Origin of the sequence: Pseudaeromonas sharmana (assembly GCF_042649925.1) — a bacterium.
GTDB classification, from domain to species: Bacteria; Pseudomonadota; Gammaproteobacteria; order Enterobacterales; family Aeromonadaceae; genus Pseudaeromonas; species Pseudaeromonas sharmana.
Map to the genome: position 1 here is coordinate 228,150 of NZ_JBHSAF010000015.1, position 57,671 is coordinate 285,820.

At 57.4% G+C, this 57,671-nt stretch carries 48 protein-coding genes and 6 tRNA genes (2 of these 54 cut by a window edge); 34 read left to right on the forward strand and 20 right to left on the reverse strand.

Going from position 1 to position 57,671, the window contains the following annotated elements:
• From ACFOSS_RS15730 to tilS, 13 genes are all read left to right on the forward strand, one after another.
• Window positions 1-844: the 3' portion of a phosphatidate cytidylyltransferase gene (locus ACFOSS_RS15730; RefSeq protein ID WP_377154378.1), read on the forward strand. The gene continues 5 nt to the left of window position 1, outside the view; only the last 844 of its 849 coding nucleotides appear in the window; the start codon falls outside the window, past its left edge; its stop codon occupies window positions 842-844.
• 10 nt (window positions 845-854) lie between these two features.
• The gene (gene ispC, locus ACFOSS_RS15735; RefSeq protein WP_377154380.1) at window positions 855-2,045 is read left to right on the forward strand and encodes a 1-deoxy-D-xylulose-5-phosphate reductoisomerase; all 1,191 of its coding nucleotides are present in this window, start codon (window positions 855-857) and stop codon (window positions 2,043-2,045) included.
• Window positions 2,045-3,397, forward strand: a complete 1,353-nt coding sequence (gene rseP, locus ACFOSS_RS15740; RefSeq protein WP_377154383.1) for a sigma E protease regulator RseP — start codon at window positions 2,045-2,047, stop codon at window positions 3,395-3,397. The genes ispC and rseP overlap by 1 nt, the downstream gene beginning before the upstream one ends.
• Before the next feature lie 32 nt (window positions 3,398-3,429).
• Window positions 3,430-5,859, forward strand: a complete 2,430-nt coding sequence (bamA, locus tag ACFOSS_RS15745) for an outer membrane protein assembly factor BamA (protein WP_377154386.1) — start codon at window positions 3,430-3,432, stop codon at window positions 5,857-5,859.
• Between the two features lie 32 nt (window positions 5,860-5,891).
• Window positions 5,892-6,407, forward strand: a complete 516-nt coding sequence (locus ACFOSS_RS15750; RefSeq protein WP_377154389.1) for an OmpH family outer membrane protein — start codon at window positions 5,892-5,894, stop codon at window positions 6,405-6,407.
• 3 nt (window positions 6,408-6,410) lie between these two features.
• A complete protein-coding gene (lpxD, locus tag ACFOSS_RS15755) occupies window positions 6,411-7,439 on the forward strand; it encodes a UDP-3-O-(3-hydroxymyristoyl)glucosamine N-acyltransferase (protein WP_377154392.1) in 1,029 nt (342 codons plus the stop codon).
• A gap of 19 nt (window positions 7,440-7,458) precedes the next feature.
• Complete coding sequence (gene fabZ / locus ACFOSS_RS15760; RefSeq protein WP_377154394.1) at window positions 7,459-7,920, forward strand: 3-hydroxyacyl-ACP dehydratase FabZ; 462 nt, start codon at window positions 7,459-7,461, stop codon at window positions 7,918-7,920.
• Window positions 7,921-7,924: 4 nt separating this feature from the next.
• Window positions 7,925-8,713 (forward strand): acyl-ACP--UDP-N-acetylglucosamine O-acyltransferase, encoded by a 789-nt coding sequence (gene lpxA, locus ACFOSS_RS15765; protein ID WP_377154396.1) that lies wholly within the window; start codon window positions 7,925-7,927, stop codon window positions 8,711-8,713.
• On the forward strand, window positions 8,713-9,870 hold the full coding sequence (gene lpxB, locus ACFOSS_RS15770) for a lipid-A-disaccharide synthase (RefSeq protein ID WP_377154399.1): 1,158 nt from the start codon (window positions 8,713-8,715) through the stop codon (window positions 9,868-9,870). Before lpxA ends, lpxB begins: the two co-directional genes overlap by 1 nt.
• The gene (gene rnhB / locus ACFOSS_RS15775) at window positions 9,867-10,478 is read left to right on the forward strand and encodes a ribonuclease HII (RefSeq protein ID WP_377154401.1); all 612 of its coding nucleotides are present in this window, start codon (window positions 9,867-9,869) and stop codon (window positions 10,476-10,478) included. The genes lpxB and rnhB overlap by 4 nt, the downstream gene beginning before the upstream one ends.
• Before the next feature lie 28 nt (window positions 10,479-10,506).
• Window positions 10,507-13,992 (forward strand): DNA polymerase III subunit alpha, encoded by a 3,486-nt coding sequence (gene dnaE, locus ACFOSS_RS15780; RefSeq protein ID WP_377154403.1) that lies wholly within the window; start codon window positions 10,507-10,509, stop codon window positions 13,990-13,992.
• A gap of 17 nt (window positions 13,993-14,009) precedes the next feature.
• Window positions 14,010-14,966 carry an acetyl-CoA carboxylase carboxyl transferase subunit alpha gene (gene accA / locus ACFOSS_RS15785; protein WP_377154406.1) on the forward strand — a complete coding sequence of 319 codons (957 nt, stop codon included), beginning with the start codon at window positions 14,010-14,012 and terminating at the stop codon, window positions 14,964-14,966.
• Between the two features lie 105 nt (window positions 14,967-15,071).
• Window positions 15,072-16,421, forward strand: a complete 1,350-nt coding sequence (gene tilS / locus ACFOSS_RS15790; RefSeq protein WP_377154409.1) for a tRNA lysidine(34) synthetase TilS — start codon at window positions 15,072-15,074, stop codon at window positions 16,419-16,421.
• Here tilS and ACFOSS_RS15795 read toward each other — a convergent pair.
• The gene (locus ACFOSS_RS15795) at window positions 16,402-17,280 is read right to left on the reverse strand and encodes a GGDEF domain-containing protein (protein WP_377154411.1); all 879 of its coding nucleotides are present in this window, start codon (window positions 17,278-17,280) and stop codon (window positions 16,402-16,404) included. The genes tilS and ACFOSS_RS15795 overlap by 20 nt on opposite strands.
• Before the next feature lie 279 nt (window positions 17,281-17,559).
• Here ACFOSS_RS15795 and acuI point away from each other — a divergent pair, with 279 nt between their 5' ends.
• Window positions 17,560-18,540, forward strand: a complete 981-nt coding sequence (acuI, locus tag ACFOSS_RS15800) for an acrylyl-CoA reductase (NADPH) (RefSeq protein WP_377154414.1) — start codon at window positions 17,560-17,562, stop codon at window positions 18,538-18,540.
• A gap of 78 nt (window positions 18,541-18,618) precedes the next feature.
• On the opposite strand, the gene ACFOSS_RS15805 is transcribed toward acuI, so the two are convergent.
• Complete coding sequence (locus ACFOSS_RS15805; RefSeq protein WP_377154780.1) at window positions 18,619-20,343, reverse strand: proline--tRNA ligase; 1,725 nt, start codon at window positions 20,341-20,343, stop codon at window positions 18,619-18,621.
• A 225-nt stretch (window positions 20,344-20,568) separates the two neighbouring features.
• Between ACFOSS_RS15805 and ACFOSS_RS15810 the strand changes: the two genes are divergently transcribed.
• Together ACFOSS_RS15810 and ACFOSS_RS15815 are read left to right on the forward strand one after the other, a co-directional pair.
• A complete protein-coding gene (locus ACFOSS_RS15810; protein WP_377154417.1) occupies window positions 20,569-21,312 on the forward strand; it encodes a phosphatase in 744 nt (247 codons plus the stop codon).
• A 12-nt stretch (window positions 21,313-21,324) separates the two neighbouring features.
• The gene (locus tag ACFOSS_RS15815) at window positions 21,325-21,822 is read left to right on the forward strand and encodes a hypothetical protein (RefSeq protein ID WP_377154420.1); all 498 of its coding nucleotides are present in this window, start codon (window positions 21,325-21,327) and stop codon (window positions 21,820-21,822) included.
• Between the two features lie 15 nt (window positions 21,823-21,837).
• Here the strand turns inward: ACFOSS_RS15815 and ACFOSS_RS15820 are convergent, their stop codons facing one another.
• The 5 genes from ACFOSS_RS15820 to cydD all read right to left on the reverse strand — a co-directional run bounded on the left by ACFOSS_RS15820 (window position 21,838) and on the right by cydD (window position 27,100).
• Window positions 21,838-22,059 (reverse strand): hypothetical protein, encoded by a 222-nt coding sequence (locus ACFOSS_RS15820; protein ID WP_377154423.1) that lies wholly within the window; start codon window positions 22,057-22,059, stop codon window positions 21,838-21,840.
• A 316-nt stretch (window positions 22,060-22,375) separates the two neighbouring features.
• Window positions 22,376-23,089, reverse strand: a complete 714-nt coding sequence (gene tsaA / locus ACFOSS_RS15825; RefSeq protein WP_377154426.1) for a tRNA (N6-threonylcarbamoyladenosine(37)-N6)-methyltransferase TrmO — start codon at window positions 23,087-23,089, stop codon at window positions 22,376-22,378.
• 2 nt (window positions 23,090-23,091) lie between these two features.
• Window positions 23,092-23,472, reverse strand: a complete 381-nt coding sequence (gene rcsF, locus ACFOSS_RS15830; protein WP_377154429.1) for an Rcs stress response system protein RcsF — start codon at window positions 23,470-23,472, stop codon at window positions 23,092-23,094.
• A gap of 104 nt (window positions 23,473-23,576) precedes the next feature.
• Complete coding sequence (cydC, locus tag ACFOSS_RS15835) at window positions 23,577-25,328, reverse strand: heme ABC transporter ATP-binding protein/permease CydC (RefSeq protein WP_377154431.1); 1,752 nt, start codon at window positions 25,326-25,328, stop codon at window positions 23,577-23,579.
• On the reverse strand, window positions 25,328-27,100 hold the full coding sequence (gene cydD / locus ACFOSS_RS15840; protein ID WP_377154433.1) for a heme ABC transporter permease/ATP-binding protein CydD: 1,773 nt from the start codon (window positions 27,098-27,100) through the stop codon (window positions 25,328-25,330). Before cydD ends, cydC begins: the two co-directional genes overlap by 1 nt.
• A 235-nt stretch (window positions 27,101-27,335) precedes the next feature.
• Here cydD and ACFOSS_RS15845 point away from each other — a divergent pair.
• The 7 genes from ACFOSS_RS15845 (at window position 27,336) to ACFOSS_RS15875 (ending at window position 29,670) form a co-directional block, all read left to right on the forward strand.
• Window positions 27,336-27,409: transfer RNA gene (locus ACFOSS_RS15845), tRNA-Gly, on the forward strand.
• Window positions 27,410-27,422: 13 nt separating this feature from the next.
• Window positions 27,423-27,497, forward strand: a tRNA-Gly gene (locus ACFOSS_RS15850).
• 116 nt (window positions 27,498-27,613) lie between these two features.
• Window positions 27,614-29,023 (forward strand): glutamate--tRNA ligase, encoded by a 1,410-nt coding sequence (gltX, locus tag ACFOSS_RS15855; protein WP_377154435.1) that lies wholly within the window; start codon window positions 27,614-27,616, stop codon window positions 29,021-29,023.
• A gap of 212 nt (window positions 29,024-29,235) precedes the next feature.
• A tRNA-Ala gene (locus tag ACFOSS_RS15860) sits at window positions 29,236-29,311 on the forward strand.
• Between the two features lie 44 nt (window positions 29,312-29,355).
• Window positions 29,356-29,431, forward strand: a tRNA-Ala gene (locus tag ACFOSS_RS15865).
• A gap of 44 nt (window positions 29,432-29,475) precedes the next feature.
• A tRNA-Ala gene (locus ACFOSS_RS15870) sits at window positions 29,476-29,551 on the forward strand.
• Between the two features lie 43 nt (window positions 29,552-29,594).
• A tRNA-Ala gene (locus tag ACFOSS_RS15875) sits at window positions 29,595-29,670 on the forward strand.
• Between the two features lie 66 nt (window positions 29,671-29,736).
• Here ACFOSS_RS15875 and ACFOSS_RS15880 read toward each other — a convergent pair.
• From ACFOSS_RS15880 to ACFOSS_RS15890, 3 genes are all read right to left on the reverse strand, one after another.
• Complete coding sequence (locus ACFOSS_RS15880) at window positions 29,737-31,260, reverse strand: ATP-binding protein (RefSeq protein WP_377154437.1); 1,524 nt, start codon at window positions 31,258-31,260, stop codon at window positions 29,737-29,739.
• The gene (locus ACFOSS_RS15885) at window positions 31,257-31,958 is read right to left on the reverse strand and encodes a response regulator (protein WP_377154439.1); all 702 of its coding nucleotides are present in this window, start codon (window positions 31,956-31,958) and stop codon (window positions 31,257-31,259) included. The genes ACFOSS_RS15880 and ACFOSS_RS15885 overlap by 4 nt, the downstream gene beginning before the upstream one ends.
• A gap of 123 nt (window positions 31,959-32,081) precedes the next feature.
• Window positions 32,082-32,696, reverse strand: a complete 615-nt coding sequence (locus tag ACFOSS_RS15890; RefSeq protein ID WP_377154441.1) for an arylesterase — start codon at window positions 32,694-32,696, stop codon at window positions 32,082-32,084.
• Between ACFOSS_RS15890 and ACFOSS_RS15895 the strand changes: the two genes are divergently transcribed.
• Window positions 32,695-33,390 carry an ABC transporter ATP-binding protein gene (locus ACFOSS_RS15895; RefSeq protein WP_377154443.1) on the forward strand — a complete coding sequence of 232 codons (696 nt, stop codon included), beginning with the start codon at window positions 32,695-32,697 and terminating at the stop codon, window positions 33,388-33,390. The genes ACFOSS_RS15890 and ACFOSS_RS15895 overlap by 2 nt on opposite strands.
• A complete protein-coding gene (locus ACFOSS_RS15900; protein WP_377154445.1) occupies window positions 33,390-35,867 on the forward strand; it encodes an ABC transporter permease in 2,478 nt (825 codons plus the stop codon). The genes ACFOSS_RS15895 and ACFOSS_RS15900 overlap by 1 nt, the downstream gene beginning before the upstream one ends.
• On the opposite strand, the gene ACFOSS_RS15905 is transcribed toward ACFOSS_RS15900, so the two are convergent.
• From ACFOSS_RS15905 to ACFOSS_RS15915, 3 genes are all read right to left on the reverse strand, one after another.
• Window positions 35,864-36,814, reverse strand: a complete 951-nt coding sequence (locus ACFOSS_RS15905; RefSeq protein WP_377154447.1) for a TIGR01777 family oxidoreductase — start codon at window positions 36,812-36,814, stop codon at window positions 35,864-35,866. The two genes, ACFOSS_RS15900 and ACFOSS_RS15905, sit on opposite strands and share 4 nt — an antisense overlap.
• A 356-nt stretch (window positions 36,815-37,170) precedes the next feature.
• A complete protein-coding gene (gene pta, locus ACFOSS_RS15910; RefSeq protein WP_377154449.1) occupies window positions 37,171-39,339 on the reverse strand; it encodes a phosphate acetyltransferase in 2,169 nt (722 codons plus the stop codon).
• 82 nt (window positions 39,340-39,421) lie between these two features.
• Complete coding sequence (locus tag ACFOSS_RS15915) at window positions 39,422-40,621, reverse strand: acetate kinase (protein WP_377154451.1); 1,200 nt, start codon at window positions 40,619-40,621, stop codon at window positions 39,422-39,424.
• On the opposite strand from ACFOSS_RS15915, the gene ACFOSS_RS15920 reads away from it, so the two are divergent.
• Together ACFOSS_RS15920 and yfbV are read left to right on the forward strand one after the other, a co-directional pair.
• Window positions 40,611-40,829: a hypothetical protein gene (locus tag ACFOSS_RS15920; protein ID WP_377154453.1), complete on the forward strand. Its 219-nt coding sequence runs from the start codon at window positions 40,611-40,613 to the stop codon at window positions 40,827-40,829. The genes ACFOSS_RS15915 and ACFOSS_RS15920 overlap by 11 nt on opposite strands.
• Before the next feature lie 74 nt (window positions 40,830-40,903).
• Complete coding sequence (yfbV, locus tag ACFOSS_RS15925; protein WP_377154455.1) at window positions 40,904-41,326, forward strand: terminus macrodomain insulation protein YfbV; 423 nt, start codon at window positions 40,904-40,906, stop codon at window positions 41,324-41,326.
• Between the two features lie 63 nt (window positions 41,327-41,389).
• Here yfbV and pflA read toward each other — a convergent pair whose 3' ends face one another.
• The 4 genes from pflA to ycaO all read right to left on the reverse strand — a co-directional run bounded on the left by pflA (window position 41,390) and on the right by ycaO (window position 47,509).
• Entirely contained in the window at window positions 41,390-42,148 is a 759-nt protein-coding gene (pflA, locus tag ACFOSS_RS15930; protein ID WP_377154457.1) for a pyruvate formate lyase 1-activating protein, read from the reverse strand.
• A 153-nt stretch (window positions 42,149-42,301) separates the two neighbouring features.
• Window positions 42,302-44,584 carry a formate C-acetyltransferase gene (gene pflB / locus ACFOSS_RS15935; protein ID WP_377154459.1) on the reverse strand — a complete coding sequence of 761 codons (2,283 nt, stop codon included), beginning with the start codon at window positions 44,582-44,584 and terminating at the stop codon, window positions 42,302-42,304.
• Between the two features lie 44 nt (window positions 44,585-44,628).
• Complete coding sequence (gene focA, locus ACFOSS_RS15940; protein WP_377154461.1) at window positions 44,629-45,459, reverse strand: formate transporter FocA; 831 nt, start codon at window positions 45,457-45,459, stop codon at window positions 44,629-44,631.
• Window positions 45,460-45,754: 295 nt separating this feature from the next.
• Window positions 45,755-47,509 (reverse strand): 30S ribosomal protein S12 methylthiotransferase accessory factor YcaO, encoded by a 1,755-nt coding sequence (gene ycaO, locus ACFOSS_RS15945; protein ID WP_377154782.1) that lies wholly within the window; start codon window positions 47,507-47,509, stop codon window positions 45,755-45,757.
• A 229-nt stretch (window positions 47,510-47,738) separates the two neighbouring features.
• On the opposite strand from ycaO, the gene asd reads away from it, so the two are divergent.
• Window positions 47,739-48,854, forward strand: coding sequence for an aspartate-semialdehyde dehydrogenase (asd, locus tag ACFOSS_RS15950; RefSeq protein WP_377154463.1), 1,116 nt, complete (start codon window positions 47,739-47,741; stop codon window positions 48,852-48,854).
• A gap of 45 nt (window positions 48,855-48,899) precedes the next feature.
• Here asd and ACFOSS_RS15955 read toward each other — a convergent pair whose 3' ends face one another.
• On the reverse strand, window positions 48,900-49,805 hold the full coding sequence (locus ACFOSS_RS15955; protein WP_377154464.1) for a lysine exporter LysO family protein: 906 nt from the start codon (window positions 49,803-49,805) through the stop codon (window positions 48,900-48,902).
• A 225-nt stretch (window positions 49,806-50,030) separates the two neighbouring features.
• On the opposite strand from ACFOSS_RS15955, the gene ACFOSS_RS15960 reads away from it, so the two are divergent.
• The 6 genes from ACFOSS_RS15960 (at window position 50,031) to ACFOSS_RS15985 (ending at window position 56,714) form a co-directional block, all read left to right on the forward strand.
• Window positions 50,031-51,461, forward strand: coding sequence for a M20/M25/M40 family metallo-hydrolase (locus tag ACFOSS_RS15960; protein ID WP_377154466.1), 1,431 nt, complete (start codon window positions 50,031-50,033; stop codon window positions 51,459-51,461).
• A 196-nt stretch (window positions 51,462-51,657) separates the two neighbouring features.
• The gene (locus tag ACFOSS_RS15965; RefSeq protein WP_449301184.1) at window positions 51,658-52,428 is read left to right on the forward strand and encodes an ABC transporter ATP-binding protein; all 771 of its coding nucleotides are present in this window, start codon (window positions 51,658-51,660) and stop codon (window positions 52,426-52,428) included.
• Window positions 52,429-52,452: 24 nt separating this feature from the next.
• Entirely contained in the window at window positions 52,453-53,226 is a 774-nt protein-coding gene (locus ACFOSS_RS15970; protein WP_377154468.1) for an ABC transporter substrate-binding protein, read from the forward strand.
• A 54-nt stretch (window positions 53,227-53,280) separates the two neighbouring features.
• Window positions 53,281-54,021: an ABC transporter permease gene (locus ACFOSS_RS15975; protein ID WP_377154470.1), complete on the forward strand. Its 741-nt coding sequence runs from the start codon at window positions 53,281-53,283 to the stop codon at window positions 54,019-54,021.
• Window positions 54,022-54,029: 8 nt separating this feature from the next.
• A complete protein-coding gene (locus ACFOSS_RS15980; RefSeq protein ID WP_377154472.1) occupies window positions 54,030-54,725 on the forward strand; it encodes an ABC transporter permease in 696 nt (231 codons plus the stop codon).
• A 75-nt stretch (window positions 54,726-54,800) separates the two neighbouring features.
• Window positions 54,801-56,714: a DUF3857 domain-containing transglutaminase family protein gene (locus ACFOSS_RS15985; RefSeq protein WP_377154474.1), complete on the forward strand. Its 1,914-nt coding sequence runs from the start codon at window positions 54,801-54,803 to the stop codon at window positions 56,712-56,714.
• Window positions 56,715-56,772: 58 nt separating this feature from the next.
• On the opposite strand, the gene xthA is transcribed toward ACFOSS_RS15985, so the two are convergent.
• Both xthA and ACFOSS_RS15995 read right to left on the reverse strand, forming a co-directional pair.
• The gene (gene xthA / locus ACFOSS_RS15990) at window positions 56,773-57,582 is read right to left on the reverse strand and encodes an exodeoxyribonuclease III (RefSeq protein WP_377154476.1); all 810 of its coding nucleotides are present in this window, start codon (window positions 57,580-57,582) and stop codon (window positions 56,773-56,775) included.
• Between the two features lie 27 nt (window positions 57,583-57,609).
• A protein-coding gene (locus ACFOSS_RS15995) for a response regulator (protein WP_377154478.1) crosses the window boundary here: on the reverse strand, window positions 57,610-57,671 show its end. Its footprint extends 1,612 nt past the window's final position; only the last 62 of its 1,674 coding nucleotides appear in the window; its start codon lies beyond the right edge, outside the window; it ends in the stop codon at window positions 57,610-57,612.

Here is a 57,671-nt window from a genome sequence, read left to right on the forward strand (position 1 = left end):
CAAACAACGCCTGCTAACTGCCTTGATCCTGATCCCGCTGGCCGTGGGCTGGATGTTTTTTCTGCCGTTTGATTATTTCACTTTGGGTGCGGTTCTGATCTGCCTGTTGGCCAGCCGGGAGTGGGGGCGTTTCGTTTGGCCAGAACAGCCCTCCTGGTTAGCGTTGCCAATGGGTGGCGTTCTGGCGGTGACGCTGTTCCTGGCGCCAACGTCGCATTTACTATCCATGTCCATTCCTGTCTGGGTGGAGGGCATACTGGTAGCCGGTGCCCTCTGGTGGCTGTTTGCTGTGTGGATGGTGGTCCGTTATCCCAGGAGCGCCAGCTGTTGGCGTACGAGCCGCTGGTTGAAAGCTGGATTCGGTTTGCTGACTCTGCTGCCCTTCTTCTGGGCTATGCTGCTGCTTCGAAGTTACCAATATGCGCAAGACACCCAGTATGGCGGTTGGGCGCTGTTTTTCGTGATGTTGTTGGTCTGGTGTGCCGATTCCGGCGCTTATTTCTGCGGGCGGGCATTGGGTCGGCACAAGCTGATGCCTGCCGTGAGCCCGAAGAAGACCATAGAGGGGTTGCTGGGTGGGCTGGTACTCGCCACTGCCGTTGCGGCGATCACCGCATACGGATTCTTGACTGCGGACGAGAATCGTCTGGCTGTTATTGTCAGTGCGGTATTGGCGGTGCTGGCCTCGGTACTTGGGGATCTGGCTGAAAGCCTGTTCAAGCGAGAAGCGGGTCTCAAGGATTCCGGTTCCTTGTTGCCGGGGCATGGCGGCGTACTAGACCGGATCGACAGCCTGACCGCAGCCTTGCCGGTATTTGTTATCAGCTATCTGCTGCTGAGCTAAGGGTCTCATCATGATGCATCTGACTATTCTGGGGGCGACCGGCTCAATTGGTCGCAGCACTCTGGATGTTGTCCGTCGGCACCGGGAGCATATTCAGGTGGTTGCCCTGGCTGCACATTCGGATGCCGAGCGTATGCTGGCAGATTGCCTGGAGTTCCAGCCGCGTTATGCCGTTCTGGTTCAGGAAGAGGCAGCAGTCAGTTTACGCCTGGCATTAGCCGAGCATAACGTCGCGATTGATGTACTCAGTGGCCCGCAAGCCGTGTGCGAAGTGGCTCGTCTGCATGAGGTCGACACCGTGATGGCGGCTATCGTCGGCGCTGCTGGCCTGCTGCCGTCGATGGCCGCGATCAAGGCGGGAAAGCGAGTCTTGCTGGCGAACAAGGAGTCGCTGGTGATGTCGGGGGCGCTGTTCATGCAGGCTGCTCGCGAGCATGGTGCCTGCATTCTACCTGTTGATAGCGAACATAATGCCATTTTTCAGTGTCTTCCTGAGTCCGTACAAGCCGAGTTAGGGCATTGTGATCTGGCTGCGGCCGGGATACACAAGATACTGCTGACCGGTTCGGGGGGCCCTTTCCGCTTCAGCCCGCTCGATATGCTCTCCTCCGTCACACCGGCGCAGGCCATTGCTCATCCAAACTGGAGCATGGGGCGTAAAATATCTGTCGACTCGGCCACCATGATGAACAAAGGGCTGGAATTCATTGAGGCCAAATGGCTGTTCAATGCCGCAGACAGTCAGATACAGGTCATTATTCATCCGCAATCCGTGATTCATTCGATGGTGCAATATCAAGATGGGTCGGTTCTGGCACAAATGGGCCGTCCCGATATGCGCACACCGATTGCACATGCGCTGGCCTATCCACAGCGGATAGCGTCGGGTGTCGAGGCGCTGGATTTCTTCAGCCAGGGCGAACTGACATTCCTGCAGCCCGATTACCAACGATACCCATGCCTGAAGTTGGCCATCGATGCCTGCTGGGCCGGCCAAGCGGCGACGACGGCGCTGAATGCGGCCAATGAGCTGGCGGTAGCGGCCTTCCTCGATGAACGGATAAGATTTACCGACATTCACCAGCTCTGTTATCGGGTTGTTGAGCAATTGTCTTCACGTTCGACACCGGATCTGGATACTATTCTGGAACTCGATAGCGAGGCTCGACGTCTTGCATTGCGATATTTACAGGAGATCTGATGACAGCCATTGTCTGGAACCTGCTGTCCTTTGTGGTGGCGTTGGCGATTCTGATTGCGGTCCATGAGTGGGGCCATTTCTGGGTGGCAAGACGCTGCGGTGTATTCGTACAACGCTTTTCTTTGGGCTTTGGCAAGGTGCTCTTCAGCTGGCGAGATCGCCATGGTACCGACTTTTCGCTGTCGCTGATTCCGCTTGGCGGCTATGTGAAGATGCTGGATGAGCGCGTAGAAAGCGTGCCGGAAGCGCGTCGCCATCAAGCGTTCAATACGCAGTCAGTTTGGCGCCGGTTTGCCATTGTTGCAGCTGGCCCCTGCGCGAACTTCGTGTTTGCTCTTCTGGTGTTCTGGTTGATGTTTCTGCTCGGAGTGCCGAGTGTGAAACCTGTGATTGGCACTGTCCAGCCCGGCAGTTTGGCGGCACAATCGGGCTTGCTTGATGGCATGGAAATTGTCGCTGTGGATGGACAGCAGACGCTGGATTGGGAAGGGGTGACCTACCAACTGGTACGGCAGATTGGCAAGCCTGATGTGACCATTACCGTCCAGGCCGCCGGCGAGCAACCGGAACAGAAGCGATTGCAGTTGCATGGCTGGACCCTGAACGGCAAGGAAGAACAGGCGCCCTTTATCGGGCTGGGCATCGAGCCTGTGATGCCGGAAGTGTTGCTGCAAGTCGGTCAACTGGTACCGAAGGGCAGTGCCGAGCAGGCTGGTTTGATGGTCGATGATGAACTCGTTTCGCTGGATGGCATTGAGCTTAAAACCTGGCAGCAGTTCGTGACGCAGGTGCAGTTATCGCCTGATGTCACTCTGCACTTGGTCTACCGGCGTGCCGGGCAGTTGCAACAGACGGATTTGACCCCGGCCTCGCGGGATGCCGGCGATAAGGTCGTCGGTTACGTCGGGCTGGCGCCTCGCGTCAAGCCGCTGGACGATCGTTATCGCATCGAGTTGCAGTATGGCCCGCTTGAAGCTGTCAGCATGGCGGTCAAGAAAACCGTGGATGTCATGGGGCTAACCTTGGACATGGTTAGCAAGCTGTTCACGGGGGTCGTTTCGCTGGACAATCTGAGCGGTCCGATCTCAATTGCGAAAGGGGCAGGAAGCACAGCCAGTTTTGGTCTGGTATACTTCCTCGGATTTTTAGGGTTGGTCAGTATTAATCTGGGCATTATCAACCTGTTTCCGTTGCCCGTGCTCGATGGCGGCCACCTGATGTTCTTTGTGGCCGAGGCCATCCGAGGTAAGCCGGTACCGGAGCGTTTTCAGGAATATGCATTCAAATTTGGCGCAGCTGTTCTGGTCTGTTTGATGGGAATTGCGCTGTTTAATGACTTTGTGCGCCTCTAAGAGGCATTGCAACTAGGACATACGAGAACAACATGGCAGTAAGAAAAGCGCTTGTCGCCTCATGCCTTCTGAGCGTTAGCCTGGTGGCCAACGGGGCGGAACCCGTCACTGACGGCTTCGTCGTCAAAGATATCCGTGTCGAAGGGCTGCAGCGGGTCACCCTGGGTGCGGCTCTCCTGAATTTGCCTGTTCGCGTCGGAGACACCGTTGACGGCAATGCTGTGGCCAACGCCATCAAGAAGCTCTATTCCTCTGGGAACTTTGAGGATATCCAGTTGACTCGCGACGGCGATGCTCTGGTTGTCACGGTTCGCGAGCGTCCGACGATCAGTAATATCGAATTCGTCGGCAACAAGGATATCAAAGAAGAGCAACTGAAAGAGTCTATTGAGGCTTCCGGTGTCCGTGTCGGCGAGCCGCTGGATCGGACCGTGCTCCGCTCGCTCGAGAAGAATCTTGAAGATTTCTACTATGGCGTCGGCAAGTATTCAGCCAAGGTCCAGGCAATTGTTACGCCGTTGCCGCGTAATCGTGTCGACCTGAAGCTCAATTTCATCGAAGGTGTCTCGGCCAAAATTCAGCAGATCAACATTGTCGGCAACAAGGTATTCAATGAGGAGCGGTTGATCGCCCAGCTCTCGCTGCGTGATGATGTACCGTGGTGGAACGTGGTCGCTGACAAGAAATACCAGAAACAAAAGCTGGCCGGTGACCTCGAAACGCTGCGCTCTTACTACATGAATCGCGGTTATCTGCGTTTTAAGGTCGACTCTACACAGGTTGAAATGACGCCAGATCGTAAGGGCCTCTACATTACGATTAATGTCAGTGAAGGCGAGCAGTACAAGGTCGCAGGCGTCAACCTGAAGGGTGATCTGCTGGGCCGTGATGCGGATATGAAAAAGCTGGTCGCGATTGCCCCGGGCGAGCTCTATTCGGCGGCCAATGTGACGAACGCAGAAGAGAGTATCTCCAAGTATCTGGGTAAATTCGGCTATGCCTATCCGCAGGTCACGACCTACCCGTCGATCGATGATCAGAAAAAAGAGGTGGTGCTGAATATCAATGTGGCTCCCGGCCCACGTATTTATGTTCGCAATATCACGGTGCAAGGCAACCAGCAAACGCGTGACGAGGTGTTGCGTCGTGAAATGCGCCAAATGGAAGGCACCTGGCTGTCGAATGAGCAGGTAGAGAGTTCGAAAACGCGTCTGAACCGGCTAGGCTTCTTCGAAACCGTTGAGATTCAGCCTCGGCGTCTGCCGGGCAGTGAAGATCAGGTCGATCTGGATGTCAAAGTTAAAGAACAGGCCGCGGGCTCTATTACCGGTGGCGTCGGCTATGGAACCTCCTCCGGCGTCAGCTTCCAGTTTGGTCTGTCGCAGGACAACTTCCTCGGCTCCGGCAACAAGGGTGCATTTACGTTCAACATGAACGATTACAGCAAGACCTTTGATGTCAGTTACACCGATCCCTACTTCACGCTGGATGGCGTCAGCTTGGGTGGCCGGGTGTATTACACCCAGTTTGAAGCGGGTAATGCCAACCTCGTCGATTACAACAACGAGACCATTGGTGCCCGAGCCACGTTCGGTTATCCCTTCAATGAGATTAACCGTCTCGAGTTTGGTGTCGGTTACGAAAACAACAAACTCTCGCAGTTGCAGGCCTATGCCCAAATCCGCAAGTTCTGGGAGATCTATGCCGGAAACCGCGATAGTCAAGGGCGGGTGGTATTCAACAAATACGACTTCACTACCAGCTGGATTCGTAATGACCTGAATAAGGGCATGTTCGCCACCGAGGGCAATCGTCAGCAGTTGACCGGCAAGGTTACGGTTCCAGGATCGGATCTGCAGTTCTATAAGGTGAGTTTCGACGATAGCCACTATTATCCGCTGGATAAGGAACATAGCTGGGTCCTCCTCGGTCGAATGAAGCTGGCATATGGTGCTGGCTATGGCGAAGTGGACGGTTACAACCAGGTACTGCCGTTCTTTGAAAACTACTATGCCGGTGGTAGCGAATGGCTGCGTGGCTTCCGTAGTAATACCGTCGGTCCCAAGGCTTTGTATCTGTATAACTACCAGGGTAACGATACGGTCACGGCAACCGATCAATCTGTGGGTGGCAATGCCATGGCGGTGGCCAGCTTCGAATTTATCGTACCGACACCGTTTGCCTCGGAGACTTATCGTAACCAGCTGCGGACATCGATATTCTTCGATATCGGTAATGTCTGGGATACGACATTCAACCCCAGTGATTACGCAAGTTGCAGTTCATCCTGTGACAAATTTTACGATTACTCCGATCCGGCCAAGTACCGGTCATCTGTCGGGGTAGCGTTGCAATGGTTGTCGCCACTCGGCCCTCTGGCAGTTTCGTTTGCCAAACCGATCAAGGAACAACCCGGTGATAAGACCGAAGTGTTCAACTTCAACATCGGTCGTACGTTCTGATAAGTAATGGGTTTTAGGTTAAGGAGTTCAAATTGAATAAGGTTTTTCAAGCTGCCACGCTGGCACTGGGTCTGATGGCAACCGGTTTCTCTGTTTCTGCTGCTGCCGAGACCAAGATCGCTGTGATTAACGTGCCGCGCATCATGCACGAGATCCCGCAAGCCAAGGCGATCGAAGACAAACTCAAGTCTGAGTTTGCGTCACGTATCAGTGAAATGAAGCGTCTGGAGAGCGAAGGTGAAGCCTTGGCCGCCAAGCTAAAGAAGGACGAAGCCTTCATGAGCGCGGACGAGCGGACCAAGATGCAGCGTAAACTGGCCGAGATGCAGGCTGACTTCAATCTGAAGGGGCAGGCGCTGCAAGAGGATCAACGTCGTCGTTATGGCGAAGAGCAGAAGAAGGTGCTGGACAAAATTCAGGATGCCATCGATAGCGTTGCCAAGTCTCAGGGCTACGATCTGGTTATCAATGGTAATGCCGTTGTATTTGGTAGCGACAAGCTGGATATCTCTTCCCAGATCATTCAGCAAGTTAGCAAGAGTAAGTAATCAATGGTGGTGACATTAGGACAACTGGCCGCGCAATTGGGCGCGGAGTTGCATGGCGATGCCAATGTAGAAGTCTCGCGGGTTGCCAATCTGGAAACGGCACAGCCAGGAGAGATCAGTTTCCTGTCTGATAGCAAATACCGGACATTCCTTGAGACGACAGGTGCCAGTGCCGTGCTGGTCAAGGCTGCAGATCTGGCGGCTTGCCGTACCAATGCACTGGTGGTGGCGGATCCCTACGTTGGTTTTGCGCGTACAGCCCAGTTGCTGGATACTACGCCGGCTCCGGCTAGTGCCGGAATTCACCCGTCAGCCGTGGTGGCCGACGATGTCGTACTGGGCCAGAACGTCGCGATCGGCGCCAATAGCGTCATCGAGTCGGGCGTGGTGCTGGGTGACGGTGTCGTGATCGGGGCGGGTTGCTTTGTCGGCAAAGCGAGCCGCATCGGCGATCGCAGTCGGTTATGGGCTAATGTCACCCTATACCATAATGTTCGTATGGGTACTGATTGCCTCGTGCAGTCCGGTGCGGTGATCGGTTCAGATGGCTTTGGTTATGCAAACCAGCGTGGCGAATGGGTTAAAATTCCGCAACTGGGTGGGGTATCGATCGGAAACCGAGTCGAGATCGGTGCCTCGACCACGATTGATCGTGGTGCCATTGATGACACCCTGATTGCCGATAATGTGATTATCGATAATCAGTGCCAGATAGCGCATAACGTCGAAATCGGATACGGCACCGCGATTGCGGGGGCCACAGTGATGGCTGGTAGCACCAAAATCGGCAAATACTGTATCATTGGCGGCGCATCTGTCTTTAATGGGCACATCCAGGTATGTGACCAGGTCACTATCACCGGTATGGCGATGGTGATGCGATCCATTACGGAACCAGGCCTCTACTCCTCTGGCATCCCAGCCCAGAGCAATAAGGAGTGGCGCAAGGTAGCAGCCCGCGTGATGCATATCGACGATATGCACAAACGCCTGGCCAAGCTCGAGCGATTGCTGCAAGAGCGCGAACAATAAGTAATTTAAGGATACAGGTTTGAGCAACGAACTTAACCAACTCGATATCCAGGAGATTCTGGATCTGCTGCCACATCGCTACCCATTTTTGCTGGTAGATCGTGTGGTCAACTATGAAATCAGCGAAGAGCGCAAGGTTCTGCGCGGCATCAAGAACGTCTCTTTCAACGAGCCGTTCTTTCAGGGCCATTTCCCGCAGAAGCCGGTGTTGCCAGGTGTGCTGATTCTCGAAGCAATGGCTCAAGCCACTGGTATTCTGGCGTTCCGGATGGTGGGCAAACCGGGCCCCAATGAATTGTATTATTTTGCGGCCATCGACAATGCTCGCTTCAAACGTCCTGTAGTGCCGGGAGATCAACTGGTGCTGGACGTCGAGTTTCTAAAAGAGCGTCGTGGAATTGCCAAGTTTACCGGCGTTGCTTCTGTCGATGGTGAGGTGGTTTGTACTGCCGAGCTGATGTGTGCCAAACGCGAGAGCTGATATTGTGATTCATCCAAGCGCTGTGATTCATGAAACTGCCATTATCCATGCCGATGCGGTGATCGGTGCCAATGTAGAAATTGGCCCCTGGACGGTGGTTGGAGCCGAAGTGGAGATCGGCGAGGGAACCACGGTGGGTTCCCATGTCGTGATGAAGGGCCCCACCCGCATCGGGCAGGGAAACAAGATTTACTCTTTCTGTTCAATTGGCGAAGACTGCCAGGACAAAAAGTACAAAGGTGAGCGCACGTCCCTCGAAATTGGCGATAACAATGTCATTCGCGAGCACTGCACATTGCACCGTGGTACTGTCCAGGATCAGGCGCTGACCAAGGTCGGCAGCCGTAATCTGCTGATGGTGAATGTGCATGTCGCTCATGACTGCATCATCGGTGATGATTGCATTCTGGCCAACAATGCCACGCTGGCAGGTCATGTTCATATCGGTGACTGGGTCATCTTCGGCGGCTTGTCGGCGATTCACCAGTTCGGTCGTGTCGGTTCCCATGCCTTTGTCGCGGGTATGGCGGCACTGAACAAGGATGTTCCGCCGTATGTGATGGCGGCAGGTCATTATGCCAAGCCATTTGGTGTGAATAGCGAAGGTCTGAAGCGCCGTGGCTTTACGCCAGAAGCCATCTCGGCCGTCAAGAAAGCCTACAAGATCCTCTACCGCCAAAGTCTGACAGTCGAAGAGGCGCTGGTGGAGCTGGAGCAACTGGCTAGTCAGGAAGCGGCAGTAGTGCCTTTTGTGGACTTCCTCAAGCAAAACGAGCGCGGCATAGTTCGTTGATGCACGCTGCGCTGTCACCACGCCCACTGCGCGTTGCCATTGTCGCCGGAGAAGTCTCCGGCGACATTCTTGCTGCCGGTCTGATGCGTGAGCTGAAGGCGTTGCGACCAGACGTGCAGTTCATCGGCATTGCCGGTCCGCAGATGCAAGCCGAAGGGATCACCAGCCTGTTCGAGATGGAAGAGCTGGCGGTGATGGGACTGGTTGAAGTCCTGGGCCGTCTGCCACGCCTGCTGGCGGTACGCCGCCAGTTGATACGTCATTTACGTCAGGATCCACCGGATTTATACATTGGCGTTGATGCACCGGATTTCAACCTGGGTGTCGAGGCGAAGCTTAAGCGTTCCGGTATCCGCACCGTGCATTATGTCAGCCCGTCAGTCTGGGCATGGCGTCAGTCGCGTATTCACAAGATCAAGGCGGCGACCGATCTGGTGCTCGCCTTTCTACCCTTTGAAAAAGCATTCTACGACCAGTATCAGGCGCCTTGTCGCTTTGTGGGCCACACCATGGCTGACGCCATTCCGTTGATCAGCGATCGCCAGGCTGCGTGTCAGCGTTTGGGGCTGGACTCAGCACAGCGCTATCTGGCGGTCTTGCCTGGAAGTCGCCAGGCCGAGATCGAGATGCTGGCTCCGGTGTTTCTTGAGACTTGCCGCCTTCTGCAAGCGACCGACCCGGCCTTACGCTACATAGTTCCGCTGGTCAATGCACGGCGTCGGGCTCAGTTTGAGGCTATATTGGCGACGGTCGCTCCCGACCTGCCAATAACCTTGTTTGATGGTCAGGCTCGAGATGCGATGGCGGCTTCATCAGCCATTTTGCTCGCATCAGGCACTGCTACCTTGGAGGCCATGCTGGTCAAGCGGCCTATGGTCGTCGCCTATCGCGTCAAACCATTTACTTACTGGTTGGCCGAGCGCCTGGTCACTATTCGCACCTTTGCGCTACCCAATCTGCTGGCTGGCCGGCATTTGGTTCCTGAGTTGATTCAGGACGACTGCACGGCAACCCAACTGGCCGACGCGCTGCTGCCGCTGCTTACCGGCGATAACACCGAGCTGCTGGCGGAATTTACGCGCTTGCATCAACTGATCCGCTGTAATGCGGACAAGCAGGCCGCCGAGGCGGTCCTAGAATTGGTGTCTGATCGATGAGTTCGTTTGTCTATCCATGCGATGTCACACGAATCCGCGTAGCCGGTGTGGATGAGGTGGGACGAGGCCCTCTGGTGGGGGATGTCGTTACCGCTGCCGTCATTCTCGACCCGGCCCGGCCCATCGCCGGGCTGGCGGATTCCAAAAAACTCTCGGAAAAGCGTCGTTTGAGTTTGTATGACGAGATTCTCGACAAGGCACTGGCGTATGCGATCGGCCGTTGTTCCCCTGCCGAAATTGATACGCTGAATATCCTGCATGCCACCCTGCTGGCGATGCAGCGCGCCGTGGCCGGGTTAAGCCTTGCTCCCGGCTGGGTACTGGTCGATGGCAACCGCACGCCGGATTTTGGCCTGCCAGCGCTGGCCGTGGTCAAAGGGGATGCGCTGGTGGCAGAGATCAGTGCTGCGTCGATTCTGGCCAAGGTCACCCGCGACCGCGAGATGGCCGAGCTGGATGCCCGCTTCCCCGATTACGGCTTTGCCCGCCATAAGGGCTATCCTACGGCCGAACATTTGGCTCGCCTGCAACAATTTGGCGTGACCGAGTATCATAGACGCAGTTTTCGTCCGGTTCGCGAGGCCCTGGGCCTTGGCGAATCCTCCTGATTTTCACGCCCACTGACTGGAGCCAGACATGGCCGAGCCACGTTTCGTTCACCTGCGAGTGCATTCTGATTTCTCGATGGTTGATGGCCTGCAGAAGGTCAAACCCTTGGTCGGGCGTGCGGCGGAACATGGTATGGCAGCGATGGCGCTGACCGACCAGATGAACCAGTGTGGTCTGGTCCGCTTCTATGGCGATGCCCACGGCAAGGGTATCAAGCCCGTGATCGGCGCCGATCTCTGGGTGTGTAGCGAGGAGCTGGGGGACGAGTTGTTCCGCCTGACGGCGCTGGCGATGGACAATGACGGCCAACAAAACCTGGTGCAGCTCATTTCCCGCGCCTATCTGCGTGGACATGTTCAGGAGCGGCCTGTGGTCGACCGCGACTGGCTGGGCGAGTTGAATGCGGGGCTGATTCTGTTATCCGGTGGGCGGGAAGGGGATGTTGGCCGTTTTCTGCTCAAGGGCAATGAAGCCATGGTCGCGCGCTGTGTGGCGTTCTATCAACAGCATTTCGCCGATCGCTATTACCTGGAGCTGTTGCGCACCGGGCGCCAGGACGAAGAGAGCTATCTGCGTATGGCTGTCAACCTGGCGCAGCAACAGCAGTTGCCCGTGGTGGCCACCAATGAGGTGGTGTTTCTCAATGAGGAAGACTTCGACGCCCACGAGATTCGGGTCGCCATCCACGACGGTTTTACGCTGGATGACACGCGGCGCCCGAAGCGTTACAGCCCGCAGCAATACCTGAAATCACAGGAACAGATGGTGGCGCTGTTTGCCGACCTGCCAGAGGCGATCAGCAATACGGTGGAGATCGCCAAGCGTTGTAATGTCACCGTCCGGCTCGGTGAGTATTTTCTGCCTAAATTCCCGACTGGCGAGATGAGCACCGAGGATTACCTCGTGATGCGTTCGCGCGAAGGTTTGGAAGAGCGGCTGGCATTCCTGTTTCCGGATCCGGCAGTTCGCGCTGAGCGCCGCCCTGAATACGATGAGCGTCTGGATATCGAGCTGAAGGTCATCAATCAGATGGGCTTCCCTGGCTACTTCCTCATCGTGATGGAGTTTATCCAGTGGTCGAAGGACAACAATATTCCGGTCGGACCGGGGCGGGGTTCCGGTGCCGGCTCGCTGGTAGCCTATGCGTTGAAAATTACCGACCTTGACCCTCTTGAATTCGATCTGCTGTTCGAACGTTTCCTCAACCCGGAACGGGTGTCGATGCCGGACTTTGACGTCGACTTCTGCATGGATCGCCGCGATGAGGTGATTGAACACGTCGCCGACATGTACGGCCGTGAGGCGGTTTCGCAGATTATCACCTTCGGTACCATGGCAGCCAAGGCGGCGATCCGAGATGTTGGCCGGGTGCTGGGGCACTCCTACAGCTTCTGTGATCGCATCTCCAAGCTGGTGCCGCCGGATCCGGGCATGACGCTGGCCAAGGCCTTTGAAGCTGAGCCCAAGCTGCCGGAGCTGTACGAGCAGGATGAAGAGGTCAAGGCGCTGATTGACATGGCGCGCAAATTGGAAGGGGTGACCCGCAACGCCGGCAAGCATGCGGGGGGCGTGGTGATCGCGCCCACCAAGATTACCGACTTCGCGCCGCTGTACTGCGACAGTGAAGGGGCCAATCCAGTCACGCAATTTGACAAGAACGATGTCGAGTACGCCGGTCTGGTTAAATTCGACTTCCTGGGACTGCGTACGCTGACCATCATCCAGTGGGCTCTGGAGATGATCAACCCGCGTGTGCAGGCGACAGGCCAGGAGGCGGTGCGTATTGAGGCGATTCCGCTGGATGATACCGCCTCGTTCAAGACCTTGCTGGCCTGCCAAACCACTGCGGTTTTCCAGTTGGAATCCCGAGGCATGAAGGACCTGATCAAGCGTCTGAAGCCCGACTGTTTCGAAGACATGATCGCGCTGGTGGCACTGTTTCGACCGGGGCCGCTGCAGTCCGGGATGGTCGATAACTTCATCGACCGTAAGCATGGCCGTGAGGCGATCTCCTACCCGGATTCCACCTGGCAGCACATCTCGCTGAAGCCGATCCTGGATCCAACCTACGGCATCATCCTGTACCAGGAACAGGTCATGCAGATCGCCCAGACGCTCTCCGGCTACACGCTGGGGGGCGCGGACATGCTGCGCCGGGCCATGGGTAAGAAAAAACCCGAGGAGATGGCCAAACAGCGGGCGACATTCGAGCAGGGCGCCATCAACAACGGCGTGGATGGCGAGCTGGCGATGAAGATTTTCGACCTGGTGGAGAAATTCGCCGGTTATGGCTTCAATAAATCGCACTCGGCGGCCTATGCGCTGGTGTCCTATCAGACGCTATGGTTGAAAACCCACTATCCGGCCGAGTTCATGGCGGCAGTGATGACGGCGGATATGGATAACACCGACAAGATAGTGACGCTGGTCGATGAGTGTCAGAACATGAAGCTGACGATCATCCCGCCGGACGTCAACACCGGGCAATACCGATTTACCGTTAATGAACGCGGTCATATTGTGTATGGCATCGGTGCGGTAAAGGGCGTAGGTGAGGGGCCCATCGAGGCGATCATCGAGGCGCGTAACGCCGGCGGCCCGTTCCGCGATCTGTTTGACTTCTGTAATCGCGTGGACATCAAGCGCTTGAACAAGCGGGTGATGGAAAAGTTGATTCAAGCCGGCGCCCTGGACCGTCTGGGGCCACACCGGGCGGCGTTGGCGGCCAGCCTGGAAGAGGCGATGAAAGCCGCGGAGCAAAAAGCCAAAGACCAGGCGCGGGGACAGGATGACCTGTTCGGCGATCTGTTTGGTGGCGACGATGCCGTGTTGCCGCCGCCGAGCTTTGCCGATGTTCCCGAGTGGCCAGACAAGGTATGGCTGGAGGGGGAACGCGAGACACTCGGACTCTACCTGACCGGGCATCCGATCAACCAGTATCTGGGCGAGTTACGACACTATGTCAGCGGCCGGCTCAGCGAGGTGCATGCCACCGAGCGGGACAAGGTGACGACGGTGGCCGGTCTCGTGATTGCGGCACGCGTGCTCATCACCAAGCGTGGCAACAAGATGGGCATATTGACGCTGGATGACAAGTCCGGCCGCCTGGATGTCACCCTGTTCAGCGAGGCGCTAGAGCGCTATGAAAGCTTGCTGGAAAAGGACCGGATCCTGGTTGTGACCGGACAGGTCAGCTTTGACGACTTCTCCGGTGGGCTTAAAATGTCCGCCCGTGAAGTCATGGAGATTGCCGACGCGCGGGCACGTTATGCGCGTGGTATTAGGTTACAGCTACACCATGAACAGATAGATGGGCGTTTTTTCCAGCGTTTTGCTGAAATTATGCAACCGCATCGTGCCGGTATTTGTCCGGTTCAGGTATGCTACCGCAAAACCGGCGTCCAGGCGTCTTTACAACTGGGTACAGAATGGCGGGTCACGCCCACCGATCAACTACTGGACGAACTCCGCATGCTGTTGGGCAAGCAGAGTGTCGACCTGATTTTTGAGTAGCGATTTCGGATAACACTATGAATCTCAATTTTCTCGAATTTGAACAACCTATTGCCGAACTGCTGGCGCAAATTGATGAGCTAAAGCATGTCAGCAGCAGCGTGGGAAGCAACGTGGATCTCTCCGAAGAGATTTCCCGTCTGGAGAAGAAGAACGAAGAGCTGACTCGTAAACTGTTTTCCGAACTGGGAGCCTGGCAGATCTCACAAGTCGCCCGCCACCCGCTGCGTCCTTATACCAAGGATTACATCAGCCGTCTGTTCACCGAATTTGACGAGCTGGCGGGAGACCGGGCCTTTGCCGACGACAAGGCGATCGTGGGCGGCACAGCGCGATTTGAAGGTGAGCCGGTGATGATCATCGGCCATCAGAAGGGGCGCGACACCCAGGAGAAGATCAAGCGCAATTTTGGCATGCCGCGTCCTGAAGGATATCGCAAGGCGCTGCGTCTGATGGAGATGGCGGAACGTTTCAAGATGCCGATCATCACCTTTATCGACACACCGGGTGCCTATCCGGGGGTTGGAGCGGAAGAGCGCGGCCAGTCCGAGGCGATCGCCCGCAACCTCAAGGTGATGTCCAGCCTGAAGGTGCCGGTAATCTGCACCGTCATTGGTGAAGGCGGCTCGGGTGGCGCCTTGGCCATCGGGGTCGGTGATCGCGTCAACATGCTGCAGTACTCGACCTATTCGGTGATCTCGCCGGAAGGGTGCGCCTCGATTCTGTGGAAGAGTGCAGACAAGGCTGCCATGGCCGCCGAGGCGATGGGGATCACGGCGCAGCGCTTGAAGCAGCTGAAGCTGATCAACAACATCATTCCGGAGCCGCTGGGCGGGGCCCACCGCGATTACGACGAGATGGCGGCCCTGTTGCGCAAGCGTCTGTTGGCCGATCTGGCGGACCTGCGTCGGCTGTCTACGGAACAGCTGCTGGATGAGCGTTATCAGCGTCTGATGTCGTTCGGCTATTGCTGATCTGCCATCTGATGCAAAATAAGGGCACCTGAGGGTGCCTTTATTGTTTGCTGTCCGTGACGAACCGCGGCATCGGGACGGCTTAGAAACAGGATGAGTTGAGAGATGAACCCACTGGAGATCCTTGACGTTCACTGGATATCGCGCCTGCGTCAACTGGGGGTGAACCGGCTGCTGCTAGCCTACAGTGGTGGCCTGGATTCGCTCTGTCTGTTGCACATGGCAGTGGCGTTTGTGGCCCGTCATCCTGAGTTCAGCCTGCAGGCACTGCATGTGCATCATGGTCTCAATCCTGCTGCCGACGACTGGGTGGCGCATTGTCAACGGACCTGCGACCGTTTGGGGGTGCCGCTGCGGGTTGAACGAGTGAGCGTGCATCGGGAGGCGCGGCAAAGCCTGGAGGCGGTGGCGCGCGAGGTGCGCTATCAGGCGCTGGCGGCACAGATGTCGCCGACCACGGCCTTGCTGACGGCTCACCATCAGGATGATCAGCTGGAAACCCTGCTGCTGGCCCTCAAGCGCGGTGCCGGCCCTCGGGGGCTGGGCGGCATGCCACCAGAGCAGACGTTTGGTTCGGGCTGGTTGATCAGGCCGCTGCTGGCCACATCCCGCCCCCAGCTCGTCGCCCTGGCGGAGAGCGCGGGTTGGCAATGGATCGAAGATGACAGCAATCAGGATCAACGCTTCGATCGCAACTTTCTGCGTCACAGCATAGTTCCGGTGCTAAGCCAGCGCTGGCCAGCCATCGCCACCACGGCGGCGCGCAGCGCGACCCTGTGTCGAGAGCAGGAGCAGTTGTTGCTGGAGGTGGCCGAGGCGGATCTGGCGGGCGCCATCACGCCGCAGGGCGGGTTGCTGCTGCGCTGTTTGCATCCGCTCTCGATGCCGCGGCGGCATAACCTGTTGCGGCATTGGCTGCGGAAATGCTGCGGACAGGTGCCGGAAGCGGAGGCGTTGCAGCGCATCTGGTCTGAGGTGGTGTTGGCCAGGGCCGATGCCTCGCCTGCGCTGCAGTGGCATGGCGGGGTGATCCGGCGTTATGCCGACAGCTTGTGGTTGACGCCCAGCCTGGGGCCGATTCCGCCGACATGCTGGATCAGCACATGGCCGGCCCAGTGGCAGGGCGCTGCCGGCCGCTTGAGGTTACTGCCTGTTGAGCGTGCGGCACAACTACGCATGCCCACTACCGCAGAAGCGGTATCGCTGCGTTTTGCGGTGGCGGGGAGCCAGCGATTACACCCGCTGGAGCGAGCCCATTCGCGGGAGCTGAAAAAACTGTGGCACGAATATCAGATTGCCCCCTGGCTACGTGAGCAGTGGCCGGTGCTGTTTTATGGCGAGCAGATCGCCGCGATACCCGGGGTGTTGGTCTGTCGCGGTTTTGAGGCTTCCTTGGAGGCGCCTGGCTTGGCGTGGCAGTGGCAAGGCGGGCCTGCTAGACCCGCTTGCGCTTAACTTCATACAGGTGGCGATCGGCCAGTGTATAGAGCTCACTGGCGTGCATGCCTTTTTCCCAGCGGGCAAAACCGAAGCTGCTGGCAACCTGCAGTGGCGTCAGTTCGCTGTTGTGTGCCAGGTGGTAGCGGATCCGTGATTCAACACGGGCCGGCGCGCCCTCGTCTGCAGGCTGTAGCAGGAGCGCAAATTCGTCGCCGCCGAGCCGAAATGCAACGTCGGTGCGGCGAATGCTGCGTCCTAGAATCGCCGAAAACTCCTGCAATACCTTGTCACCGACCGGGTGACCGTGGTTGTCGTTGATCTGCTTGAAATGGTCCAGATCCAGCAGGGCCAATGTCAGGCCATCCGGGCGTCGCAGATTCTGTTCGATGGCGCGTTGTACCGACTCATCAAAGAAAGCGCGGTTGCCGATACCTGTCAGGTGATCAATCCGGCTCTGCATATCCATCTGGTCCATACGCAGGAACAGGCGTAACGGTTGCGCCAGCAACTGATGCAAATGTTGCAGCAGGCGCTTCTGCTGCACATCCAGTTCGTCTCCCAGCTCATAATCGAGTTGGCCCAGATATTGATGACGGGTGTCCTGCAGCGTGAAGCTCTGCTTGTGGCCGCGCTTCATGCTATCGAGCAACTTCATGCGCCGGGTCATGAAGTGATAGGCAAGGCGGCAGACCGGCAACTGCGTGGCCACCCAGGCGGCAAAAGTTTGCAGCACGTCGGCAAGTTTTTCCTGGGCCATCAGGGTTTCCAGCAACTCGAGCTTGTCACGGTTTGGAATGGCATTCCGCGCCTGATACTGGCCAAGATTGACTTCGCCAGACCGTGCAAATCCACCGATGAGTTGAAGGGTCTCCATACGATCACCTGTCAAATAAGTACGCATACCCCTTATTAGCAATAGCTGTGCCTGTTTTGTCTCTTTATGTTTTGTTGTATCTATCCATCTGAAAAATATGGAATTAAATTGGTTTCATTGCACTCTGGATGCGGTTTTGGCGGCCGGATACGGTGTGTCATTCACCCGTGGGCGACTGAATTCCGTCGGTGTTGCCGCGTGCGTCGAATGATTGGCGCGACGGAGGCCGGAGTGTGGCAATATGGGCCCTATATCCGATGACTTACTGTGGAGAATGGCATGTTCAAGGCTCTGTTACTCGAACAGCAGGACGGGGTGACCTGTTCGCGCATTGCGGAACTTGATGACGGTGCGCTTCCGGAGCGCGACGTTCTGGTTGCGGTGGCATACAGCTCGCTCAACTACAAGGATGGCTTGGCGATCACCGGCAAGGGTCCCATTGTCCGGCAGTTTCCGATGGTGCCGGGCATCGACCTGGCTGGCACAGTGCTGTCGTCTCGGGATCCGCGCTTCGTACCGGGCCAGTCGGTGTTCTCTACCGGCTGGAGCGTGGGTGAGCAGTACTGGGGTGGGATGGCGCAGCAGGCCTGCCTGGATGGTGATTGGCTGCAATCCTTGCCGGTGGGCTTGACCGCGCGCCAGGTGATGCAGATTGGCACCGCCGGCCTGACGGCGATGTTGTGTGTCATGGCTTTGGAGGAGGGCGGCGTCAGTCCGGAGCAGGGCGAGGTGATCGTCACCGGCGCCAGCGGCGGTGTCGGTTCCTTGGCTGTGTCGTTACTGGCCCAGCTCGACTACAAGGTGGTGGCGGTGACCGGCCGTGCCGAGAACCACGACTACCTGCTGGCGCTGGGTGCTTGCCGGGTGCTGGCCCGTGATACGTTCGCGACGCCGGCAAAACCGCTGGAGAAACAGCTGTGGGCCGGAGCCATCGACACCACCGGCAGCCATCTGCTGGCACACCTGCTGGCGCAGACCCGCTACAACGGCACAGTGGCGGCCTGCGGCTTGGCGGCGGGCAGCGATCTGCCGACCAGCGTGATGCCGTTCATCCTGCGCAATGTGCGCCTGCAGGGGGTGGATTCGGTGATGTGTCCACTGGAGCGGCGCAACGAGGCCTGGCGCCGTCTGGCCGAGCTGTTGCCGGCGAGCTTCTACAGCCAAGCCTGCCATGAGGTGGATCTGCAGGGGGCCATCGCCGCTGCCGAGGCCATCACCTGTGGCCAGATCACCGGCCGGGTGCTGGTGGCTTGCCAGTAACACCGCTGCGGCCAGCGTTGTTGTGGCTGTCTGAAACACAAACCCCGCCAGTTGGCGGGGTTTGAATTGGCCAGCAGATTAACGCTGGAGCTGACTCTGCACGTGGCGGACGATCTCGTCGATGGCCACTTCGCTCTTTTCACCGCTGCGGCGTTGCTTGTACTCGACCACGCCGTTGTCGATGCCGCGCTCGCCGATGATGATGGCGTGTGGAATGCCGATCAGTTCCATGTCGGCAAACATGACGCCCGGACGCTCCTTGCGATCGTCGAACAGCACATCGACGCCGGCGGCCTTCAGTTCGCTGTAGAAGCGTTCGGCCAGTTCGGCAACGCGGTGTGACTTGTGCATGTTCATCGGGATGATGGCGACTTCGAACGGCGCAATCGCATCCGGCCAGATGATACCGGCATCGTCATAGTTCTGCTCGATGGCGGCAGCCACGACGCGTGACACGCCGATGCCGTAGCAGCCCATCTCCATGATGGTGGCCTTGCCGGCTTCGTTGAGGACCGTGGCCTTCATCGCTTCAGAGTACTTGGTGCCGAGCTGGAAGATGTGACCGACTTCGATGCCGCGCTTGAGCAGCAGGGTGCCCTGGCCACATGGGCTTGGATCACCTTCCACCACGTTGCGGATGTCGGCGATCTCGTAAGCCGCGATGTCGCGATCCCAGTTGGCACCAGTCAGGTGCTTGCCGGTGACGTTGGCACCACAGATAAAATCGGCCAGATGGGCGGCGCTGCGATCGACGACGATGCGGCCAGCAAAACCGACCGGACCGATGGAGCCGGCATCACAGCCGGCGGCAGCCTTGATCTGTTCGTCGCTGGCAAAGGTCAGCGGTTGGGCGATGCCCGCCAGCTTTTCGGCCTTCACGTCGTTGAGCTCATGATCGCCACGCAGTACCAATGCGACCACGGCCTGCTGACCCTGTTCGTCGGCGTCGCCCAGCACCAGCAGTGTCTTGGCCACCTGTTTGGCGTCGACGTTGAAGAAGGCACAGACTTCATCGATGGTGTGGACATTCGGGGTGTCGACTGTGGTCAGCGCGGCACTGGCGGCCGGGCGCGCACCGGCTGGCGCCATCGCTTCGGCCATCTCGATGTTGGCGGCGTAATCGGAGGCGGTTGAGAAGGCGATCAAGTCTTCGCCGCTCTCGGCCAGCACCTGGAACTCATGAGAGCCGGTGCCGCCGATGGAGCCGGTATCGGCCTGCACCGGACGGAAGTCCAGCCCCATGCGGCTAAACGCGGCACAGTAGGCGGCGTGCATCTTGCCATAGGTCTCGACCAGGCTGGCCTTGTCGATGTGGAACGAGTAGGCATCCTTCATCAGGAATTCGCGACCACGCATCACGCCGAAACGTGGACGCACTTCGTCGCGGAACTTGGTCTGGATCTGATACAGGTTCAGCGGCAGTTGCTTGTAGCTGCTGACTTCGTAACGCACCAGGTGGGTGATGACCTCTTCGTGGGTCGGACCGAGGACAAACGGGCGATCATGACGGTCGGTCAGACGGCACAGCTCAGGGCCGTACTGCTCCCAGCGCCCGGACTCCTGCCACAGCTCGGCCGGTTGTACCACCGGCATCGAGACTTCGACCGCGCCGGCGCGGTTCATCTCTTCGCGAACTATGTTCTCGACCTTTTTCAGCACGCGCAAACCGGTAGGCAGCCAGTTGTAGAGGCCGGAAGCCAGCTTGCGAATCATGCCGGCACGCAGCATCAACTGATGGCTGATAACTTCGGCATCGGAAGGGGTTTCCTTCAGGGTGGAAAGCAGGTATTGGCTGGTACGCATCGGGGTCAGATCCTTGGCAAACGCCGGCAACGCGGCGACAGAGAATTCAGTGGGGCGAAATTCTAGCAGGCCACAGCACAGAACATAAGGGTTTGCGACCGAGCCGGCGGGGTTTTTGGCCATTCATGCAGTGAAACGCGGCGATGGCAATCCATGCGGCACGATTCGGTAATGCCCGACCCTGTGATAAACTACATAACGTCTGTGGTTTACGGAGTCTTCATCATGTTCTTTCCGGTCGATGTACACAGCCATACGCTGGCCAGCACCCATGCCTACAGCACGATTCACGATTACATCCAGCAGGCGGCCGAGAAAGGCATCCAGCTGTTTGCCACCACAGATCACGGCCCGCAGATGGCCGATGCGCCGCACTTCTGGCATTTCGTCAACCTGCGGGTGTTGCCACGGCGGGTGAACGGGGTTGGCATTCTGCGTGGCATCGAAGCCAATATCTGCAACGTCTTTGGTGACATCGACTGTAATGACCGGCTGCGCGAGGGGTTGGACATCATCCTGGCCGGCTTTCATGAGCCGGTGTTTGCGCCCTGCGACCAGGAGAGCCATACCCGCGCCATGATCAACGCCATGCGCAGCGGCAAGGTGGATATCATCACGCATCCTGGCAACCCGGCGTTCCCGATCGATATCGATGCCGTCGTCGCCGCGGCGGTGCAATACCATGTGGCGCTGGAGGTCAACAACTCCTCATTCAGCCATTCGCGGCGTGGTAGCGAGGCGAACTGCAAGGCGATTGTGCGGGCTGCGGCCGAGCAGGGCGCCACGCTGGTGTTGGGCTCCGATGCGCATATCGCCTTCAGCCTCGGGGATTTCCAGCAGGCTGGTGCCATTATCGAAGCGTGTGGTTACCCGATTGAGCGATTGCTGAATCGTTCGCCGCGGGCGTTGCTGGCTTTCCTGGAGCGCCGTGGGCACGCGGCTATCCCGGAATTTGCCGTTTTTGACTGAGTGGAAATCGGTATGTCACTGAGAGTGGTGTTCGGCGCTGTGCTGCTGTTGCTATTGGTCTGGGGGATGCGAACGCTGGATCAACAGCAGACGGCAACCACCCCGGGAGCGGATAGCCGTTTTCCACTGGCCGATGCTGCAGACGCCTCCAGTATCCGAGATGCCGAACCCTGGCTTGGTAAAACCGGCTTGTCGGCAGAGGCCGAGCAACAGCTGATCCGCTTCGTGCACATGAAGCTGGGGGAGCAGGATGATGACCCCTCGGCCTTGCAACCCGATGACATGCTCTATCTGGGCGCCTTTGAACAGGATGAGGGGCTGGTGCGTTACTGGCTGCTGTCCCACCGCGGCCATGGCGACCTGTATGCCACTGTGACTGGTGATGGCAGCTCGGATGTCAATTATGGGCTCGCTTCCTCGCCACCGGAATCGATGCAGAGTGACGATGCCAGCGGTGAGCCGATGGAGCCGGATGATGATCTGGAGGAGGAGAGCAGCCTGATCCCATGACCCGCCCGCCGCGATTTATTGGCCGGTGGCGTCAATCTGAGCCTGTTGTGCGCTGGCGGCATTCTGCATCAGCGTCTCGACCTGGCGAGCCTTGTCCAGCGCCTCGGTCTGGGATTGCGACAGGGTATTCTTCGCCGCGGGTTCAGCCGCTGCCGGCTTGTCCGCCTGTCCGCAGGCGGTAACCAAGCCTAAGGTCAAGGCCAGGCCCAGTGCTATTGGCGCATGCCACGCTTTCATGCTTGTCTCCCGGATCATCCTAGTGTGCTGAGCCTCTATCATGCCGAGCCGGCTGACAAGCGGAGCAGGTACAAACTGTGACCGGCCTGCCTTACTTACTTTATTGCTGCGGTACCGAAACTATTTGCGCGGTGTCATTGTTAGGGATGAACCATTATTTTCAGAAAAAAATAATATATAAAAACGTTTCCTATCAAGGTGTTGCTTGTTTGGCTTGCAGAGTGCTGAAAATAATAAGGCCGGCTGTTCGTCCGGCGGAAAATAATCGCATGCTGGCGACAGGCTCTATTTGCGCGGCCTGTGATCGTTGACAGGCTTATATCGTCTCCAGTGCGCTGACCACGGCGCCATCGCTCTCCATGTGCCAGCGGACATTAAACTCGTAGAGATGCACGCCATATTCACGCTCGGCACTGGCCTGGCGCTGGTGGAACGCCGGTCGGGGATCTTGTGCCAGCACGTCGTGGATGAAGTCGCGCAGCCCCGGATAGCGGAGACTGGCTTCGGCAATCTGTTGTTCAGCCTGTGCGCTGAAACGTACCGGAATCGCGGTTGGCGGCTCGGGGGCAAATTGGCTGACGGCTTCTGGCAGGCTGTCGGCAAACGGCACATAGGGTTTGATGTCGATGATCGGGGTGCCATCCACCAGATCGACACCACTGAGCTCCAGCCAGACCCGGGCCCCTTGTTGCTGCCAGCCTTCCAGACGCACGACGGACAAGCCGAGGCCGTTGGGGCGAAACGGGCTGCGAGTGGCAAAAACCCCCATGCGTTCATTGCCACCCAGTCGCGGTGGGCGCACCGTGGGATGCCAACCTTGGCCGGCACAGTGATGAAACTGGAAAATGAGCCATAAATGGCTGAATTGCTCGATACCGCGCAGGGTTTGCGGGTCATTGAACGGCGGCAACAATTCCAGTCTGGCTCGAGCATGGCTGACCAATCCGGGTTGGCGGGGAACGGCAAATTTCTCCCGGTAGGGGGAGTGCAGGAGCCCAATCGGTTGCAGGGCCAAAGATGGCTCTGGCATGGTCACTGCTGCGGTTCGCGCACAAGCATGGCTTGCCCGTAGCAGGTGATGCTGGCCAGACAGCCCGGCGTTTGTTGCAGTTCCAGGCACTGGGACAGGACGAGGGCATTGCCGCCGAGATCGGCGGTGCGGCGGCGTGCATCGGTACGGGCATCGCCCAGTACAGGCACCGCCTGATTGGCCTGTTCCTGACAGGAGGTGCCTTCTACCGTGCCCAGCACCTGATAATCGAGCTGCTCCAACTCGGCCTTGTCCACGACGGTTACGGTGCCGGGTTTGAAATATTCGGTGAAATTCTCTTTGTCGAGATTGGTGTGAAAGCTGTAATTGCTGCAGCTGGCGAGCAGCAGTGGCAGCGCCAGTGTAGCGAGGATTCTGTTCATATCATGCTCCATGCAGGTCTGCGCCCATTATAGGGGGCGCAGACGATGCGGCCAACGGTCATGATGCTGTCGGCCGCCGGGGGAGGTGAAAAGCGGCGCTCAGGTCACGTCGGCAAGGCATCCAGCCGTTGTTGCCACAGGCGGTACTGGTCGTCCTCGGCCAGCAGTTGTGCATGGCTGCCACTATGGGCAATTCGGCCCTGCTCCAGCAGCACGATGCGATCCATCTGAGCCAGCCCGCGCGCGCGGTGGGTGATCATCAACACGCTGCGTCCTTGGCAGTGGCGTTGGATCAACGACTGAATTTCCTGTTCAGTGCGCGGATCCAACCCTTCGGTGACCTCATCCAGCAACATGACCGGGGCCTGGTGCAACAGGGCGCGAGCCAGTCCAAGCCGGCGCAGCTCTCCCCCGGACAGCGGGCGACCGCCTTCACCAAGCCATAGCGTCAGGGCCTTGCCAACGTCAGGGCCAATCAGCAGGTGGTCGAGCCCCACCGCAGTCAACACCTGCTGCAGCGCCTCGTTGCTGGCCTCCGGTGCTGCGAGTCGGAGGTTATCCGCCAGGGTGGCCGAAAACAGATCCACACGCTGACTGACCACGGCAAAGGTGCGCCGCAGGCTGGTTTCATCCAGCGAGGCCAGCGGTTGACCATCCAGCAGCAACTCGCCAGCACTGGGCTCCCATTCGCGTAACAGCAAGTTCAGCAGGGTCGACTTGCCACAGCCTGTCGGCCCGAGTATCGCCAGGTGCTCGCCCGGAGCGAGTGTCAGGTTGAGTCCCTGTAGCGTGGGGCGCGTGTCGCCAGGATAACTGAATTCAATTTGCCGCCACTCCAGTTGCGGTGGCCGGGACGCCTCCCGCTGCCATGGGCCAAAGTGCTGCGGTGCGGTATCGTGCAGCACTTCATTCAGGCGGCGGGCGGCGCTCAGACTGGTGGCCAGGTGCTGGAAGGCACCGGCCAGCGGCGCGATCGCCTCGAACGCGGCCAGGCTGAGAAACACGACCAGAGCGATCAACGGGTCCGGTGCCCGTCCGCCGACACCGTCGCTGGCCAGTACCAGCATCAGCAGCATCAACAGCCCGCCACTCACCGTCAGTGCACAGCTGGCAAGGCCTGAGATCCAGCTCATGCGGCGCTGGCTTTCGATCAGGGCAGCTTCGGCAGTTTCCCATTGCTGACGTTGCCAGCCGAGTGCGTCAAACATCTGCAGTTCGGCCTGATTGGCAATCAGATCCAGGCTGCTGGTACGCAAGGTGGCTCGGTTGTGGGTCAAGGCCTGCCCCGGGGCGAGCCCGAGGCGATAGAGCCAGGCCGGGAGCAGCAAGGCGCAAACTAGCAGGCAACCCAGCAGGACCCATCCCAGCGCGACGTCGAAATGGCGCAACAGCGCAAACATGCCCAGGATGCTGAGCAGCCCGGTGACCAGAGGCGAGATAAGTCGCAGATAGACATGATCCATGGCGTCGATATCGGCGACCAGGCGGTTTAACAGGTCGGCTTGCCGGTATGCTTGCAGCCGTCCGGCGGGCAGCGGTGCCAGTCGATCCCAGAACAGGATGCGTAACCGAGTCAGCAGCCGGAATGTGGCGTCATGGCTGACCACTCTGTCGCCCCAGCGGCTGGCGGTGCGGACGATCGACAGAAAACGCACCGCGCCGGCAGGAAACAGATAGTTGAAATCCTGTCGTCCCGCCAGGGACAGGCCGGCAACGGCGGAGGCAGAGAGAAACCAGCCGGAAAGGGAGAGCAGACCAATCCCGGCCAGCAATGTAAACAGTGTTAGCAACATGCCTGCGCCCAACAATCCGGCATGCTGACGGTAGAGGCGTAAAAACGGTAACAGATCGCGCATCAGACCTCCGACGTACGTAACGGCTGCGGAGCCTGGGATAACAGGTCGCGCAATGGCCCTGGCTGCTGGGCCAGCTGGCGAGGATCACCGGCCGCGACCAGCTTTCCTTGCTCAATCAACAACACCTGATCGACGCGTTGCAGCTGGTTCAGTCTGTGCGTCACCAGCAAGCTGGTTTTGCCCTGCAATTGGGGTTCCAGTGCCGCGAGAATGCGTGCTTCGTTGTCGCGATCCAGACTGGCGGTTGGCTCATCCAGCAACCAGACCTGAGCCGGTTGCAGCAGGGTCCGTGCCAACGCCAGGCGTTGTGCCTGCCCCACGGACAGGCCGCTGGCGCCATCGCCGAGCACATAGTCCCAGCCTTTGCTTGCCAGAATGTCGGCGGCGCCGGCTTGTTGCATCGCCTGTTCCAGTACCGCATCGTCATAGTCGTGTCCGAGGCGGAGGTTGTCGCGCAGCGAGCCATGCAACAGGCGCGGATTCTGTCCCAGCCAGGCCAGTTTCCGGCGCCAGTGCGTCATCTCCAGTTGGCTCAGCTCGGTCCCCTCGACGGTCAGCGATCCCCGATACGGCAAGAAGCCTAACAAGGCTGCTAGCAGTGAACTCTTACCGGCGCCGCTGCGACCTATGATGGCGGTCAGGCTGCCGGCAACCAGGGTAAAATCCAGCGGTCCTACCAAGACGTCGCCTTGAGGGCTCAGCACCTCGAGTGCCCGAGCCTGGATGGTTGGTGCTGTGTGCCGCTCCTGGATGACGCTGCCTGCCGTCGCGCCCTGCCAGGGTTGCTGCAGAAAGTGTTCAATTTCGTCGGCGGCGCCCAGTGCTTGTGCCTTGGCATGGTAATGGGCGCCCAACTCGCGCAGCGGCAGGTAAAAGTCTGGCGCCAGCAGCAGCACGAACAGGCCGGTGAACAGTGTGACCTTGCTGCCGTAGTCGCCAAAGTTCAGATGCTCCAGATAGCTGAAGCCGAAGTAAACTGCGATCAGCGCGATGGCCACCGAGGCGAAGAATTCCAGCACGGCCGAGCTGAGGAAAGCCATGCGCAGCACGTCCATGGTCCGTTCACGGAACTCTTCCGAGGCCTTGGCGATGACCACCCGCTCGCGATCGCTGGCCTGGTAATGACGCAGGGTGGCCATGCCGCGCAGGCGATCGAGAAAATGGCCGGACAGACGGCGTAGCGCTTCAAAGTTTCGCCGGTTGGCGTCGGCGGCACCCAGCCCCGTCAGGATCATGAACAGGGGAATCAGCGGGGCAGTGCCCAGTAAAATCAGCCCTGCCGCCCAGTTCACCGGAAAAACGGCAAACAGGATCAGCAGGGGTTGTATGGCACACAACCGGGTTTGCGGCAGATAGCGAGCATAGAAGTCCTGCAGGTTTTCCACTTGCTCCTGCAGCAGGCTGGCCCAACTCCCGGCAGGTTGTTGTTGCAGATAGGCCGGGCCGCGACGGGTCATCTCATCGGCAAGGCGCCGACGCAGGTGGCAGCGGATTGCCGTGCCGGCACGAAACGCGGCCTGTTCGCGCAGCAGGTTGAGCAGGCCACGCAGCACGATCAGCAGCGCCAGCACGCCCAGCTCAGGCCACAGGCTGACGAGGGGCTGCTCGCGGATAATCAGCTGTTGCAGCAGGCTGGCTAACCACCAGGCTTGAGCGATCAGCAGGCCGCCGCTACAGGCGCCACACAGCAGAATCAGGCCAGCCCAGGGGCGGCCGAGGGATGCATGCTGACGCAACCAGCGTAGCAGCAGGGTTTGCCTCTGTTTATCCATATCAGTATCGGCTCGCAAAAATTCAGGCCAAATCTATCTTTACGGCCGGCACTTGGCAATTGCTCATCTGTTGTCAAAGCACGAAAGCCCAGGGCGAATGCCAACCAGGAACCGAGAATGGCTGTCACGCTGTACAGATTGGACAAAGCTTGTGCAAACAGATGGCTCTGTGAGGCGGAAGTGGTTTTCAGCGTTGATTCGGCAAAAAAAACGCATATAGTAGTGCCCACACCAAGCGGGTGTAGTTCAATGGTAGAACTTTGGCTTCCCAAGCCAATAGCGTGGGTTCGATTCCCATCACCCGCTCCAAGTTCATGCCTCAGCGGGCATCGTATAATGGCTATTACCTCAGCCTTCCAAGCTGATGATGCGGGTTCGATTCCCGCTGCCCGCTCCAGTTTTCCTGCGTTTCTTCATCTCAGCTTGCCGATTTCCCTGACTCGGGCGCAGTGCTAGAATAGTCGCCATTTCGTCTGTGGCGTCTCGGCACGCCCTCATCAACAAGGCATTAGCATGAAAGTCAAAACCCGTTTTGCTCCTAGTCCGACCGGTTTCCTGCATGTCGGCGGTGCGCGTACTGCGCTCTATTCCTGGCTGTTCGCCCGTCACCATCAGGGCGAATTTGTGCTGCGTATCGAGGACACTGACCTTGAGCGCTCCACGCAGGAGGCCATTGATGCCATCATCGAGGGCATGAACTGGCTGGGGCTGAATTGGGAAGAGGGTCCTTACTATCAGACCAAGCGTTTCGATCGCTACAATGCCGTGATTGACGAGATGCTGGCCGATGGTCGTGCCTATAAGTGCTACTGCTCACGGGAGCGTCTCGACGCGTTGCGTGAAGAGCAGATGGCCAACGGTGAAAAACCGCGTTATGACGGCCGCTGCCGTGATAGCCATGAGCACCATGCCGATGATGAACCCTATGTCATCCGCTTCCGCAATCCGCAAGAGGGGGTCGTGGCATTCGATGACCATGTGCGTGGTCACATCGAGTTCGCCAACAGTGAGCTGGACGACCTCATTATCCGTCGTACCGATGGCGCACCGACCTATAACTTTTGTGTGGTCATAGATGACTGGGACATGGAGATTACCCATGTGGTGCGTGGTGAAGATCATGTCAACAACACGCCGCGTCAAATCAACATCTACAAGGCACTGGGTGCGCCAGTGCCTGAGTTTGCACACGTCTCCATGATCCTGGGGGATGATGGCGCCAAGCTGTCCAAGCGTCATGGGGCCGTCAGTGTGATGCAGTATCGCGACGATGGTTACCTGCCCGAGGCCTTGCTGAACTACCTGGTGCGTCTGGGCTGGTCCCATGGCGATCAGGAGATTTTCACCATGGCCGAGATGATTGAGCATTTCAGCCTCGACGCCATCAGCAAGTCGGCTTCGGCCTTCAACACCGACAAGCTGAAGTGGTTGAACAACCACTATATCCGTACGCTGGATCCGCAATACGTCGCCGGTCACCTCGAGTGGCACATGGCCGACCAGAAGATTGACTATCGCTCCGGCCCGGCCTTGAGTGCAGTCGTCACGCTGCTGGCAGAACGTTGTCAGACGCTGGTGGAGCTGGCGGCGCAAAGCCGTTACTTCTACGAGGAGTATGAGGCGATCGACGAGGCGGCGGCGAAGAAGCATCTGAAGGCGGCCGCACGGCAACCTTTGGCGCTGATTCGCGACAAGTTGGCCGCCCTTTCGGCGTGGGAGGTTGAACCCTTGCACCATGCCATCCAGGCAACAGCCGATGAGCTGGGTTTGGGAATGGGCAAAGTTGGTATGCCGCTGCGTGTGGCGGTCACCGGGCTGGGGCAGTCACCGTCCATTGATGCGGTCATGCACCTGGTCGGGCGTGAACGTGTATTGATGCGTCTGGATCGGGTATTGGCCCTGTTGGCGTCGGCGGCAGAATAACCGCGGCTGAGGCCTGGTCACGAGCCCCGCGTTGGCGGGGCTCGTGCGTTTTGTAACCATTGCTGGGAGCGTGCAGGGCGCGATTGTTTGCATCCTGAGCAGTGACCTGTTTTGCGGTATTTTTTTGTTGACACAACCAGGACGGCTGCCTAATATGCGCCTCGCTTGCCGCTCATGTAACGAGAGTGGTGGGTTCCAGCTTCGACGAATGTGGGGTTATAGCTCAGCTGGGAGAGCGCTTGCATGGCATGCAAGAGGTCCGCGGTTCGATCCCGCGTAGCTCCACCATGATTTCGTCGAGATGTGCGCAGACACTAAACTGCACCTGTAGTGGGGTTATAGCTCAGCTGGGAGAGCGCTTGCATGGCATGCAAGAGGTCCGCGGTTCGATCCCGCGTAGCTCCACCATCTATTCCAGACGATAGCTCCGGCTGTCGGAAAAAACCTGTAGTGGGGTTATAGCTCAGCTGGGAGAGCGCTTGCATGGCATGCAAGAGGTCCGCGGTTCGATCCCGCGTAGCTCCACCATCTATTCCAGCGATGGCTCTGGCCGTCGGAAGAAACCTGTCGTGGGGTTATAGCTCAGCTGGGAGAGCGCTTGCATGGCATGCAAGAGGTCCGCGGTTCGATCCCGCGTAGCTCCACCATCATCGAAAACAAAAAGGCCTGTCCGAAATGACAGGCCTTTTTGTTTATTCAGGCAGCCGTGGCCGTTATGAGTGCATCGGCAGCAGGATGGTCAGCAACAGGCCGCCTTCATGGTGATTCTCGGCAAACAGCACCCCCCTGTGGGCCTGGATGGCACGACGTGCGATGGCCAGTCCCAATCCATGACCGCGGGTATTGCCGGCATGGTGAAACGGCTCAAAGACCTCGCCGAGCAACTCGGGGGGAATGCCCGGGCCATGGTCGCGAATTCTAACCCGGTACTGTCCAGGCAGGGAGTCAAGACTGAGGACGACCGGACTGCTGACCGGCGTATGCTGCAGGGCATTACGTAGCAGATTATCAAACGCTCGATGCAGCAACTCACCGCGGCAGGAGAGCAGCAGCTCGCCTTCTGCGGACGTTTCGAGGCGGATCTCGCGCTCGGGCTCTTCGAAGCGTGCATCTTCCACCAGCGTTTCCAGCAGGCTGTGCAAATCCAGATAATCTTCCTGTGGTAATGGCACGCCAGACTCCAACCGAGCCAGGGTTAAGACCTCGCCGATCAACTGGTCGAGGCGGCCGGTTTCATGCTCCAGCCGTTGCAGCATCTCTTCTTGGCGTTCGGGTTGCTGGCGCGCCAGCCCGATCGCCACCTGTACCCGCGCCAGCGGTGAGCGCAGATCGTGCGAAATATCGTGCAGCAAGCGTTTTTGCGATTGCATCAACTGCGACAACTGACTGGCCATCCGGTCGGTATCACGGCCCAGTTGCCCCAGTTCATCACGGCGTCCGCCCATCTGTTGGCTGATCTGAATGTCAAACTCACCTTGAGCCACCCGGCGCACGCCATCACGCAGCACCTTGATCGGGCGCACCAGATAGCGGGCCAGCAAGGCACTGAACAGCAAGCTGGCCAGCAGGGCGCAGATTGGCAACAGCAACGGGGATTCTAATAACTCGAACCAGATGAATGGCGCCCGCGGCATCATGCGATTGGTGGCAAACAGCAGCACCGAGCGGCCGTTATACAAGGTAACTTGACGTACTGCAGCGGGTTGACTGTTACCCTCTTCTGCCCATAACTGTTGTGCCCGCATCCAGGCAATTGCCGGCACGGCTCGCCCCAACAGATCATGCCCCTGTTCATCAACAATCAAGGTTAATGCGCGGGGGGGACGTTGGCTACCGCCCGGTGTCGGGGCATCCCTGAGTTCCGCCCTGCTGGTCGAGGGGGCTTGCTCGGGAGGGGGGGCTCCCTGGGGCATCGATGCGGCTGGTGATGGCGGCATTGCACCCTCTGGCGGTGGGCCACCATCGAGCATGGGTGGTCTGGGGGGCGCTAACTGATGATCACCCGCGCCAGGATGATCGATTTGTGAACGAAAATTGGCCTGAATCCATGCCGGCCCCTGCTCTTGGAGCAGCCGGGTTGTGTCATCCAGTGCAAATTGCACCCACTTGCCTTCCGAGAGGTGATCCGGTTGCGCGCGGCGTGTCTCTTCATAGATCTTGGCCAATGCTGCCGCGCCACCCCCCATCAGCAGGAGGGAGAGCCAGAAGCCGAGCAGAATCTTCCAGAACAGACTCATTTACTCTCGTCCAGCAACAGATAGCCGATACCCCTGATGGTCTGAATCGGACTACGGCCATCCGATAACAAGCCAAGCTTCTGGCGGATATTGCTGATATGCACATCCAGGCTGCGGTCATAACGCGTCAGCGGTCGGCCGAGCACCGTTTCTGACAGTTGTGACTTACTGATAATCTCGCCGGGGTGACGACAAAGCTCTTCGAGCAGATTGAATTCCGTGCTGGTGAGGTCCAGCAGATCCTCCTGCCAGTAGGCCTGACGGCGGCGACCAAACACCTTGAGCTCACCCACCTCCAGATCGCTGCTGGCTGCCGGATTCCCGCCCAGTTTCTCGGGAGCACAGCGGCGCAGGATGGCCCGGATCCGGGCCATCAGTTCGCGTGGCGAACAGGGTTTGGCCACATAGTCATCGGCACCGGTCTCCAGACCGAGAATGCGATCCACATCATCACCGCGCGCGGTGATCATCAGCACAGGCAAGCTGCTGTGTTGTCGCAGCCGGCGTAATACCTCACTACCGCTGAGGCCCGGCAACATCTGGTCCAGCAGCAAGATATCAAACCCGCCCTGCATGGCCATGGTCAATCCGCTTTCGCCATCGTGGCTCAGGGTGACGGCAAATCCTTCGCTCGTCAGGTAGTCGCGCTGCAGCTGGCAAAGTTCTTGATCATCATCGACCAACAGGACACGTACCATGGATTGTTCTCTCCGTATTGCTGGGAAAATGGCCAACATGATACGGCGGCCAAAGGTTACGGCAAGCCGTGACCGGCAGGAGCCGCCCTTTTTACCAATCTTTACATGCTTGTTGTCGAGAAATCACAGTTGGCCTTTACCCGTTAACAGCGCTGTCAATGTCGGCTCCAGACTCTGGGCGATTTTCTGTTGTCCTGCCGCGTTGGGATGCAAGCGATCGGCAAGCAACAATCCGGGATCAGTAATAATCGGCTCCATGAAAAAGGGTAGCAGTGGCAACTGATACTCTTCGGCTAGCGTGGCGAATATCGGCTCAAACTGATTCAGATAACGCCGCCCATAGTTAGGTGGCAGGCGAATTTGCGTGAGAATAACCTTGGCTCCCTGCTGCTGTGCCTGCGTGATCATGCGTTGCAAGTTGGCTTGGGTGGCGGCAACGGGCAGCCCGCGCAGTCCGTCATTGGCACCGAGTTCAATCATCAGCCAGTCGGGTTGGTGTTGCTTCAGCAGTGCCGGCAGGCGTTGTGCGCCCCCTTGTGTCGTTTCGCCACTGACACTGGCGTTGATGATGTGCAGATCCGGATGCTGGGTTTGCCAGTATTGTTGTAATAGTGCCGGCCAGGCTTGTTGTGCCGGGAGCTGGTAGCCGGCACTGAGGCTGTCGCCGAAAACCAGCAAGGTGGTAGCATGCAGGGGGAGTACAGATCCCAACAACATCAGAATTAGGAAACGCAGCATGAGTGAGCCTTCGATGATAGTGGTGAAGGATTTGACGCAATACGTCAGTCTGGAAAACGAGACGCTTACCATCCTTCAGGGGATCAATCTGGAAGTCAAGGCGGCGGAGACAGTGGCGCTGATTGGGCGTTCTGGCTCTGGCAAGTCGACATTGCTGGGGTTGCTGGCCGGGCTGGATCAACCGACCCAGGGCGACATCGAGCTGCTGGGTTTATCGCTCAAAACCCTGGACGAAGAGGCCCGCGCCCGACTGCGGGCCGAGCAGATAGGTTTTATTTTTCAGTCATTTCACTTGTTGCCATCGTTGAGCGCACTGGAAAACGTCATGTTACCGGCAGAAATCCGCGGCCAGCCCCAGGCGCGCGCGCAAGCAACGGCGTTGCTTGCGGAGGTTGGCCTGGCCCACCGTCTGCATCACCATCCGGCCCAACTCTCTGGCGGGGAACAGCAGCGTGTTGCCATTGCTCGGGCATTTATGGGGCGACCGCGTTTACTGCTGGCGGACGAACCGACCGGCAATCTGGATCGACAGACGGGTGAGCGCATTGCCGAGTTACTGTTCCGTCTGAATCGGGAACATGGGACTGCGCTGTTTATTGTCACGCATGATGAGCAACTGGCCGCCCGTTGCCAGCGCCGGCTGCACCTGGATGGCGGTCAGCTATCTATGAACGAACCCGTCGGGAGCCAATGATGAGTAGGCTGACAACCGTTGCATCCGGTCCCCTGACCGGTTTATGGCCGTTAGCCGGGCGCCTGGCGTGGCGAGAGGGACGGCGTGGCGTGTTGCGTGGTTTCGTGCTGGCGCTCGCCCTGGCGGTGGCCAGTCTGCTTTGTGTCGTGCTGGTAGCCGATCGCCTGCAACAGGCAATTGGCAGCAACAGCCGTGAGTTTCTGGCGGGTGACCGGGTCATTGAGTCCGGCACTGAGATACCTGCTCGCGACTGGCGTGATTTACCAGCAGGCATCGCGGTCAGCCAGACCGTCGGCTTTTCAACCATGCTGTTTTCCGGTGAGCAGATGCAGTTGGCCAGTGTCCGTGCCATCGGCGCCGGTTATCCCTGGTATGGTCAGCTAAGGCTCACGCCGCAACGCACGCCGCAGGTGGGGGAGATTTGGCTCTCTGCCCGCCTGATGGCGCTGTTACAGACTCGCGTAGGCAAATCTGTCGAACTGGGTAATCGTCAGCTGACGGTCGCAGGCGTGCTGGATCAGGCTCCGGATGAGGGCTTCTCCCCCTTCCAGCTGGCGCCACGCGCACTGATGCATCTGGATGATCTGGCGGCTGCCGGTGTTATCTTGCCAGGCAGCCGTGTCGAGTATCGCTACCAATTGCGTGTCCCGCTCTCGCTGCAGGCAACGCTGGATGCCAGTTGGCCGTCGCGTTTGCAGGCTGGCCAAAAATGGCTCACTCCACAGCAGCAGGGAAGCGCAGGCAGCAAGGCGCTGGAGCGAAGCGAACGCTTCTTTCGCCTCGCGGCATTGATCGGGGTGTTGCTCGGTGCATTGGCCATGCAGATAGCGTTACAGCACTTTACATCGCGCCAGGCCGATCAGATCGCCTTGTTAAAGACGTTGGGGGCCAGCCGCCGTCAGCTCTGGTGCTGGATGTTGACGCTGCTGGCACTGTTGTGTGGCGTGGCTGTGCTGGTGGGAGGCGCGGCCGGCTATCTGCTGCACCTGCTGTTTGTCTCATCGCTCGGTCCCTTGCTCCCTCCCGACTTGCCGCCTCCGTCATGGCAGCCGCTGCTGTTTGCCATCGGGGTAACCCTGTTCTTGACCTTGCTGCTGGCGTTGGTGCCGTTCTCGCGTCTGCTGGGAACACCACCGTTGCGGGTGTTGAGGCAGGATCTGGATGGCCGTCTTCCAGGCTGGATAACCTGGCCCTTCATGCTGCTAGGCATCGGTGTGCTGAGCTGGCAGTTCACCGGCGATGTGCTGCTGAGTCTGGCGCTCTTGGGTGGCATGTTGGTGTTGCTCATCGTGCTGGGGGCTGTTGCCTATGCGGCGCTCTGGCTATTACCGCGCGGACGGCCCGGGACCGGGCGGGCCCTGGCGCTGGCCCATCTCAGACGTAGCCGGCGGCAGAGCCTGGCGCAGCTATCGGCTATTGCGCTGGCGATGTTGTTGCTGGGGTTGTTGTGGTCGAGCAGGGCGGCCATCCTGGCCGAATTTGATCACCGGCTCAGTGCCGATGTTCCGAACCGGTTTGTTATCAACATTGCCGAGGCCGATCGGCAATCTCTGCAGCAGTGGTTGCAAGCACATGGTATCGCGCACTCTGGTCTTTATCCGGTCGTCAGAGGGCGACTGCTGTCGATTGGCGGTGAGCCGGTGGCTCAGGCAGAAGGGGAACCCGGCAGGCCGGGTGTCTATCGTGAACTGACCATGACCTGGCTGGCACGGCAACCTGCTCATAATCAGGTCATCGCCGGGGAGTGGTGGTCAGCACAAGGCAAGGGACAGGTTTCGGTAGAGCAAGGTGTCGCCGAACGGCTGGGAATTCGCCTGGGCGACAGGTTGCGATTCAATGTCGAGGGGCGAGAGATATCGGCCCGGGTCTCTTCACTGCGCAAAGTGAACTGGGAGGAGCTGCAACCGAATTTCTTCATGATTTTCTCCCCGGATGTGCTGGCTGATTACCCGGCTAGCTGGCTGGCAAGCATGCGCGTTCCTTCGGGCGATACCCAGCTTGAGCACTCCTTGGTCCGAGCCTATCCGACCCTGACCTTAATCGATACGGACAATATCATGCAGCGCTTGAAGCAGGTGTTAGGGCAGATCAGCCAGGCCTTGGGCCTGATGTTTGCGCTGGTGGCAATCGCCGCCGTGCTGGTGTTGTTTACCCAGGTGCAGTCGGCGATCGCCAAGCGCTGGCATGAACTGGTGTTGATGCGTACGCTCGGTGCCGCAACGCGTCAGCTAAACGCCATGTTGTACTGGGAGTGGCTCACCAGCGGCGCATTGGCCGGTGTGGCGGCAGCGGCCTGTTGCGAGCTCATCATGCTGCTGGTGCAGCCGCTGTGGAGTGAGCTAGCCTGGCAGCCCCAGCCGCTACTGTGGATCAGTTTGCCTCTGCTGGGGATGGTACTGGTGCTGCTGGCGGCGCGATCACCGATGATGACGTTGCTGCAGGCGGTGCTTGCCGGCCGGTTGCGCGAAGTGGATTAATCACGACTGTTGGCGCTGGACGGGCCGGACTCGGTTCGTCCAGTAACCGGCGCTCCTCCCAGTACATGGTGTAGAGCCTGGCTGAGTTCTGGAAAGGCGAATGTGAAGCCGGCCTCCTGCAGGCGCTGTGGGTAGACGGCCGGGCCGTTAATCAGCAAGGCGGCACGTTCGCCCAGCAGGAGCCGTAGTAGCCAGGCCGGTGTCCACAGCCAATGTGGCCTCTGCACGCTGCGGGCGAGCTGGCGCGAAAAGTCCAATTGGCTGACCGGGTAGGGGGTGGTCAGGTTATAGGCGCCATGGCATTCGTGCCGGGTCAGCAGAAACTGGATGGCAGCGATCACATCGTCGATGGCAATCCAGCTGATGAACTGTTTTCCGCTGCCGAGTTGGCTCCCCAGCCCCAGCCGGTACAATGGCAGCAGGCGCTGCAGCACGCCACCTTCCTTGCCTAGCACAATGCCCAACCGCAGCAAGCACACCCGGCACTGATGCTCCGCGGCCATGGTTGCCAACTGTTCCCAACGCTGACAGACCTGATGCGCGAAGTCAGGTTGTGCGACCGGGCTGTATTCATTCACGCCGTTGGCGTCGCTCTGGCCATAGAAGCCAATGGCCGAGGCATTAAGCCAGAGTCGGGGGCGGGGTTGGCTGACCGCAAGCTTCTGCTGCAGCGCTTCTGTCAGCAGCCAGCGACTTTGGGCGATGCGCTCCTTATGGCGTGTTGTCCAGTAGCGATCGGCGATGGGTTCACCAGCCAGATTGATGATGACGTCAAATGCATCAAGGTTGTTCAGTTCATCCAGTCTTCTAACTTGGACCTGCTCGGCAAACAGGCGTTCGGCCTTGTCCCGTCGACGGCTGATGACGGTAAGCTGATGCTCGGTACTCAGTGCTGCCACCAGATGCTGGCCAATAAAGCCGGTTGCGCCGGTTATCAGAATCTGCATCCCTGTTGCTCCTGTAGATGACCCCGTGTGCTGATGATGAGTATGACAGCTTCCTGATCTTATCCCCAGATCCTGTGGGTAAGTTTGTAGATGACGCTTGGACTTCCTGCTGACAACCTGCGCGTGCACAAGCCTTGCGCATGCAGTTCGAGAGGGCGAATCGGAGGCTGTCGCCGGGAGTGGATGGTCGCCAGTGTGGCGGGCCGGCACTGAGCCGCGGCACCTTGCCGCTAGCCGGGTTGTGAGTCATCGGGCGATTATCTGTTTGCCGTGGCGGAGCGGATAGGGAACAGGCGCTGGCCCACAGACTAATAAAAAAGGGAAGCCTGGGCTTCCCTTCTGGACGTGAGCGAGGCTCAGGCTTGCGGCTGAGCGCCGGCTTGTTCGGCCTGAATCGCGGTCAGTGCAATGGTGTAGACGATGTCGTCAACCAGGGCACCGCGCGACAGGTCGTTAACCGGCTTGCGCATACCTTGCAGCATAGGGCCGATGGAGACCAGGTCTGCCGAGCGTTGCACCGCCTTGTAGGTGGTGTTACCGGTGTTCAAATCCGGGAAGATGAACACGGTAGCCTGACCGGCAACCGGTGAATTCGGTGCCTTGGACTGGGCGACATCGGCCATGATGGCGGCGTCGTATTGCAGCGGGCCGTCGATTACCAGATCCGGACGCTTCTCCTTGGCGATGCGGGTGGCCTCGCGGACCTTGTCGACATCGGCGCCGGTGCCTGAGGTACCGGTGGAGTAGGAGATCATCGCAACGCGCGGCTCGATACCGAACGCGCTCGCGGAGTCGGCAGACTGGATGGCGATTTCGGCCAGTTGCTCGGCATTCGGATCCGGGTTGATCGCGCAGTCGCCGTAGACCAGCACCTGATCCGGCAGCAGCATGAAGAACACCGAGGAGACCAGGGATGAGCCTGGGGCTGTCTTGATGATCTGCAGTGGCGGACGAATGGTGTTGGCGGTGGTGTGCACAGCACCGGATACCAGACCATCGACTTCGTTGCGCTCCAGCATCATGGTGCCGAGTACGACGTTGTCTTCGAGCTGTTCACGGGCGACGACCTCGGTGATGCCCTTGGCCTTGCGCAGCTCGACCAGACGCGGCACATAGCGTTCGCGAGCGACTGCCGGATCGATGATCTCGACACGATCATTCAGCACCACGCCCTGTTGTTCGGCGACGCGACGGATTTCATCCGGGTTGCCCAGCAACACTGGACGGGCAATTCCGCGTTCGGCACAGATGGCGGCGGCCTTGACGGTACGCGGCTCGTCACCTTCCGGCAGCACGATACGCTTGTTGGCGTGGCGGGCCAGCTCGGTCAGCTGGTAACGGAACGCCGGCGGGCTCAGCCGACGGGTGCGGCTGGAGGCGGCGGTCAATGTTTCCAGCCAGTGCTTGTCGATATGACCGGCGACATAGTCCTGGACCATCTCGATGCGCTCGATATCGTCGGCCGGGATCTCCAGGTTGAAGTTCTGCAAGCTGACGGCGGTCTGCCAGGTGTTGGTGGTGATCATCATGATCGGCAGACCGGTCTGCATCGCCTGTTGGCACAGCGCCATCACCTGCGGTTCCGGATGGTAGTTGCCGGTCAGCAGCAGGGCACCCAGCTTGACGCCGTTCATCGCCGCCAGACAGGCGGAGACGATGACATCAGAGCGGTCGCCAGAGGTGACCAGCAGGCTGCCAGGGCGGAAGTGCTCGACCATGTTATGGATGGAGCGGGCGCAGAACGTCACCTGATGCAGGCGGCGTTGTTCCAGCTCACCACGGTTGAGGATCTCGGCGCCGAGGTGGGCCGCCAGATCCTTGGCACGCGGGGCGATGAGCTGGGTGTTCCACGGAATGCAGCCGAGAATGCGCAGCGGGCTCTTGCCGAAGAATTGCAGCACTTCCAGATTGTTGGCCATGTCGCCGGAGCTGTGATGCGCTTCGAACATCTCGGTCAAATCCGGACGGGTGATGCCGTGTTCGTCAACCGGCGCACCAACCTTGTTGATGATACAGCCGACGATGCGCTTGTTGTTGACGCCGCCGAAGTTGGAGCACGCCAGTTCGATGCGCTCCTTGAGCTTCTGGCTGGAATCGTTACCAGGGTGGGTAACAAACACCATGTCGGCGTCCAGTGCGCTGGCAATCTCATAATTGAGCTTGTTGGCGAAAGGTTGCTTGTCGACCGGGACCAGGCCCTCGACCACCACCACTTCGGCGCCACTCTCTTTCACATGCTTTTCATACAGGGCAACAATTTCTTCCAGCAGCACAGCGGTGTTGCCGGTGGAGATCATGTTTTCTGCATAGTGCAGGGAGAGCGGTTCGGGAGGGGTGATGTTGGAGCCGGCGCGGATGACGGCGGTAGAAGCTTCTGGACCTGAGTGTGCGGGTTTCGGTTGGGAGACCGGTTTGAAGAAGCTGACGTTCACCCCGTGTCGTTCCATCGCTCGGACCATGCCGAGGCTGACAGAGGTGACGCCTACACCGGATCCAATCGGGATAAGCATGATAGTGCGTGCCACTGGAGTATCCCCTAAATTGAAGTACAGTTGGCTGATTAAAAAAGGCTGCCTAGGGCAGCCTTGCTATTGTACCTGGTCTGAATCAGGCTTCCACCAATTCCAGCGCATCGTGGGCAATTACCCACTCCTCATTGGTCGGGATCACCATGGCGACGGTGCTGCCGGCTGCGGTGATGATGCCCTGACCGCCGAAACGCGCCTTCAGGTTGGCAGCTGCATCGACCTTGAAACCGAGCAGTGACAAGCGATTCAGCGTCATCTCCCGGATCGGGGCCGAGTTCTCACCGATACCGCCGGTGAAAACCACGGCATCCAGGCGGCCATCCAGCGCGGCGACATAACTGCCGATGTATTTGGCCAGTCGGTAGCAATAGATATCCATCGCGCGCTTGGCGGCGGCGTCGGTATCGTAGTTATCTTCGACGAAACGGCAATCGCTGGTCACTTCGGTCAGCCCCAGCAGACCGGACTCTTTGGTCAGCATGGTGTTGATGTCGGCCAGGCTCATGCCGAGGGCATCGTGCAGGTGGAAGATGATGGCTGGGTCGATATCGCCGCAGCGCGTGCCCATCACCAGACCTTCCAGCGGCGTCATCCCCATGGAGGTGTCCACAGACTGACCATTCTTGATCGCGCAGACAGAACCACCGTTACCGAGGTGACAGTTGATGATGTTCAGTTCGCTGACCGGCTTGCCGAGGACTTCGGCGGCCTGCAGGCTGATGTAGTAGTGGCTGGTGCCGTGCATGCCGTAGCGACGGATGCCATTTTGCTTGTACATCTGATACGGCAGCGCATACAGGTAGGCGTGTTCCGGCATCGTCTGGTGGAAGGCGGTATCGAATACGGCAACGTTCGGCAGCCCAGGGAAAGCGTGCTGAGCGGCCTTGATGCCAACCAGGTGTGCCGGATTGTGCAGCGGCGCCAGGGTGGCGCAGTCGGCGATGCCTTGAATCACTTCATCGGTGATCACCACGGAGCGGGTGAACTTTTCGCCGCCGTGTACGACACGGTGGCCGATGGCAAACAGGTTCTCTGCCAGCTCGGGTTTGCTGGCCAGGATGGTGTGCACTATGTAATCCAGTGCTTCCTCATGGGCGGCACCGGCGCCCAGATCGGCGGCGCCCTTGTTGCCATCCAGCTTCCACTTGATACGGGCTTCGGTCAGGTGCAGGCACTCGGCCAGACCAGACAGCTTTTCGTCACCATCTACGGCATCGATCACGGCAAACTTCAGGGACGAACTGCCACAGTTAAGAACAAGAACCAGCTTGCTGCTCATTCGTAGTAAATCCTATCTATCTTTTTTGGGTTTACTGCGTGGAATGGGTAGTTTTCCAGCAGAGTTAACGTATGCTTACATTAAAGGTGCTGTCAGCCGTCCGGCTTGGAAGACGTCTGCTCAGCCTCAGCATGTAGCTTTTGAGGCTCGACAAGGCGAAAATGCCGGGTTAAAAATCAAGCGCGGCAAGAATACAGATGTCGGATAAAAATAACAAAAAAATATTGTTACAAAGCATGTAACCATTTTCATAATGTGGTTATTTGGGCGGAGGTAGTGAATATGACTTTATTCTATAAAAAGATACATTTGGGACATGTTTACATGCAGTTATGGCCTCGAGATAAGACGCTGGCTGCCATGTTTCCTGAGAACCGGATTATCACCGCCGTAGAGTTTGCGATTCGTTGGTTGCCAGTACTGATAGTGATGAGTTTGGCCTCGCAGTTTTTGCTCGGTGCGGCAACGTTTTGGCCGGTCGTGATGGCCTCGGTATTTTTTATGCTCAGCCTGCCATTACAGGGTTACTATTGGCTCGGTCAGCGTGCCGAAACACGTTTGCCGCCGTCATTAAGCAAGTGGTATGTCGACATCAACAACAAGTTGGGGCAGCAGCATCTGGTGCGACAACCACGATACCTGGAGTTGGCAGAGACGCTGAACCGGGCATTCCGGCAACTCGACAAGTCTTTCATCCTCGACTAGCGGGTCTTGTTGCAGCCTAATGACAACAAAGCCACCGCAAGGTGGCTTTGTTGTCTGAGGTCATCAGTAACAGACGTTGCTGTGATAACGACTGATGATGCCCTTGATGATGTCCATCTTCTCTTTTTTCGGAGGATGGATGTCGCCGAGCATGTATTTTTCGCCCATGGCTTCCCATTTGTGCTTGCCCAACTCGTGATAAGGCAGCAATTCCACCTTTTCAACCGCACCGTTTAACTCGTCGTGAATAAAACGGCCGAGCGCTTCGGCCCCTGCCTCATCGTCCGACCAGGAGGGAACCACGACATAACGGATCCACATCTTTTTGCCTTTCTTCGCCAGATAACGCGCAAAGTCGAGACAATATTTATTACTGACGTGGGTGAGGGGAATATGCACCTCGTCATTCATGTGTTTGATATCCAGCAACACCAGATCGGTAACATCCAGCAGTGCATCGAGTGCCTGATCGTAATGGCGCACGAAGCCATTGGTGTCCAGACAGGTGTGGATGCCCTTTTCTTTACACGCCTGGAACAGCTCGGTCACAAACTCTTTTTGTAACGTTGCTTCACCACCGGAAGCGGTGACCCCTCCACCGGAGGCGTTCATGAAATGACGGTAGGTCAACAGATCCTTCATCAGTTCATCGACGGTAACTTCACGACCACCGTCGGTATCCCAGGTGTCGCGATTGTGGCAATACAGGCAGCGCATCAGACAGCCTTGCATGAAGACGATGAAGCGGATGCCGGGTCCATCGACGGTACCGCAGGTTTCAATCGAGTGGATTCGCCCCTTGATAGGCGCCTCATTAGTCATAGCTGGGCTCCAAACATTCATTTTGCTTCTATTTTAAAGGATTTACGTGCTGAGGGCATGGTTTTTAGTCCGCACGCAGTCTGGTTCCATTCTAGCCGAGCAGGCAATAAAAAACCCCCGCATAGGCGGGGGTTTTGTCGGCAACCGCAGGGATTACATGGACTGAGTGAAAGTCCGGGTAATAACGTCCTGTTGTTGCTCCTTGGTCAGCGAGTTGAAGCGAACAGCATAGCCAGATACGCGGATGGTCAACTGCGGATACTTCTCCGGGTTTTCCATGGCGTCGAGCAGCATTTCGCGGTTCATAACGTTGACGTTCAGGTGTTGGCCACCTTCGATGTTGGATTCGTGGTGGAAGTAACCATCCATCAGACCCACCAGGTTTGCCTTCTGAGCATCCGCTTCCTTACCCAGTGCGTTTGGCACGATGGAGAAGGTGTAGGAGATACCATCTTTGGCATAGGCGAACGGCAGCTTGGCTACGGAGGTCAGAGAGGCAACCGCACCCTTCTGGTCACGACCGTGCATCGGGTTGGCACCCGGGCCAAACGGTGCACCAGCGCGACGGCCATCCGGAGTGTTACCGGTCTTCTTACCATATACCACGTTAGAGGTGATGGTCAGAACAGACTGGGTCGGGATAGCGTTGCGATAGGTCTTGTGGGTAGCGATCTTCTTCATGAAGCGCTCAACCAGATCACAGGCAATGGTGTCAACGCGCTCGTCGTTGTTACCAAACTGCGGGTATTCGCCTTCAATTTCGAAGTCGATAGCCAGGCCATCTTCGTCACGAATCGGCTTGACCTTGGCGTACTTGATGGCAGACAGGGAGTCGGCGGTCACAGACAGACCAGCGATACCACAGGCCATGGTACGAATGACATCGCGATCGTGCAGCGCCATCTGAATGGCTTCATAGCTGTACTTGTCGTGCATGTAGTGGATGATGTTCAGGGCGGTGACATACTGGGTAGCCAGCCAATCCATGAAGTGATCCAGACGATCCATGACTTCATCGTAGTTCAGGACATCGCCCTGAATCGGTGCAGTCTTCGGACCAACTTGGATTTTCAGCTTTTCGTCCACGCCGCCGTTGATGGCGTACAGCATGGTCTTGGCCAGGTTGGCACGAGCACCGAAGAACTGCATCATCTTGCCGACGATCATCGGGGAGACGCAGCAGGCGATGGCGTAGTCATCGTTGTTGAAGTCGGCACGCATCAGATCGTCGTTTTCGTACTGAACGGAAGACGTGTCGATAGAGACCTTGGCACAGAACTTCTTGAAGCCGACCGGCAGCTTTTCAGACCACAGGATGGTCATGTTTGGCTCTGGGGACGGGCCCATGGTGTACATGGTGTTCAGGTAACGGAAGGCGTTCTTGGTCACCAGAGTACGACCGTCTACGCCCATACCGCCGATGGATTCGGTTGCCCAAATCGGATCGCCTGAGAACAGGGTATCGTATTCCGGGGTACGCAGGAAACGCACCATGCGCAGCTTCATGACCAGGTGGTCAATGATTTCCTGAGCTTGTTGCTCGGTGATCAGACCCTTCTTCAGATCGCGTTCGAAGTAAACGTCGAGGAAGGTTGCAGTACGGCCGAAGGACATTGCAGCACCATTCTGGGACTTAGCTGCCCCCAGGTAACCGAAGTAGGTCCATTGTACGGCTTCTTGCGCGGTGGTTGCCGGACCGGAGATGTCACAACCGTACTTGGCAGCCATTTCTTTCAGCTGACCCAGAGCACGGTGTTGTTCACAGATCTCTTCACGTAGACGGATGGTGGCTTCCAGATCCTCACCTGCTTCCAGCTTGGCTTGCAGGGACTTGAACTGGGCCAGCTTGTCGGCCATCAGGAAGTCGACACCGTACAGGGCGACGCGACGATAGTCACCGATGATACGACCACGGCCATAAGCATCAGGCAGACCGGTGATGACACCGGACTTACGGCAGTTCAGGATGTCCTTGGTGTAGACATCAAACACGCCTTGGTTGTGGGTCTTGCGGTAGTCGGTGAAGATTTGCTTCAGCTTCGGATCCAGCGTGCGGCCATAGACCTGACAGGAACCTTCAACCATCTTGATGCCGCCAAACGGGATGATGGCGCGCTTCAGCGGCTTGTCAGTTTGCAGACCGACGATCTTTTCCAGACCCTGCTCGATGTAGCCAGCGTCGTGAGCCGTGATGGTGGAGGCCAGATCGGTGTCAAAATCAACTGGAGCGTGAGTGCGGTTCTCTTCCTTGATACCTTCCATCACCTTGTTCCACAGGGTGGTGGTGGCTTCGGTGGCGCCAGCCAGGAAGGATTCGTCACCTTCGTACGGGGTGTAGTTCTTCTGAATGAAGTCACGGGTATTGACTTCAGACTGCCAGGCTCCGGGTACGAAGCCTTCCCACGCGCTCAGAAACTTGTCGTTAAGCTCTGTCATGTTTCATTACCTCTTCGGTATTGATGATCCAAGCTCCCCCGCCATCAGTGGTGGCGACGGAAAATAAACCAGTAGGTCAAACCAATCATACCACCACCACCGATGATGTTGCCGATGGTGACAGGAATCAGATTATTGACGATGAAATGGCCAAGCGTCAGATCGGCATACTTGGCCGGATCCATCGCGATGGCTTGCCAGAATTCCGGACCGGCGAAGGTTTGAATCGCGATGCCGACCGGAATCATAAACATGTTGGCGATACTGTGCTCAAAGCCGGAGGCCACGAACATGGCAACCGGCAGCACCATGATCAGCGCCTTGTCGGTCATGGTGCGTCCGCCAAAAGCCATCCAGGCGGCCAGGCAGACCATCAGATTACACAGGATACCCAGCGCTACCGCTTCTACAAAAGTATGGTGAATCTTGTGCTGTGCCACGTTCAACGCAGTCAAACCCCATTGACCATTGCCTGAGGTGTACTCGCTACTCAGCATGATCAGGGCAACCATAATCAGGCCGCCAACCAGGTTACCGAAATAGACGATGACCCAGTTCTTCAGCATTTGTCCCCAGGTGATGCGATTGGCCGCGCGGGCTACCAGCGTCAGCGTGGTGGAGGTAAACAACTCACCGCCCAGAATCACACACAGGATCAGGCCGAGAGAGAAGCAGACCGCACCGGCGAACTTGCTGCCCCCTTGAGAGACGACTGTGATGTAGAAGATGAAGGCGATGGCGATGAAAGCGCCGGCGGTGATGGCCAGCAGGAAGGTTTTGGCGGCAGGCTTGGTGGCTTTGCCATAGGTGATGTCTTCAGCAACAGCGGCGATGGCTTCGGGCTTCAGACAATCGAATGGAGATTCAACTTTCACGTGAGTGGCACCCTGTTTGTCATTTTACTTTCGTAATCATAGCAACAAAGATGGTGGTCAAATTTGCCTTGGATCAATTTCGACCAGTCAGTTTTGTAATTTTACTACATCATGAATCACAGATTTCTCGTGAATGCGACCCGCTATCTGCCGAATGCCGAGCGGCGATGACATGACTTTGCTGTCGCCAGTGCTCGTAAAATAACCACTGGCCTCACTATAGACTCCTAAAGCTGGATAATAAATGGTGCAAATAAAAAGCCCTCATTAATGAGGGCTTGGCGTGAACAGATATTTAGAAGTTGAATTGTCGTTTGGCGCGTTGCAGTTTCTCATAAGCTGCCAGCAGCTTTTGATGCAGCGGGAACTGCTCTAGGCTCAGATCGCCGGCGGTGAGTCCGAAGAAACGGGCTTCACCATGGATATGTGCCCAGACCTGCTGGACTGCCTCGGCTCCAAACATTTTGTCAAAAGCAGGACGATAGGCCTCGGGAGCTCGTTCCGGCGAGAGATGAAGCTCTAAGCTGGCTTTAAGGCAGCGGAAGAAGTTAGCGCGCTCAGCGGTGAAAACAGTAGCGTTGAACTCCAGCGTCCAGTCAGTCCACTCCAGCGCAGTAGCAAGTTCTCCGGCGGCGAGTGCCAACAGGCATTTGAGTTCACCAACACGCAGGGTGTGCCATCCGCTATCACGGCCAACGGCTAAGCCAATCAGCTCGCGAACCCGAGTCCGGTCGTCAAAACCTTCTTCATCAAGCATGTCATAGAACGCCATATACTCTTCGGCTGCCCCATCGCTTTCAGGCAGGGCGAGAACCGCTTCACGCAGTCCGGCTCCCATATTGTTGTTGGCAATGACCAGATCTTCGGCAGGATAAATATCCGACATGCCAGGAACCAGAATGCGGCAGGCGTAGACACCGAGGTGTTCATAATCTGCGATGTAGACTGGCTGTTCCAGTTGTCCAAAGATGCCGATCAAGTGGTTGAATTCCTCTTCTGTCGTCCCGGCAAAATTCCAGTCGACAAACTCGAAGTCACTTTCGGTTTTAAACAGATCCCAGCTGATGAGTCCTGATGAGTCGATAAAGTGGGTTTCCAGGTTGTGGTGATCCGCCACTTCATCATTATTGAACGATGGGGGAGCGAACACGTCCAAATCTTTCAGGCTACGCCCTTGCAGCAGCTCGGTCACAGTGCGCTCAAATGCGACTTCGAAACGAGGGTGGGCGCCGAATGACGCAAAACAGGTGCCATTCGCGGGGTTGAACAAAACTACGCAGATAACTGGGAACTGGCCTCCTAATGAGGCGTCGTAGCAGAGAATTGGAAAACCCTCTTGCTCAAGGGTAGCTATCGCTTCCTGAATTCCCGGGTAGCGGGCGATAACCGCTGCGGGGATCTCGGGCAACGAGATCGCTTCGGCAATAATACGATTCTTAACGTAACGCTCAAAAACCTCAGACAAACCCTGCGTACGGGCTTCGGTTCGGGTGTTGCCGGCGCTCATGCCATTGGATACGTATAAGTTACCGACAATATTCATCGGTATATAAACAGTTTGCTGATTGTCGTAACGAATGAACGGAAGGGCGCAAATGCCACGTTCTTCGTTACCCGATTGCAGGTCAACCAGCATGTCCGCAGAGAGTTCACCGGCCGGATCGTAATAATTCAGCGTGTAGTCATCCAGCAATCCCGGAGGCAGCTCGCCGTCGTCAGGGATCGGAAACCACTTCTCGTTCGGGTAGTGAACAAACTCAGAATCGGCGATCGCCTCACCCAGGTAGAAGTCGGCGAAGAAATAGTTGGTAGACAGTCGCTCGAAATACTCACCCAGCGCAGAGGCTAACGCCGCTTTCTTGCTGGCCCCCTTGCCGTTGGTGAAGCACAGGGGACAGTCGCGGTCACGAATGTGAACTGACCAGACATGAGGAACCGGGTTCAGCCAGGATGCCTCTTCAATATCGAAGCCCAAGTCGCGCAACTTGGTCTGGAAGCGTTCAATCGAGGCTTCAAGGGCGGCATCTTTGCCAGGAATGAAGGTTTGCATTGTCGAGAATTCCGCAGGAGTGAATGTTACCGGTCTGTTAACCGTAAAGTCGGCGCCAGTGTAATGGTAAGGGCGTGGAATCACCAGTTACTTAATCAGGCGGTTGCAGCAGCAATAATGCAGATATTGCAATGTGTGGCATGTAGCATTGCGCAAAACGACTTGCAGACTTTGTGGCAATCCGTAATGTGGTCACTAGTCAAAAGATGTCTCCAGGGCAGGAAGGGAAATGAAAAAAGTAGGTTTGATCGGTTGGCGTGGCATGGTGGGTTCGGTTCTGATGAGCCGGATGATGGAAGAAAACGACTTTGCGTTGATTGACCCCGTGTTTTTCACCACGTCACAAGCCGGCCAGGCGGCCCCAAACTACGGCAAGGATGCAGGTCAGCTGCAGGATGCCTTCAATATTGATGCACTGCGCGCCATGGACATCATCATCACCTGCCAAGGTGGCGATTATACCAAGGATGTCTATCCAAGACTGATGGCGACCGGTTGGAACGGCTTCTGGATTGACGCGGCGTCAGCACTGCGGATGGAGGAAAATGCCATCATCATTCTGGATCCGGTCAACGGCCAGGTGATCGACTCGGCACTGAATCGCGGCTTGAAAACATTTGTGGGTGGCAATTGCACCGTCAGCCTGATGTTGATGGCATTGGGGGGGCTGTTTGCCAATAACCTGGTGGAATGGATTTCCTCTTCCACCTATCAGGCGGCTTCGGGGGCAGGCGCGCGCCATATGCGCGAGCTTCTGACTCAGATGGGTACGCTGCGTGATGCGGTGGCTGCCGAGTTGGCCGATCCGGCCTCAGCCATTCTGGATATCGAGCGCAAGGTCACGGCAGCGATGCGAGATGATACTTTCCCGAGCAGCCAGTTTGGTGCGCCGTTAGCGGGCAGTCTGATTCCCTGGATCGATGTGCCGCTGGCCAACGGTCAAAGCAAGGAAGAGTGGAAGGGAATGGCCGAGACAAACAAGATTCTCGGGCTTGGCACCGGCGACATTCCGGTTGATGGAAACTGTGTGCGGATTGGCGCCTTGCGCTGCCACAGCCAGTCCTTCACCATCAAGTTGAAGGGCGATGTGCCGTTGAGCGAAATTCACCAGATGCTGGCTGCCCACAATGATTGGGTGCGTGTCATCGAAAACGATCGGGCCATCACGGTCAAGGAGCTGACGCCAGCCAAGGTGACCGGAACACTGAATGTACCGGTTGGGCGTCTGCGCAAGATGAACATGGGGAACGATTTCTTGTCGGCCTTCTCCGTTGGCGACCAGCTGTTATGGGGTGCCGCAGAGCCATTGCGTCGTATGTTGCGGATCTTGCTCGCCAAGGCTTGAATATCAATGTTGCGCGAAGAACCGGGCCAGAGGCCCGGTTTTTTTTCATGTCAACGACAGGAAGAACAGCATTAGCAGAGGGCCGAGCAAGCTGAGAATAAATCCGGAGACCACGGCAATGGGTACCATGGCCAAACCACCGGAGCGCTGAATGATCGGCAAGGTAAAATCGAGCGCAGTGGCGCCACCTAACCCGATGGCGGCCGAAGGGTGACGGCGCATCAGCAGCGGGATGGCCATTAACGCGAGCAACTCGCGAAACAGATCATTCAGGAAGGCAGTACTGCCTATCAGCGGGCCCAGCTCACCGCTGACCAGGATCCCCGAGAGCGAGTACCAACCGAACGCTGAGGACAGCGCCAGGCTCTGTTGCCAGGACCAGCCCAGCAACCAGCCGGCGATAAGGCCACCCAACCAACTGCTGACGATCAACAGCGCCGCAATTTTCACAGCCCATAGATTCAGCAGCATCTGCCGCAATGACATCCCGGAGTTCCGCATTTGGATGCCGATTAGCAGCAGCAGTAACATCAGAGCCCAATTGCTCCACTCATGTACCGGTAGCGAATTTTTTTCCAGCAGCAGACCCAAGGCCGTACCGGCCACCACTACCAGTGCCATGCGCAGTGATTCCCATGCCATGCGCCACATCGACTGTTGCGCCAACGGGGCTTCCGGTCGTTGCTGCTGCTGACGACGATCGAGCCACCACAGTGCCAGCAGGTTGGCCGAACAGATGCACAAGGTGAGCAAGCCAGCGCTGCGAAACAGTGGCCACAGTTGCTGATCGAGTTGGTCGACAAATGCCAGTCCAATCCCCATCAAAAACAGGATCAGATACACCATCTGGCTGCAGAGCCACTGCAGCCGCTTAAGCCACTGGGGGGAGTGTAACGGGATGAGATAGCCGCATATGAGGGGAAACAGAATCAGGATAACGTCTAACAGCATGTCCTTTCTCGTCGTAAGCCGGGACACTCCTAACCAGCGAAGAGTGTTCTCGGGATCACATTCTGCCATACCTTGGTTGAGGATTTGCTGAATTGTTCAGCTTCAGTTGATGAGTGCAGGCGCTAGATGCTGTGTAGACCTGTCATCAACGACAGGTGCCAAGATCGAAATAAATGACTTTTGATTATGGCGCCAGTCCCTCATTTCTCTTAACAGATTATGCCCATGACGTTTGCTTCTGATCTCCAGACCACCATCACTCACGCTGAGCTGGATGTGGAAAAACAGTTTATTCTCGAAGCCTTGTCCGCCAGCATGCCGGAGATGATCGCCATGCTGCGCACTGTTGTGGCCGATGCGAGCTGGCATCAGGCTGCCGAGGATAAGCAGCCATTTGGCTCTGGTGTCGCGGCCTGCCTGGACAACGTCTTGCTGGCTGGCGCAGCGCTTGGTTTCAGAACGGGGCGAGATGATGCGGGATACTATGGTTGGCTCGATGTGGGCGAGGGAGAGCCACAGCTCGGTGTGCTCTGTCATGTCGATCAGGCCCCCATTGCCGATGCGGACGCTTGGTTTAGCGATCCGCTGACGCTGACAGAGCGCAACGGCTTGCTGTACGGCCGTGGTGTGCAACAGAGCAAGGGCCCGTTGGTGGCCGTAATCATGGCCCTGGCCGTGCTGGTTCGCCACTCCATGCCGCTGCAACAGCCGATTCGCATCATCATAGGCACCGATGGCGGTCAACAGGGACGCTGTATGGCCCGGTATCTGATGCACGAGCCGGCGCCGCTGTTGACGCTCTCTCCGGTCGGCGATGCCGAACTGGTTCTGGGTGAAAAACGCCGGTTGCAGGCCTACTTGTTGGCCCCTGGTTCCGAGGATTTGACGCTGGCATGCGGCGGCGAGTTTGATTGGATACCCGATCGGGCTTGCTATCATGGTAAACAGCAGAAGTTACTGCGCAAACAGCTGGATGTGTATGGTATTCCCTGGTTGGAGCAGGAGCATGCCACCCTGGTGCTAGGTCAAGCTGCCGCATCAGGGGATTGTCTTCATCAGGGGATTAACGCGATTGCGCGCCTCTGTCGTGGTCTCAACGCCATTGGCTATCAACATCCGGCGTTGGGGTTTTGTGCGCTAATCGTCGGTTCTGATCCTGGTATTCGAGCCTTGCTTGGGCCTGTCGCCGATGTGAGCGGTAGCTTGAGCTGCAACCTGGCCAGTTTGCGCCTCGATCACAATGAGGCCCGGATTGGTCTTGATCTGCGTGTTCCGGTCTCTGTCAGTTATGAGTCTATTTCCAAGCAACTAAAACAACGTGTTACCCAGCTTGGCTGGCAATACGAAGAGGTTCACCATCTGCCGCCATTATCACCATCGCTCTCTGAACAGGGCGTATCGCTGCTTCGCCAGTGTTGTCAGCATGTCACGGGACGGCCCTGCATGACGCATTATTCAGCAGGCGTATCCTTTGCCAGGGCGCTGCCAAATACTGTTCCTTTTGGCGCCATTTTGGCGGACGTTCCCGATACCCGAGGGGCAGTCAATGAGCATATCAGTTCTGAAAACTTACTGATGACAGCACAAATCTATGCGCTGGCACTGATGGACCTACAAAAGTATCCACTGGCAACCATTTTGGGGCGCCAAAAATGATGTTGTGCACCTCTATGCAACATTAGTGCGCGAATAATGCAAAAAGCTGCCATTTGTTGAATTTAAATTCGGATTTATGCTTCTCAATCTGTAAATCATCTTGTAATTTGTCCGCAGGCTGGTTTTTTTTCTGTCACATCGGTACAGATTAATCAATGGATGATGGTGTCGCGGCACCGCTAACAGGGTTGTAGGCATGAGTGAGATACCCACACTTGAGGTCAGAGAGTTACATAAATATTTCGGATCTCATCAAGTATTGAAAGGCATCAATCTGACGGCGCATAAGGGAGACGTTATCTCCATTCTTGGGTCATCTGGATCTGGTAAATCCACATTCCTACGTTGTATCAATCTGTTGGAAACCCCCTCAGCCGGCGAGGTCTATGTGCACGGCGAACTGATGCGCATGAAGACCAACAAGCTGGGTGAACGTCAGCCAGAAGATCGGCGCCAGGTTGAGCGCATCCGCTCACGGCTGGCGATGGTCTTTCAAAGCTTCAATCTCTGGTCTCACATGACAGTCCTGCAGAACGTTATCGAGGTTCCGGTACAGGTGCTGAAGATGCCGCGTGCCGAAGCGATCGAGAAAGCAGAAACCCTGTTACATCGCGTGGGGTTGTATGAGCGGCGTGATTATTATCCCGGCCACTTGTCCGGGGGGCAGCAACAGCGCGCGGCTATCGCGCGAGCCCTGGCGGTGGACCCTGAAGTCATGCTGTTTGATGAGCCTACCTCTGCGCTCGATCCCGAATTGGTTGGCGAAGTGCTGCAGGTGATGCGTAGCCTTGCTGAAGAGGGGCGAACCATGCTGGTGGTGACCCATGAAATGACTTTTGCACGGGATGTATCAAATCGGGTCATGTTCTTGCATCAGGGAGTGGTGGAAGAGGAGGGGGTGCCGGAGGCAGTCTTTGGCAGTCCTAAATCCGAACGTTTCAAGCAATTTATTTCCTCAGTGTACTGATCTATTTCAATCAAGGAGTTAGATATGAAAAAGGTGTGGTTTGCAGCCCTGCTGGCGGTCGCGGTTTCCGGTGCAGTCGAAGCCAAGGAGTGGAAGAGTGTGCGTATCGGTATCGAAGGGGCCTACCCGCCTTTTTCGCGCACCGAAGCTAATGGTGATATGACCGGGTTTGATGTCGACATGGCCAAGGCGCTGTGCGAGGAAATGAAGGTCAAGTGCACCATAGTGCAGCAGGATTGGGATGGCATGATTCCGAGTTTGCTGGCGCGTAAGTTTGACGCCATCATTTCGACGATGGATATCACGCCAGAGCGTCTTAAGCGTGTCGACTTCTCCGATAAGTACCAGCACGTTCCGGCACGCTTTGCGACCAAGAAAGGTACTCCGCTAGAGCTGACGGCCGAGTTCATGAAGGGCAAGAAGGTGGGCGTGCAACGCGCTACATCAATGGACTCGTACATCACCGATAACTTCCCGGCAGCGGATATCAAACGCTATGGTACGGCCGAAGAGGCCTATCTCGATTTGAAGGCTGGGCGCGTAGATTATGTGCTGGCTGATTACGCCTCCTTGCTGGATGGGCTGATCAAGAAGGAAGATGGTGCTAATTATGAGCTGGTCGGCCCGGGGCTGACGGATCCGCGCTGGTTTGGTATCGGTGCCGGTGTGGCGCTGCGCAAGGGCGATGCCGAGCTCAAGGCGTTGTTCAACAAGGCGATCAAGGACATCCGTGCCAACGGCAAGTACAAGGCGGTCAACGACAAGTACTTCGATTTTGATGCCTACGGCGATAACTGATGCCAGTAGTTAGTCTGTCACGGGCCTGCGGGCCCGTTTTGTCTGGATGCCATGATGTTTGATCTGAAGGGATATGAGGCGTCGCTGCTGGAAGGCGCCTGGATGACATTACAGGTCGCACTGCTCTCGGTTCTCCTGGCTGTCTGTCTGGGCATGGTGGGAGCCCTGGCCAAGCTGTCACGGATCCGCCTGGCCCGGCGCACCGCGACTTTTTATACCACCCTGGTGCGCGGGATACCGGATCTGGTGCTGATGATGCTGCTGTTCTTCGGTGGGCAGGTGTTCGTCAATTTCATCTGTTCGACCGTCAATGAGCATCTCAATTCCTGGTTCGGCGCCGGAAATCCGAATTGGGAGTGGCACGCCTACCTTCCAGATTATATTGATATCAGTCCGTTTATTGCGGGAGTCTTGACGATAGGATTCATTTTTGGGGCCTACATGACCGAGACTTTCCGTGGAGCCATTCTGGCGGTGGATCGCGGTCAGCTTGAGGCTGCACATGCTTACGGCATGACGCCCAGCCAGGTGTTTCGCCGTGTACTGTTTCCGCAAATGGTGCGCCACGCGCTGCCAGGTTTTGGTAACAACTGGCTCGTCTTGCTAAAAACCACGGCTCTGGTGTCGGTGATTGGATTGGATGACATGGTTCGCAAGGCGGCTCTGGCGGCGGGAACCACACAGTTACCGTTTACCTTCTACATGGCCGTTGCACTGATTTTTCTGGTCTTTACTGCGGTTTCCACCACCTTGCTCAAGTGGGCGGAGCGTCACTATGCCATTCAGACGAGGTAGCAGACAGCATGTTTGATTTCTCTATCATACTGCAGGAGTGGCCGACGTATTTGCAGGGCCTGGGCAATACCATCTGGTTGGTGGCGGTCTCCCTGATTCTGGGGTTGACGATCGCTATCCCATTAGGTATTTGCCGCAATAGCAGTAATCCGCTGTTGCGCCTACCTGCATGGGGCTATATCTATTTCTTCCGTGGCACGCCGATGCTGGTTCAACTGTTCATCATCTATTATGGTGCTGCGCAGTGGGACGGACTGCGCGGTTCCTGGGCGTGGAACTGGTTCCAGGAGGCCTGGTTTTGCGCCTTGTTGTCGTTCACGTTGAATACGGCGGCCTATACGGCAGAAATCGTGCGGGGGGCGATCCGTACCATTCCCAGAGGCGAGGTGGAGGCGGCGACAGCGTATGGCATGACGCCATGGCAGACGATGAAATGCATCATACTGCCCAGTGCGTTGCGTAGAGCGTTGCCGGCCTACAGCAACGAAGTCATCTTCATGCTGCATGGCTCGGCGATTGCCGGCATCATTACCATCGTCGATCTGACGGGCGCGGCACGCATTATCAATGCCCGCTATTACAGTCCTTTTGAAGCCTTTATCACGGCCGGACTGCTGTACATGATGTTGAGCATGCTGATTGTCTGGGGCTTCCGCAAACTGGAAAACCGCTGGCATGCCCATCTTAGACCGCGCAGCGTCTAGGTTTTCGCTGATCAGCTAGCGACGGCATGTTACAATGCCGTCGTTCTTGTTTTCGGGTCCTGCTAAGGAGCCATTTTGCGTCTCTGGTGTGTGCTCTTGTCGTGCTGTTTGTGGGTTGCCTTGCCTTTGCAGGCGGCGGAGCAGGTGTTGTTCGGTGCCGAGCCGGCGTGGCGTCAGATCGTCGACGTGCCGGATTCCTCTTCCCAATCCCCGGTGGGTGGCCAGCGCTATTTGCTGGTCGATCGCCAGTATTATCTGGACTCCAAAACGGTCCAGCGTTTCCAGCATTTTGTTATTCACATCACCAGCACGGAAGGTTTGGAAAAATCTTCCCAACTGGCATTCGACTTCGATCCTGGCTACGAAACGCTGACCATTCATCGCATTCAGATCCGTCGCAATGGCAAGGTGCTTGATCGTTTGGAGCCGCAAGAGCTGCGTGTGTTCCAGCGTGAAGCCAATCTTGAGCGCTTTCTCTATTCAGGTATGCGTACCGCCTATCTGATCCTGCCGGATGTCAGGGTTGGTGACATTCTCGAATACAGTTATTCGTTACAAGGCAACAATCCGGTCATGGATGGCAAGTTCAGCGAGACGTTACCGCTGGAATGGGAAGTGCCCATCGAACGCAGCAGTCTGCGCCTGGTGGTGGCGCCCAGTCGTTCATTGTTCTTTCAGGCGCCGAAAGATACTGACGTCAAGGTAATGGTCAGTGCGTCGTCAGGCGAGCGAGAGATCAGCTGGCGGCAGGAGCAAGTGCCTGCCGTTGAGTTGCAGGAAGATACCCCGCTCTGGTACATGCCCAACCGCTCCTTGAGTGTCAGTGAGTTCGCCAGTTGGGCTGATGTTGCCAGTTGGGCGAAACCGCTGTATGACGAAGGGGCAGCCATCGATCCCAGTGTGCAAGCGTTGGCTGACCAGTTGTCCTCCGGCAAGACACCATCACAAAAGTTGATGGCAGCCCTGCACTTCGTGCAGCAGGAAGTGCGGTATCTGGGGATGGAGGATGGCATTGGCTCCCATCGGCCACGCAAAGCGGCCGATACCCTCTATCGTCGCTATGGTGATTGCAAGGACAAAACAGTGTTGTTGATGGCGCTGCTCAAGGCCATGGGCTTCACGCCTGAAGCGGCCCTGGTGAGCCTTGATCGAGGCGCCACCTTACCGAATCAGCAGCCTTCCCCCTACCTGTTTGACCACGTGATCGTGACACTGATGTTGGATGGTAAACGCATCTGGCTGGATGGGACTGCGCTGAACCAGGGCAGCAACATCGATACGTTGGCTGTCCCCTATTTTCGTTACGCCTTGTTGGTGAACGATAAGACAACCAGCTTGACGCCGATGGACAGCGAGTATCGCCCGGCAGAGGTTCGCGTCCGTCAAGAACTGACCCTGCAGAAGTCGCTGACCCAGCTCCGGGTCGACAGCCTGTATTTAGGCGATCAGGCGGAGCAGCAACGCAGTCAGTGGCAAGTCAGCTCGATGCAGAGTCTGAGCCGCCGCTATGCTGAATACTATGGCCGCCTCTACGGCCAGTTGGAAGTCATCGGAGCCCCTCAAGTCAAGGATGATCGCGAGCGTAACGAATGGGAAATGTCGGAGCAGTATTTGATAGAGGGCGGTAGCCAGTCTGTCGCTCGGCATGGTCTCGACATTTATGCCGATCTACTTGACAGTTATCTCAAGGATCTGGATGCCAGTCGCACACAACCTCTGGCATTGACTCCGCCGACCAGACTGCAGCAGGAGTTTATCGTCAATATGCCGAAGCCGGTATCGGTGGCGCCCTATCAGGTCAATTACGATAATGCCGTGTTCCGCTTCTCGATGCAGGTTGAGCCGCTCAGACCACAACAATTGCGGGTAACCTATCGGTATGAGAACCTGGTCGACAGCGTACCGATTGCCGAATTGGCGCGTTATCGGGAAAATGTGCATCGCGCACGTGAACAGATGAGTCTGAATTTCACATTGCCGCTTCAGTAAAAGGCAGCTAAAACCAAGGGGTCAGAGTGACCCCTTGGTTGTCTGTGACGTGACGCGCTTAGTCGGCAAATTGAGCCCAGATGGGTGCGTGGTCAGATGGTTTCTCGATTCCGCGCAACGGATAGTCGATGTCGCTGGCCTGCAGACGCTGCAACATCGAGGCAGTTGCCAAAATCAAGTCAATGCGCAGTCCGCGATTATCGTCAAACCCCTTGCTGCGATAATCAAACCAGCTGTAGCGTTCGCTGACGTTAGGGTGCTGGTGGCGGAAGGTATCCACCAGGCCCCAGTCCTGCAAGCGGGCCAGCCATTCGCGCTCCTCGGGAAGGAAGGAGCACTTGCCCTCACGCAACCAACGTTTGCGGTTAGCTTCACCGATGCCAATGTCCAGGTCGGTGGGCGAGATGTTCAGATCGCCCATCACCAGCAGATCGTCGTCAACGGAGCAGTGCGTCAGCAGGTACTGCTGCAAGTCGGCATAGAACTTGGCTTTGGCAGGAAACTTCAGAGGGTGGTCGCGGCTCTCGCCTTGTGGGAAATAACCATTTAAGACCGTCAGCACCCGGCCGTTGGCCTGACTGTACTGGCCAATGATCATTCGGCGTTGGGCCTCTTCATCGTCCGTCGGGAAACCACGCTGAATAGACAAGGGCGTCTGTTTGCTCAGCAGTGCCACGCCATAGTGGGCCTTTTGACCATGGAAGCTGACGTGATAGCCCATGGCTTCCACCTCGGCCACCGGAAAGGCATCATCATGCACTTTGATTTCCTGTAGCCCGATAATGTCAGGTTGCACGCTGTCAATCAGTGCCTGCAGTTGATGGAGTCTGGCTCTAAGGCCGTTGATATTAAAAGAAACAATCTTCATCGGGTCTTTATTCCAGGTTACAGCATGTTAGAGGAAGGCTTGCAGGTCTTCTTGCAATTTGCGTAAACGTTCGGTTTGTGCCGCATTGA

What these genes read in the sequence shown, in the direction of transcription:
- accA (WP_377154406.1), top strand. Translation starts at nt 14,010, where the DNA reads ATGAATCTCAATTTTCTCGAATTTGAACAACCTATTGCCGAACTGCTG.
- cydD (WP_377154433.1), bottom strand. Translation starts at nt 27,100, where the DNA reads ATGGATAAACAGAGGCAAACCCTGCTGCTACGCTGGTTGCGTCAGCAT.
- ACFOSS_RS15970 (WP_377154468.1), top strand. Translation starts at nt 52,453, where the DNA reads ATGAAAAAGGTGTGGTTTGCAGCCCTGCTGGCGGTCGCGGTTTCCGGT.
- ACFOSS_RS15890 (WP_377154441.1), bottom strand. Translation starts at nt 32,696, where the DNA reads ATGCTGCGTTTCCTAATTCTGATGTTGTTGGGATCTGTACTCCCCCTG.
- ACFOSS_RS15805 (WP_377154780.1), bottom strand. Translation starts at nt 20,343, where the DNA reads ATGCGTACCAGCCAATACCTGCTTTCCACCCTGAAGGAAACCCCTTCC.
- ACFOSS_RS15885 (WP_377154439.1), bottom strand. Translation starts at nt 31,958, where the DNA reads ATGGTACGTGTCCTGTTGGTCGATGATGATCAAGAACTTTGCCAGCTG.
- ACFOSS_RS15900 (WP_377154445.1), top strand. Translation starts at nt 33,390, where the DNA reads ATGAGTAGGCTGACAACCGTTGCATCCGGTCCCCTGACCGGTTTATGG.
- ispC (WP_377154380.1), top strand. Translation starts at nt 855, where the DNA reads ATGATGCATCTGACTATTCTGGGGGCGACCGGCTCAATTGGTCGCAGC.
- rseP (WP_377154383.1), top strand. Translation starts at nt 2,045, where the DNA reads ATGACAGCCATTGTCTGGAACCTGCTGTCCTTTGTGGTGGCGTTGGCG.
- ACFOSS_RS15810 (WP_377154417.1), top strand. Translation starts at nt 20,569, where the DNA reads ATGTTCTTTCCGGTCGATGTACACAGCCATACGCTGGCCAGCACCCAT.
- tilS (WP_377154409.1), top strand. Translation starts at nt 15,072, where the DNA reads ATGAACCCACTGGAGATCCTTGACGTTCACTGGATATCGCGCCTGCGT.
- rcsF (WP_377154429.1), bottom strand. Translation starts at nt 23,472, where the DNA reads ATGAACAGAATCCTCGCTACACTGGCGCTGCCACTGCTGCTCGCCAGC.
- ACFOSS_RS15955 (WP_377154464.1), bottom strand. Translation starts at nt 49,805, where the DNA reads ATGCTGTTAGACGTTATCCTGATTCTGTTTCCCCTCATATGCGGCTAT.
- lpxD (WP_377154392.1), top strand. Translation starts at nt 6,411, where the DNA reads ATGGTGGTGACATTAGGACAACTGGCCGCGCAATTGGGCGCGGAGTTG.
- pflB (WP_377154459.1), bottom strand. Translation starts at nt 44,584, where the DNA reads ATGACAGAGCTTAACGACAAGTTTCTGAGCGCGTGGGAAGGCTTCGTA.
- ACFOSS_RS15980 (WP_377154472.1), top strand. Translation starts at nt 54,030, where the DNA reads ATGTTTGATTTCTCTATCATACTGCAGGAGTGGCCGACGTATTTGCAG.
- asd (WP_377154463.1), top strand. Translation starts at nt 47,739, where the DNA reads ATGAAAAAAGTAGGTTTGATCGGTTGGCGTGGCATGGTGGGTTCGGTT.
- bamA (WP_377154386.1), top strand. Translation starts at nt 3,430, where the DNA reads ATGGCAGTAAGAAAAGCGCTTGTCGCCTCATGCCTTCTGAGCGTTAGC.
- ACFOSS_RS15905 (WP_377154447.1), bottom strand. Translation starts at nt 36,814, where the DNA reads ATGCAGATTCTGATAACCGGCGCAACCGGCTTTATTGGCCAGCATCTG.
- tsaA (WP_377154426.1), bottom strand. Translation starts at nt 23,089, where the DNA reads ATGCCAGAGCCATCTTTGGCCCTGCAACCGATTGGGCTCCTGCACTCC.
- ACFOSS_RS15975 (WP_377154470.1), top strand. Translation starts at nt 53,281, where the DNA reads ATGTTTGATCTGAAGGGATATGAGGCGTCGCTGCTGGAAGGCGCCTGG.
- ACFOSS_RS15960 (WP_377154466.1), top strand. Translation starts at nt 50,031, where the DNA reads ATGACGTTTGCTTCTGATCTCCAGACCACCATCACTCACGCTGAGCTG.
- ACFOSS_RS15795 (WP_377154411.1), bottom strand. Translation starts at nt 17,280, where the DNA reads ATGGAGACCCTTCAACTCATCGGTGGATTTGCACGGTCTGGCGAAGTC.
- ACFOSS_RS15815 (WP_377154420.1), top strand. Translation starts at nt 21,325, where the DNA reads ATGTCACTGAGAGTGGTGTTCGGCGCTGTGCTGCTGTTGCTATTGGTC.
- lpxB (WP_377154399.1), top strand. Translation starts at nt 8,713, where the DNA reads ATGCACGCTGCGCTGTCACCACGCCCACTGCGCGTTGCCATTGTCGCC.
- gltX (WP_377154435.1), top strand. Translation starts at nt 27,614, where the DNA reads ATGAAAGTCAAAACCCGTTTTGCTCCTAGTCCGACCGGTTTCCTGCAT.
- ACFOSS_RS15820 (WP_377154423.1), bottom strand. Translation starts at nt 22,059, where the DNA reads ATGAAAGCGTGGCATGCGCCAATAGCACTGGGCCTGGCCTTGACCTTA.
- ACFOSS_RS15880 (WP_377154437.1), bottom strand. Translation starts at nt 31,260, where the DNA reads ATGAGTCTGTTCTGGAAGATTCTGCTCGGCTTCTGGCTCTCCCTCCTG.
- cydC (WP_377154431.1), bottom strand. Translation starts at nt 25,328, where the DNA reads ATGCGCGATCTGTTACCGTTTTTACGCCTCTACCGTCAGCATGCCGGA.
- pflA (WP_377154457.1), bottom strand. Translation starts at nt 42,148, where the DNA reads ATGACTAATGAGGCGCCTATCAAGGGGCGAATCCACTCGATTGAAACC.
- ycaO (WP_377154782.1), bottom strand. Translation starts at nt 47,509, where the DNA reads ATGCAAACCTTCATTCCTGGCAAAGATGCCGCCCTTGAAGCCTCGATT.
- dnaE (WP_377154403.1), top strand. Translation starts at nt 10,507, where the DNA reads ATGGCCGAGCCACGTTTCGTTCACCTGCGAGTGCATTCTGATTTCTCG.
- ACFOSS_RS15965 (WP_449301184.1), top strand. Translation starts at nt 51,658, where the DNA reads ATGAGTGAGATACCCACACTTGAGGTCAGAGAGTTACATAAATATTTC.
- ACFOSS_RS15895 (WP_377154443.1), top strand. Translation starts at nt 32,695, where the DNA reads ATGAGTGAGCCTTCGATGATAGTGGTGAAGGATTTGACGCAATACGTC.
- rnhB (WP_377154401.1), top strand. Translation starts at nt 9,867, where the DNA reads ATGAGTTCGTTTGTCTATCCATGCGATGTCACACGAATCCGCGTAGCC.
- yfbV (WP_377154455.1), top strand. Translation starts at nt 40,904, where the DNA reads ATGACTTTATTCTATAAAAAGATACATTTGGGACATGTTTACATGCAG.
- xthA (WP_377154476.1), bottom strand. Translation starts at nt 57,582, where the DNA reads ATGAAGATTGTTTCTTTTAATATCAACGGCCTTAGAGCCAGACTCCAT.
- acuI (WP_377154414.1), top strand. Translation starts at nt 17,560, where the DNA reads ATGTTCAAGGCTCTGTTACTCGAACAGCAGGACGGGGTGACCTGTTCG.
- ACFOSS_RS15915 (WP_377154451.1), bottom strand. Translation starts at nt 40,621, where the DNA reads ATGAGCAGCAAGCTGGTTCTTGTTCTTAACTGTGGCAGTTCGTCCCTG.